At 40.6% G+C, this 56,428-nt stretch carries 60 protein-coding genes and 1 riboswitch; of the genes, 52 read left to right on the top strand and 8 right to left on the bottom strand.

Annotated elements, in window-relative coordinates; genetic code table 11:
• Window positions 1–95 precede the first annotated feature (95 nt).
• Window positions 96–569: an endolytic transglycosylase MltG gene (locus tag GD002_RS13840; protein ID WP_153732955.1), complete on the bottom strand. Its 474-nt coding sequence runs from the start codon at window positions 567–569 to the stop codon at window positions 96–98.
• Complete coding sequence (locus GD002_RS13835) at window positions 566–922, bottom strand: hypothetical protein (protein ID WP_153732954.1); 357 nt, start codon at window positions 920–922, stop codon at window positions 566–568. Before GD002_RS13835 ends, GD002_RS13840 begins: the two co-directional genes overlap by 4 nt.
• 170 nt (window positions 923–1,092) lie before the next feature.
• Here GD002_RS13835 and rpmG point away from each other — a divergent pair, with 170 nt between their 5' ends.
• The 5 genes from rpmG to GD002_RS13810 all read left to right on the top strand — a co-directional run bounded on the left by rpmG (window position 1,093) and on the right by GD002_RS13810 (window position 5,245).
• Window positions 1,093–1,242 (top strand): 50S ribosomal protein L33, encoded by a 150-nt coding sequence (gene rpmG / locus GD002_RS13830; RefSeq protein ID WP_153732953.1) that lies wholly within the window; start codon window positions 1,093–1,095, stop codon window positions 1,240–1,242.
• A gap of 55 nt (window positions 1,243–1,297) precedes the next feature.
• Window positions 1,298–1,882 (top strand): 5-formyltetrahydrofolate cyclo-ligase, encoded by a 585-nt coding sequence (locus tag GD002_RS13825; RefSeq protein WP_153732952.1) that lies wholly within the window; start codon window positions 1,298–1,300, stop codon window positions 1,880–1,882.
• Window positions 1,875–2,072, top strand: coding sequence for a YqgQ family protein (locus GD002_RS13820; RefSeq protein WP_153732951.1), 198 nt, complete (start codon window positions 1,875–1,877; stop codon window positions 2,070–2,072). Before GD002_RS13825 ends, GD002_RS13820 begins: the two co-directional genes overlap by 8 nt.
• A 128-nt stretch (window positions 2,073–2,200) precedes the next feature.
• Window positions 2,201–4,093 (top strand): LTA synthase family protein, encoded by a 1,893-nt coding sequence (locus GD002_RS13815; RefSeq protein WP_153732950.1) that lies wholly within the window; start codon window positions 2,201–2,203, stop codon window positions 4,091–4,093.
• Between the two features lie 93 nt (window positions 4,094–4,186).
• The gene (locus GD002_RS13810) at window positions 4,187–5,245 is read left to right on the top strand and encodes a YqgU-like beta propeller domain-containing protein (protein ID WP_153732949.1); all 1,059 of its coding nucleotides are present in this window, start codon (window positions 4,187–4,189) and stop codon (window positions 5,243–5,245) included.
• A gap of 88 nt (window positions 5,246–5,333) precedes the next feature.
• On the opposite strand, the gene GD002_RS13805 is transcribed toward GD002_RS13810, so the two are convergent.
• A complete protein-coding gene (locus GD002_RS13805; protein ID WP_153732948.1) occupies window positions 5,334–5,516 on the bottom strand; it encodes a DUF2759 domain-containing protein in 183 nt (60 codons plus the stop codon).
• Window positions 5,517–5,674: 158 nt separating this feature from the next.
• On the opposite strand from GD002_RS13805, the gene GD002_RS13800 reads away from it, so the two are divergent.
• Window positions 5,675–6,310, top strand: coding sequence for an MBL fold metallo-hydrolase (locus tag GD002_RS13800; RefSeq protein ID WP_153732947.1), 636 nt, complete (start codon window positions 5,675–5,677; stop codon window positions 6,308–6,310).
• A 60-nt stretch (window positions 6,311–6,370) separates the two neighbouring features.
• On the opposite strand, the gene GD002_RS13795 is transcribed toward GD002_RS13800, so the two are convergent.
• Window positions 6,371–6,613 (bottom strand): DUF2626 domain-containing protein, encoded by a 243-nt coding sequence (locus tag GD002_RS13795; RefSeq protein ID WP_153732946.1) that lies wholly within the window; start codon window positions 6,611–6,613, stop codon window positions 6,371–6,373.
• 390 nt (window positions 6,614–7,003) lie between these two features.
• Between GD002_RS13795 and comGA the strand changes: the two genes are divergently transcribed.
• From comGA to gcvPB, 10 genes are all read left to right on the top strand, one after another.
• A complete protein-coding gene (comGA, locus tag GD002_RS13790) occupies window positions 7,004–8,011 on the top strand; it encodes a competence type IV pilus ATPase ComGA (RefSeq protein WP_153732945.1) in 1,008 nt (335 codons plus the stop codon).
• Window positions 7,998–9,053, top strand: coding sequence for a competence type IV pilus assembly protein ComGB (comGB, locus tag GD002_RS13785; protein ID WP_153732944.1), 1,056 nt, complete (start codon window positions 7,998–8,000; stop codon window positions 9,051–9,053). The genes comGA and comGB overlap by 14 nt, the downstream gene beginning before the upstream one ends.
• 32 nt (window positions 9,054–9,085) lie before the next feature.
• Window positions 9,086–9,394 (top strand): competence type IV pilus major pilin ComGC, encoded by a 309-nt coding sequence (comGC, locus tag GD002_RS13780; RefSeq protein ID WP_194841612.1) that lies wholly within the window; start codon window positions 9,086–9,088, stop codon window positions 9,392–9,394.
• Entirely contained in the window at window positions 9,375–9,836 is a 462-nt protein-coding gene (locus GD002_RS13775; RefSeq protein WP_194841611.1) for a type II secretion system protein, read from the top strand. The genes comGC and GD002_RS13775 overlap by 20 nt, the downstream gene beginning before the upstream one ends.
• The gene (locus GD002_RS13770) at window positions 9,829–10,128 is read left to right on the top strand and encodes a hypothetical protein (protein ID WP_153732941.1); all 300 of its coding nucleotides are present in this window, start codon (window positions 9,829–9,831) and stop codon (window positions 10,126–10,128) included. Before GD002_RS13775 ends, GD002_RS13770 begins: the two co-directional genes overlap by 8 nt.
• Window positions 10,125–10,559 (top strand): competence type IV pilus minor pilin ComGF, encoded by a 435-nt coding sequence (gene comGF / locus GD002_RS13765; RefSeq protein ID WP_194841610.1) that lies wholly within the window; start codon window positions 10,125–10,127, stop codon window positions 10,557–10,559. The genes GD002_RS13770 and comGF overlap by 4 nt, the downstream gene beginning before the upstream one ends.
• A gap of 162 nt (window positions 10,560–10,721) precedes the next feature.
• Window positions 10,722–11,228, top strand: a complete 507-nt coding sequence (locus GD002_RS13760; RefSeq protein WP_153732939.1) for a shikimate kinase — start codon at window positions 10,722–10,724, stop codon at window positions 11,226–11,228.
• A 149-nt stretch (window positions 11,229–11,377) separates the two neighbouring features.
• Window positions 11,378–11,470: riboswitch (glycine riboswitch) on the top strand.
• A 185-nt stretch (window positions 11,471–11,655) separates the two neighbouring features.
• Entirely contained in the window at window positions 11,656–12,756 is a 1,101-nt protein-coding gene (gcvT, locus tag GD002_RS13755; RefSeq protein WP_153732938.1) for a glycine cleavage system aminomethyltransferase GcvT, read from the top strand.
• A 21-nt stretch (window positions 12,757–12,777) separates the two neighbouring features.
• A complete protein-coding gene (gene gcvPA, locus GD002_RS13750) occupies window positions 12,778–14,124 on the top strand; it encodes an aminomethyl-transferring glycine dehydrogenase subunit GcvPA (RefSeq protein ID WP_153732937.1) in 1,347 nt (448 codons plus the stop codon).
• On the top strand, window positions 14,117–15,580 hold the full coding sequence (gene gcvPB, locus GD002_RS13745; RefSeq protein WP_153732936.1) for an aminomethyl-transferring glycine dehydrogenase subunit GcvPB: 1,464 nt from the start codon (window positions 14,117–14,119) through the stop codon (window positions 15,578–15,580). Before gcvPA ends, gcvPB begins: the two co-directional genes overlap by 8 nt.
• A gap of 51 nt (window positions 15,581–15,631) precedes the next feature.
• Here the strand turns inward: gcvPB and GD002_RS13740 are convergent, their stop codons facing one another.
• Both GD002_RS13740 and GD002_RS13735 read right to left on the bottom strand, forming a co-directional pair.
• Window positions 15,632–16,897: an ATP-binding protein gene (locus GD002_RS13740; protein WP_153732935.1), complete on the bottom strand. Its 1,266-nt coding sequence runs from the start codon at window positions 16,895–16,897 to the stop codon at window positions 15,632–15,634.
• A gap of 61 nt (window positions 16,898–16,958) precedes the next feature.
• Window positions 16,959–17,309: a rhodanese-like domain-containing protein gene (locus tag GD002_RS13735; protein WP_408020093.1), complete on the bottom strand. Its 351-nt coding sequence runs from the start codon at window positions 17,307–17,309 to the stop codon at window positions 16,959–16,961.
• 176 nt (window positions 17,310–17,485) lie between these two features.
• Between GD002_RS13735 and GD002_RS13730 the strand changes: the two genes are divergently transcribed.
• Together GD002_RS13730 and GD002_RS13725 are read left to right on the top strand one after the other, a co-directional pair.
• Window positions 17,486–18,319 (top strand): lipoate--protein ligase family protein, encoded by an 834-nt coding sequence (locus GD002_RS13730; protein WP_153732933.1) that lies wholly within the window; start codon window positions 17,486–17,488, stop codon window positions 18,317–18,319.
• Window positions 18,320–18,481: 162 nt separating this feature from the next.
• Window positions 18,482–21,043, top strand: a complete 2,562-nt coding sequence (locus tag GD002_RS13725) for a vitamin B12-dependent ribonucleotide reductase (protein WP_153732932.1) — start codon at window positions 18,482–18,484, stop codon at window positions 21,041–21,043.
• Between the two features lie 874 nt (window positions 21,044–21,917).
• Here GD002_RS13725 and GD002_RS13720 read toward each other — a convergent pair.
• Window positions 21,918–22,913: a DUF1385 domain-containing protein gene (locus GD002_RS13720; protein WP_153732931.1), complete on the bottom strand. Its 996-nt coding sequence runs from the start codon at window positions 22,911–22,913 to the stop codon at window positions 21,918–21,920.
• Window positions 22,914–23,035: 122 nt separating this feature from the next.
• Between GD002_RS13720 and GD002_RS13715 the strand changes: the two genes are divergently transcribed.
• The 26 genes from GD002_RS13715 (at window position 23,036) to GD002_RS13590 (ending at window position 44,713) form a co-directional block, all read left to right on the top strand.
• Window positions 23,036–23,467: a hypothetical protein gene (locus tag GD002_RS13715; protein WP_153732930.1), complete on the top strand. Its 432-nt coding sequence runs from the start codon at window positions 23,036–23,038 to the stop codon at window positions 23,465–23,467.
• A gap of 65 nt (window positions 23,468–23,532) precedes the next feature.
• Entirely contained in the window at window positions 23,533–23,988 is a 456-nt protein-coding gene (gene aroQ, locus GD002_RS13710; RefSeq protein WP_153732929.1) for a type II 3-dehydroquinate dehydratase, read from the top strand.
• Window positions 23,978–25,036, top strand: a complete 1,059-nt coding sequence (locus GD002_RS13705) for a M24 family metallopeptidase (protein ID WP_153732928.1) — start codon at window positions 23,978–23,980, stop codon at window positions 25,034–25,036. Before aroQ ends, GD002_RS13705 begins: the two co-directional genes overlap by 11 nt.
• Window positions 25,037–25,058: 22 nt before the next feature.
• Window positions 25,059–25,616: an elongation factor P gene (gene efp, locus GD002_RS13700; RefSeq protein WP_153732927.1), complete on the top strand. Its 558-nt coding sequence runs from the start codon at window positions 25,059–25,061 to the stop codon at window positions 25,614–25,616.
• 116 nt (window positions 25,617–25,732) lie between these two features.
• Window positions 25,733–25,942: a hypothetical protein gene (locus GD002_RS13695; RefSeq protein WP_009496798.1), complete on the top strand. Its 210-nt coding sequence runs from the start codon at window positions 25,733–25,735 to the stop codon at window positions 25,940–25,942.
• Complete coding sequence (locus tag GD002_RS13690) at window positions 25,921–26,319, top strand: SpoIIIAC/SpoIIIAD family protein (RefSeq protein WP_194841608.1); 399 nt, start codon at window positions 25,921–25,923, stop codon at window positions 26,317–26,319. The genes GD002_RS13695 and GD002_RS13690 overlap by 22 nt, the downstream gene beginning before the upstream one ends.
• A gap of 39 nt (window positions 26,320–26,358) precedes the next feature.
• Window positions 26,359–27,258, top strand: a complete 900-nt coding sequence (locus GD002_RS13685) for a stage III sporulation protein AE (protein WP_194841607.1) — start codon at window positions 26,359–26,361, stop codon at window positions 27,256–27,258.
• A gap of 9 nt (window positions 27,259–27,267) precedes the next feature.
• The gene (locus GD002_RS13680; RefSeq protein ID WP_153732924.1) at window positions 27,268–27,435 is read left to right on the top strand and encodes a hypothetical protein; all 168 of its coding nucleotides are present in this window, start codon (window positions 27,268–27,270) and stop codon (window positions 27,433–27,435) included.
• A 66-nt stretch (window positions 27,436–27,501) separates the two neighbouring features.
• Window positions 27,502–27,918, top strand: coding sequence for a hypothetical protein (locus GD002_RS13675; protein ID WP_153732923.1), 417 nt, complete (start codon window positions 27,502–27,504; stop codon window positions 27,916–27,918).
• Window positions 27,915–28,466 carry a SpoIIIAH-like family protein gene (locus GD002_RS13670; protein WP_153732922.1) on the top strand — a complete coding sequence of 184 codons (552 nt, stop codon included), beginning with the start codon at window positions 27,915–27,917 and terminating at the stop codon, window positions 28,464–28,466. Before GD002_RS13675 ends, GD002_RS13670 begins: the two co-directional genes overlap by 4 nt.
• A gap of 171 nt (window positions 28,467–28,637) precedes the next feature.
• Window positions 28,638–29,144: an acetyl-CoA carboxylase biotin carboxyl carrier protein gene (accB, locus tag GD002_RS13665; RefSeq protein WP_153732921.1), complete on the top strand. Its 507-nt coding sequence runs from the start codon at window positions 28,638–28,640 to the stop codon at window positions 29,142–29,144.
• A gap of 13 nt (window positions 29,145–29,157) precedes the next feature.
• A complete protein-coding gene (gene accC, locus GD002_RS13660) occupies window positions 29,158–30,504 on the top strand; it encodes an acetyl-CoA carboxylase biotin carboxylase subunit (protein ID WP_153732920.1) in 1,347 nt (448 codons plus the stop codon).
• A 16-nt stretch (window positions 30,505–30,520) separates the two neighbouring features.
• On the top strand, window positions 30,521–30,907 hold the full coding sequence (locus tag GD002_RS13655) for an Asp23/Gls24 family envelope stress response protein (protein ID WP_153732919.1): 387 nt from the start codon (window positions 30,521–30,523) through the stop codon (window positions 30,905–30,907).
• A 181-nt stretch (window positions 30,908–31,088) separates the two neighbouring features.
• Entirely contained in the window at window positions 31,089–31,463 is a 375-nt protein-coding gene (gene nusB, locus GD002_RS13650) for a transcription antitermination factor NusB (RefSeq protein WP_153732918.1), read from the top strand.
• A gap of 90 nt (window positions 31,464–31,553) precedes the next feature.
• Entirely contained in the window at window positions 31,554–32,420 is an 867-nt protein-coding gene (locus GD002_RS13645; protein ID WP_153732917.1) for a bifunctional methylenetetrahydrofolate dehydrogenase/methenyltetrahydrofolate cyclohydrolase, read from the top strand.
• A gap of 66 nt (window positions 32,421–32,486) precedes the next feature.
• On the top strand, window positions 32,487–33,836 hold the full coding sequence (xseA, locus tag GD002_RS13640) for an exodeoxyribonuclease VII large subunit (RefSeq protein WP_153732916.1): 1,350 nt from the start codon (window positions 32,487–32,489) through the stop codon (window positions 33,834–33,836).
• Window positions 33,837–33,838: 2 nt separating this feature from the next.
• Window positions 33,839–34,081, top strand: a complete 243-nt coding sequence (locus GD002_RS13635; RefSeq protein ID WP_153732915.1) for an exodeoxyribonuclease VII small subunit — start codon at window positions 33,839–33,841, stop codon at window positions 34,079–34,081.
• Window positions 34,074–34,958 carry a polyprenyl synthetase family protein gene (locus tag GD002_RS13630; protein WP_153732914.1) on the top strand — a complete coding sequence of 295 codons (885 nt, stop codon included), beginning with the start codon at window positions 34,074–34,076 and terminating at the stop codon, window positions 34,956–34,958. The genes GD002_RS13635 and GD002_RS13630 overlap by 8 nt, the downstream gene beginning before the upstream one ends.
• A gap of 187 nt (window positions 34,959–35,145) precedes the next feature.
• Window positions 35,146–37,047, top strand: a complete 1,902-nt coding sequence (gene dxs, locus GD002_RS13625; RefSeq protein ID WP_153732957.1) for a 1-deoxy-D-xylulose-5-phosphate synthase — start codon at window positions 35,146–35,148, stop codon at window positions 37,045–37,047.
• A complete protein-coding gene (locus GD002_RS13620) occupies window positions 37,044–37,865 on the top strand; it encodes a TlyA family RNA methyltransferase (RefSeq protein ID WP_153732913.1) in 822 nt (273 codons plus the stop codon). The genes dxs and GD002_RS13620 overlap by 4 nt, the downstream gene beginning before the upstream one ends.
• 79 nt (window positions 37,866–37,944) lie before the next feature.
• A complete protein-coding gene (gene ahrC, locus GD002_RS13615) occupies window positions 37,945–38,394 on the top strand; it encodes a transcriptional regulator AhrC/ArgR (RefSeq protein ID WP_153732912.1) in 450 nt (149 codons plus the stop codon).
• Between the two features lie 17 nt (window positions 38,395–38,411).
• Window positions 38,412–40,112 (top strand): DNA repair protein RecN, encoded by a 1,701-nt coding sequence (gene recN, locus GD002_RS13610; RefSeq protein WP_153732911.1) that lies wholly within the window; start codon window positions 38,412–38,414, stop codon window positions 40,110–40,112.
• A 115-nt stretch (window positions 40,113–40,227) separates the two neighbouring features.
• Window positions 40,228–41,184 (top strand): SpoIVB peptidase S55 domain-containing protein, encoded by a 957-nt coding sequence (locus GD002_RS13605; protein WP_153732910.1) that lies wholly within the window; start codon window positions 40,228–40,230, stop codon window positions 41,182–41,184.
• Between the two features lie 285 nt (window positions 41,185–41,469).
• Entirely contained in the window at window positions 41,470–42,264 is a 795-nt protein-coding gene (gene spo0A, locus GD002_RS13600; RefSeq protein WP_153732909.1) for a sporulation transcription factor Spo0A, read from the top strand.
• 174 nt (window positions 42,265–42,438) lie between these two features.
• On the top strand, window positions 42,439–44,001 hold the full coding sequence (locus GD002_RS13595) for a DUF342 domain-containing protein (RefSeq protein WP_153732908.1): 1,563 nt from the start codon (window positions 42,439–42,441) through the stop codon (window positions 43,999–44,001).
• Entirely contained in the window at window positions 43,994–44,713 is a 720-nt protein-coding gene (locus GD002_RS13590) for a glycerophosphodiester phosphodiesterase family protein (RefSeq protein WP_153732907.1), read from the top strand. The genes GD002_RS13595 and GD002_RS13590 overlap by 8 nt, the downstream gene beginning before the upstream one ends.
• Before the next feature lie 18 nt (window positions 44,714–44,731).
• On the opposite strand, the gene GD002_RS13585 is transcribed toward GD002_RS13590, so the two are convergent.
• Entirely contained in the window at window positions 44,732–44,974 is a 243-nt protein-coding gene (locus tag GD002_RS13585) for a DUF2627 domain-containing protein (RefSeq protein WP_153732906.1), read from the bottom strand.
• Window positions 44,975–45,167: 193 nt separating this feature from the next.
• Here GD002_RS13585 and GD002_RS13580 point away from each other — a divergent pair, with 193 nt between their 5' ends.
• From GD002_RS13580 to meaB, 8 genes are all read left to right on the top strand, one after another.
• Entirely contained in the window at window positions 45,168–46,265 is a 1,098-nt protein-coding gene (locus GD002_RS13580) for a Leu/Phe/Val dehydrogenase (protein ID WP_153732905.1), read from the top strand.
• A 126-nt stretch (window positions 46,266–46,391) separates the two neighbouring features.
• The gene (gene lpdA / locus GD002_RS13575) at window positions 46,392–47,819 is read left to right on the top strand and encodes a dihydrolipoyl dehydrogenase (RefSeq protein ID WP_153732904.1); all 1,428 of its coding nucleotides are present in this window, start codon (window positions 46,392–46,394) and stop codon (window positions 47,817–47,819) included.
• A gap of 13 nt (window positions 47,820–47,832) precedes the next feature.
• Complete coding sequence (locus GD002_RS13570; RefSeq protein ID WP_153732903.1) at window positions 47,833–48,837, top strand: thiamine pyrophosphate-dependent dehydrogenase E1 component subunit alpha; 1,005 nt, start codon at window positions 47,833–47,835, stop codon at window positions 48,835–48,837.
• On the top strand, window positions 48,837–49,820 hold the full coding sequence (locus GD002_RS13565; protein WP_153732902.1) for an alpha-ketoacid dehydrogenase subunit beta: 984 nt from the start codon (window positions 48,837–48,839) through the stop codon (window positions 49,818–49,820). Before GD002_RS13570 ends, GD002_RS13565 begins: the two co-directional genes overlap by 1 nt.
• Before the next feature lie 18 nt (window positions 49,821–49,838).
• Complete coding sequence (locus GD002_RS13560; RefSeq protein ID WP_153732901.1) at window positions 49,839–51,191, top strand: dihydrolipoamide acetyltransferase family protein; 1,353 nt, start codon at window positions 49,839–49,841, stop codon at window positions 51,189–51,191.
• 140 nt (window positions 51,192–51,331) lie between these two features.
• Window positions 51,332–52,999, top strand: a complete 1,668-nt coding sequence (locus tag GD002_RS13555) for a methylmalonyl-CoA mutase family protein (protein WP_153732900.1) — start codon at window positions 51,332–51,334, stop codon at window positions 52,997–52,999.
• Complete coding sequence (gene scpA, locus GD002_RS13550; RefSeq protein ID WP_153732899.1) at window positions 52,992–55,148, top strand: methylmalonyl-CoA mutase; 2,157 nt, start codon at window positions 52,992–52,994, stop codon at window positions 55,146–55,148. Before GD002_RS13555 ends, scpA begins: the two co-directional genes overlap by 8 nt.
• Window positions 55,149–55,180: 32 nt before the next feature.
• Window positions 55,181–56,230 (top strand): methylmalonyl Co-A mutase-associated GTPase MeaB, encoded by a 1,050-nt coding sequence (meaB, locus tag GD002_RS13545; protein ID WP_153732956.1) that lies wholly within the window; start codon window positions 55,181–55,183, stop codon window positions 56,228–56,230.
• The last annotated feature ends 198 nt before the right edge of the window (window positions 56,231–56,428 follow it).

The following is a 56,428-nucleotide window of genomic DNA, read 5'->3' as shown; positions in this document are numbered from 1 at the left end:
GCCTGCAAAATACAGGCAGCAACTTCAACAAATAGCATAGGCTTTTTTTAATTGTCCTTTACAAAGGGTACAGTTTACATTCACAGGAGGTTGTTTTACTTTGTCAACACGTTAGCTATTTCCTCAAAACTCATATCAGAACGCAATTCGAATGTTCCAATCTGGATTTTTCCGGCATATCCATTTTCTTTCATGTACGCATCAAACTTTGTTGCATCCGAAATCAAATGTGCGCGTTCCAACGTGCTCGATAAATCTGCAGAGCTAGATCCGGACTGGACAGCTATTTTCTTTGTTATAACTGTTGTTTCAATGTCTTTTTCTGACGCTCGTTTTTGCTGATCCACTGGTTTAACATCTGGTTTACTTTGATTATCCGGCTGTTCTTCTGACGTCAATGTTTGTGAAATAGCTAATTCTTTCTTGACAACTTCTAATTCTTTTTGAGTTGCAGTCAGCTCTTTTTTTAGAGATTCCTCTGTTACTTGTGGAATGTTGCTTACGGTATATAAAATACCACCCGCTAGTAAGCAGCCAATTCCGACCGAGCGCAATAGTTCTTTGATCATGTGCGAACTCCTTTAGAACGGAGAACAGCGGCCACTTCATCTTCAGACATAGAAGCTCTTTGTGCAATTTCATGGATCGTGTACCCTTGACTATGCAACGAAGTGATTTGATTGACGATGATGGCGTGTACGGTTTTTTTAGGAGCAGTAGCAAAACTTTCTTGAATGGGTGGGGTGACCATCAGTTCTTCTTCCAGCACACGAACTCTTTTTTTTAAATTGCTTGTTTCCTGATGGAGGCTGACGGATACTTTTTCTAATTCATCTTCAAATGTTCGAGAGTGATTCCCTACAAAAAAAGACGCTAGGACAGCCAGCACACCAATAATTAGTAAAATTAAAGAGATGTCCATTTTTGTACCTCCAAAATAACTAGAGTTTCCTACTATAATACCATAGGCATCTCTCGAATGATATTTCAATCTTTCTGCTGTACAATGAGCAATTATATGCTATAATTTATTAGTCGTATAAATCATGCTCATATTTTACTTTATATCGCTAATGAGTGGGAGGGACAGTAATGCGCGTAAATATTACACTCGCTTGCACGGAATGTGGAGAGCGCAATTATATTTCAAAGAAAAACAAGCGTAACAATCCAGAACGTCTTGAAATGAAAAAATATTGCTCACGTGAACAAAAACAAACTTTGCACCGTGAAACGAAATAATTAGTAAAACCAAAACCTGCTTCGGTTTTGGTTTTTTCTTACGGGAGGTAGAGCAGTGGATAAGCAAATTCTAAGAAAACAGGTTTTAGAGCAATTACATCAATTAAGTCCATCTGATCACGAACAAAAATCGGCTCTTATACAGAAACAAGTTCTTGCTTCGGATGAATTTAAGCATGCAGATACGATCGGGATCACGCTGTCAAGGTTTCCGGAAGTGGCAACGCATCGTTTGATCGAAATCGCTTGGCAAACCGGGAAACGAATTGCAATTCCAAGATGCATCCCTTCTTCTAGGCAAATGGATTTCCGCCTGATTGAATCGTTTGATCAAACAGAAACAGTATATCTGGATTTACGAGAGCCTCGAATCGATCTCACGACATCCGTGGCAGCTGAAGATATTGACTTGCAAATTGTGCCGGGTGTGGTCTATTCCGAAGAAGGCTATCGCATTGGTTTTGGCGGTGGTTACTATGACCGTTATTTATCCAATTATCCACATCAGACAATTTCATTGGCATTTGAACAGCAAATCCAAACTGCTATGGAAAGAGAGTCTCATGATATACCTGTATCATATTTATATACTGAAGAACGTATCATAGATTGTCAGAAAGCACGTGAGTTGAATGAATGAGTTTTACGATGTCTACCAATTGTTAAAAAGGTTTGGAGTGATCATCTATACGGGTAATAGAAATCAAGATATCATTGCCATGGAACAAGAAGTGAAAGAGCTGTTCGATCATCAGTTTATCGATCAGCAAACCTACTTACAGTCCGTTTTGGTCCTACGAAAAGAAATGTCCGTGGATCAAACTCCTTAACAATTATTAGGATAATTTACTCATTTTTTGGTGTTTATGAAACTTTTCTTTCATTCAACCGTCTAATTGTAAGGCGAACCTAAAACACTCCACTACTTAATTTAATAGAAATGAAAGGAAGAGATGGAATGAGAAAGTTTGAATGGCCCAAGCATTCCGTACTCATTATCGCAATTATCGCAACTTGGCTGACTACCTATATCGGGTATTTCACTAGTTTCAATATGAAGATTGATAATGCTATGCAGCAATTTATTTTGTTCATTAATCCACTGACATTCTTGCTGTTTGTATATGGGATTGCTTTGTTTATTAAAAAGACTAAAACAAGAAACCGTTATATTGTGACGGTTAGCTTACTGACTTCGATTGTAATGTTCAGTAATGCCGTTTTTTATCGTTTTTTCACGGATTTTATTACACTTCCATTGTTGTTCCAAACGAGTAACTTTGCAGATTTGACTTCATCTATCACAGAGAATATGCATTTTCTAGACGTGTTCTTTTTTACGGATGTTGTGATCGTCTTGTTAGCCATTCGTTTTATTCAACAGGAATCAGTACAAGTTACACAAAAGAAGATGGGCCGAAAAGTGTATTTTGCAGCTGCAGCAACGTTGTTAATGTTCAATCTAGCAATGGCTGAGGCGCAACGTCCACAACTATTGACACGTAGTTTCGATCGTGAGCTACTAGTGAAAAACATCGGTACGTATAATTACCATCTGTACGATTTATTTGTTCAGTCCAAATCTCACGCGCAACGTACGTTTGCAGATGGAACAGAACTTACGGAAATAGAAAACTATGTGAAAGCCAATCATGCGCAGCCTAATCCTGAAATGTTTGGTGTAGCAAAAGGTCGAAACGTCATTATCGTTTCACTAGAGTCTTTGCAGAACTTCGTCATTAATAATGAAATGGACGGTCACGTGATTACACCATTTTTAAATGAATTGACAAAAGATAAAGATACATTTTACTTTGATAATTTCTATCATCAGACAGGCTTAGGGAAAACATCAGACTCTGAGTTCATTGTAGAGAATTCATTATATGGCCGTAACGGAAGCGCAGTATTCTTTACGCATAGCGGTAACACGTATAATTCATTATCTGAACGTTTGAATGAGAATGGTTATTTCACAAGTGTTATGCATGCGAATAGTAAAAGCTTCTGGAATCGTGATATTATGTATAAAGCCATGGATATCCAAAAGTTTTACGATGTTCAGAGTTATTCAATTGAGGAAGGTCAAGCTGTCAACTGGGGTATGAAAGATATTCCGTTCTTTGATCAATCAGTTGAACTTATGAAGGATATGCAAAAGCCATTTGCTACACGTATGATTACCTTGACGAATCATCACCCATTTGACTTGGATGAAGAAGATAAGTTGATTCCTGAATATACGTCAAATTCCAATACGCTGAATAAATACTTCCAAACTGCTCGGTATATGGATGAAGCAGTAAAAGAATTTTTCACAAAATTGAAGGAAAGTGGACTGTACGATAACTCAATTATCGTAATGTATGGTGACCACTATGGAATTTCTGAAAACCATAACAAAGCAATGGGTATGTACATGGACAAAGAAATTACACCGTTCGATAATGCAGAATTGCAAAAAGTTCCATTGTTCATTCATATCCCTGGCTACGGCAAAGGGAAGCAAATGGACGAATTGGGAGGACAGCTTGACGTGCGTCCAACAATTCTACACTTATTAGGTATTGATACGAAAGCAGATATGCAATTTGGGGCAGACTTGTTCTCACCAGATCATGAGCCATTTGTTATTTTCCGCGATGGTCGACTGGTGACAGACAAAAACGTATATACACAGGAAGTTTGCTATGATAAGAAAACAGGAGAGCCAACAGATGAAGCGCAGTGTGCTCCGTATATAGAGCGAGCTAACACTGAATTAAATTATTCGGATACGATTATCAATGGTGACCTGCTTCGTTTTAAAGATGGAAATGAGAGCAGACTTGAGATAAAAGAGGATAAATAAGTTGATGGAGCTGCGCGGTTGCCTATGCCGCGCAGTTTTTCTTTATAGTTATACGGTCTAAATGTTTATAAAATTCGGAAAAGGTGAACCGTTTTGAAGCAGACAATCGTGATGGTAAGTATATTGATCACCTTTTTATTGGTGAGCTGTGATCAAAAAGATGTGGAACAAGTAGAAGAAAAAAACGAACCTCTTATGGATGAGAAAGGATTGTCTGTTCAAACACTTATCACGTCGGAGGAGGATTTTCGGTTTGTGGCCGGCTGGTTAGACAAGGAAAATATTGTATTTGTAGATCATCATGACACAGTAGACCGTGTCCGAAAATTTAACCTAGCAACTGGAGATATACATACGATTTTTACAGATACTGACACAATTTCTGAAGTGCTTATTCATTCAGTAGAGAAGCAATTACTTGTAAAAACAGCTAGCGTTCCAACTGAAGCGAATGTGATAATTATAGAAAAAGATGGAGAAGTGCTGACTGAGTTAACAGTCGAGTCGTCAGAACTTGAAATGAAATGGAATGACGTCGATGCTACCAAACTATTGATTTCTGCCTTTCAAGAAGATTGGAGCTATCAAGTACTCCTGTATGATACGATTGACCAATCTGTAGAGACTGTGGAATTAGTAGATCCGTTTCCTCGTTGGGTAGGAAAGGATAAAATAGGTTATCTAGAAGACTCTACATTAATGAAGAGATCACTTTCTTCAGGCGAGGAAAGCGTAGTTATGAAAAATGTAAATAGCTTCTATGCTTTCTTTGACCAACTGGTCGTGGAAGTTGCTGAAGAGGACACACAATATAGTCTCCTAACAGAAGGTGGAGAAATAAAGCATTCATGGAATGCCGAAAATACTTTAGAAACAGTAGAAGATGTAAAAATATTGAATGATAATAATATTATTATGTCAACTACGGAATATACCGAAAATAATTATGATTATACAACTGTTCTTCATATTATTGGTGACAAACTTGAAAAGCAATTCAAACTAGAGATTGAAGGTGGGTTGTTAAGTTGTTCCCCAAGTGGAGAAGTATGTCTTGTAGGATACAGCTTAGATACACTGATTGATCTGCAAACTGGCGAGACGACAAATTGGTTACAAGTCGATGAGGTTGATAAGGGTGCTGCAAACTAATGGGCTGTAGTAGCACAATTGATTAGAAAACATAAAAATAAGGACATCCTCTTGCGGTTCAAGGGATGTCCTTATTTTTTGGAACTACTTATTTGTGAAGCTGTGGTGGGTATCCTGCATATATAACAGTAGCGATCGTAAAGCCTCCGATAACTACAACAGTTACCACATTGAAAATTATACTTAATAGATTCCGCTCTTTAAAAGCTTGGACCGTTCCAAAGACTGCTAAAATTGCAATCAATCCAAAAATGATGACCAATAAATTCATTGAGTAGACACTCCTTTCAACATTGAAAAAATGAATGCCGTATAGCGATATTCCTTCTCTATTGTACTGTTAATCAGACCTTTTGTCGAGATTAAATAATGACGATTGTTTGAAATATGCGGAGTGTTTACGTAAAATTAGAAAAAGAGGTGAGATAATTGAAAATACATATACATCCATTAGGACCGATTCAGACGAATTGTTATGTAATTGAGGATGAAGAGAAAAATTGTTTAGTTTTTGATCCAGGTGATCAAGGAGAGGCATTATTAGCAGAAATTCAGAAGCTATCGTTAAAACCGTGGGCGATCTTGCTGACACATGCACATTTTGATCATATCGGGGCAATCGAGACGATTCGAAAGGCATTTGACATTCCAGTGTATTTGCACATAGCCGAAAAAGATTGGCTCGGCAACGCGCAACTGAATGGTTCAGGGAAATATCCAATGTTTCCGGATATAGTTTGCAACCCGGCCGATGTGTTAGTAGATGAAGAAAAAAGTCTACAAGTGGGACCTTTTGTAATGGGAGTCCGTCATACTCCAGGACATTCGCCAGGAAGCGTTTCGTATATCTTTAAAAATGACGGATTTGCGATAGTAGGAGACACGCTCTTTAGAGGAAGTGTTGGACGTACCGATCTACCTGGAGGTCATACGGAGACGTTGCTGTCTTCCATTCATAACGAATTATTATCACTTGATGATGAAATGATGATTTATCCCGGTCATGGACCTGCAACTACCCCGGGTATTGAAAAAGATCAGAATCCATTTTTACATGGATTTTAATGACAATAAAAAAAACAAAAAACAGCTCTCTGTGAGGAGGCTGTTTTTTGTATGTACGGATTAGTGTCCAGCACCTGGTACATGAATGAAAATGGAATAGTAACTGAAACCAACCATGAAGATCATTAAGTATGCTCCAAATAAGTACATGTACATACGCTCTGAAAGTTTCAAGTATCCAAGTAGTACGAAGAAGATCGTGCTTGCGACTAGCAGTAAAGAAGCAGGAATCATGTGCCCAACATAGAACATGACCGCAAAAATACCTGTCCAGAATCCGCAAAGTTTGAACATATTATCCATCTACGTGTCCCTCCTTCACAACAATACAATAAGCTCTTATCCATTATAATAGAACGTCAGCCTAAAAGTAAACTCCAATCAATTTTACATTGTGACAAAAAAGTGTACTTACTTGGTGACTTATTATGTAACTTGCTCTTTCCTGCGAACCAAATCGCTGATTGCGTATCGAAATGCAAGCTATCCTTAGTATAGCAAATAGCTAGTAAAAATAATATGAAAATTCATTTTTGCTATATTATCTGGCGTTAAAAAACTATTTTGAGTCATTTATCATAGTGAAAATGAAACAATCTGGATTTTGGACAACTTTTCAACAATTCAATTTCATTGTATACTTCTGCGTAAGATGAGAAGTGGTCTTTCATCAAACCGAGAAAGGGGAGTATTATGGAAACTGTATCGAACCCAATTGAAAAGACGTGTTTTCAGCTTCTGGAAAAAGCTATTCATTCCGAAGCGACAGATATTCATTTCGTACCTACATCAGAAGGCTATGATGTAACCATTCGTAAACATGCATTATTCTCGAAAATTGGCCATTTTCCTCATACATTAGGTAGCCGTTTGATTTCTTTTTATAAGTTTTTGTCTTCATTGGATATAAGTGAGCATCGCAGACCCCAAAGCGGTTCCTTTCATCGGTCATTTTCTGAACACAACTTCTCTTTTCGCGTATCTACCATTCCATCCATTCAATCGCGGGAAAGTGTCGCCATCCGCGTTCAAAAACACGATAAAATTGTACCTCTTCAAAAGCTATGTAGTAATCCTGAATGGAGCAGCCAGTTGTCTCAAGCCGCGGCTTATAAACAAGGATTATTTCTTGTAACTGGCCCTACTGGCTCAGGAAAAACCACAACATTATATTCATTAACAGCTCATTGTGTGAAGGAATTGGAACGCCATGTAATTTCATTGGAAGATCCTGTAGAAAATAACCATAGCCACCTGTTACAAATTCAAGTGAATGAACGATCTGGCATTACATACTCAGCTGGATTGAAAGCTATTTTACGTCACTCGCCTGATGTCATCATGATCGGTGAAATACGAGACGCTGAAACTGCGAAAATTGCGGTGGAAGCTGCTTTGACAGGACATCTGGTGTTGAGTACAATTCATGCGAAAGATCCAGTGGGGTGCTTATACCGCTTAATGGACTTAGGAGTTCACTTGGAAGAGCTTAGACAAACAATTATTGCGATTTCAGCACAACGTTTGATTACTCGGCATTCGGGCGAAACGGCGGCGATTTTTGAGATTTTGCAAGATCCCTATATCGAGCAGGCTACAGAAGCTATTTCAAAAGGAGAACGTTTTTCTGTACCGAATGAGCGGAAAATTGATACACAGTTAGCTTTCTTGGAAAGTCAGGCACTGAATGTTGTGGAATAAATTAACGAGTCATTATTCTAAAAAGAAGAGCTTAGTCAAGCCTGCTGATTTTTTGCAAAGACTTTCGGTTTTGCTTCAAGAAGGCTACACATTTCATGAAGGATTGATTCTCATCTTGCCCTATCACACAAAAGAATACGAAGAGAAGCTCACACAAGTAGAATTAGAATTGAAGATGGGCTACGGAGTTACGCACATATTAAAAAATTTGGGTTTCAGCAAGAGTCTTATGTTGCCGATTGTCATTGCAGAAGTCGATGGTAATTTGATCCGCGCGCTGAATGAAGTAGCTGAGCGTGTCAATCGAACAGCTGAAAAACAAAAGCAAATTCGGAAACTCTTGGCGTATCCTGCCGTTTTGTTTACTTTTTTACTGCTACTATTACTAGCGTTCCGCCAATTTTTCTTGCCAAATTTTGAGGCTCTTTCTATCATGCGTTCCAGTCAAGAAACAGGTTTGGTTCAATTTTTACCACGTTTGGTCTCCTCCATACCGGATCTCTTGTTAGTAGGCGTCTTGGTTATGGGGACTACAGTTGTAATACTACGAATTTGGATGAAGAAACTGACAGCTGCACAAATATTAATGAAGCTATTGAAGATTCCCGGAATTGGTTCTTTTTATAGTGCTATGAAAACAAGAGACTTTGCTAGTGAACTAGGAAGTTTATTACAATCAGGTTTGTCTCTGCAGAGTGCGCTGAATGTATTAGTCGAACAGAAAGAAGATCCTATTTTATCTGAGATCACAAGTCACCTTAGGGTTCATGTGATCTATGGAGAACCTTTGCATGAAGCGATTCGATTAACTGATGGGTTATCTGAACGCTTAGCAGACTTTGCAAAGCATGGTTCTGATAGTGGATATTTACCCAAAGAATTATTGATATACAGTGAGCATACGAGCGAACAGTTGGAAGAAAAAGTGAATAAGTGGATTGCCATCCTACAGCCTGCTTTATTTGGTGTGCTAGCAATCTGCATTTTGCTGTCTTATTTGGCTATCCTATTACCAGTTTATCGAATGATCGATAGTATTTAATGAGGAGGAGACAGAAGTTGATAAAGAAATTTATGAAAAATGAACGAGGTTTCACTTTGATAGAAATGATGATCGTATTGCTTATTATTACCGTTTTAATTTTAATTGCGATTCCGAATGTGACCAAGCATTCCAAATCTATTGATGAGAAGGGGTGCGGGGCGTATGTGAAAATGGTGGAAGGACAAATACAGGCATATAAGATGGACGAAAAAACTACCCCAAGTTTATCTGATTTAACTGCTAAAGAGTATTTACCGGAGAATCCAGTATGTCCGGATGGGAGCGTATTAGTCATTGATGGGGAAGGAAAAGTGACTGTTGCAAGAGCGGGTAGTTAATAGACTGAGGAAAGATGAAAAGGGATTTACGTTTTTAGAGCTTTTACTTGTTCTGTCCATTGTCGTCATCCTAAGCGCTGTTATTTTACCATTCAGTGAAAAACGATTATATCAGCTTTCAGAAGAAGATGCATTAAAATCTTTTATTGTGGCGGTTCATGAGACACAGTTGTTTGCGACAACTCATCAAGAGCATATTCGATTATATTTTTTAAATGGACGAAACAGTTATAAATCTGTTAGAGGGGACGGGACCGTTATAGTAGAAGGACAATTCCCTGATGGTATGATGTTAGGAGAATCGACGAGATTGAAAGAATTGAACTTTCAACCCTCTGGAAATCTATATCCAACAGGTAGAATGACAATTGTAACAAAAAAATCGGGCCTCATCACCATTAGTTTTCAATTCGAAAGGGGAAGGATGATAATCAGTGGATGAAAACGGACAATCGTGGCCGGAAGCGATGCTATCTTTAGTCATTATCATGGTGATTTTCTCCTCCCTCCTCCCACTGGCTACTCAGTTAACATCTTCAGTACTTATGAAGAAACACGCCATGATTGCAGCTGAAACAAGTTTTCAGGCAGCTATACATTTTCGTTCCAGTGGACAACTCACTGGGGTCAGAACACACGATGGTCTTGTTTATCAGTGGTCTGTGGAAGCTGGAGAAATATGCGTCACGTATGAAGAGATGCGGGGCATTAGTAGTAAATGTGTAGTCTTATGAAGCACTTAAATGAAAGAGGTTTTTCATTACTAGAGAGCATTATTCATTTGATGATATTTTCTATTCTCATCCAGTTAACCATTCTTTTCTTTTATTGGAAAGCCCCCATACAAACTAGTTATCAGAGTGATTTTTTAGGAGAATGGGAGCTGTTTTCTTTAGAACTTCAGCAGCTTTTAGAAGAAGTAGAATGGGTATCGGAACCTACGAGTAATAGTGTTTCTTTTCGGACAGAGAAAGGGACGGTCACTATTCAAGTGTACCAGCAATTGATTCGAAAAGTAGTCAATGGACAAGGTCATGTTCCATTGTTAATGGATGTGAAATTTTGTAGTTTTTCAGTGGATGGAAACCGTTTGCAAGTGGCTGTAGAAAAGCTAGATGGGACTAAAAAAGAAAGGACGTTCGCCATTGGATTATATACGGAATGAAAAAGGAGGGATGTTTGTTTTTGCGATTGTTTTATTATTTTTCGTAAGCCTCTTTCTTTTCTCCCTTGTTTCATGGCATGATAGTCTCTATGGGATCTACGATTCTCTCGAGAACTATTATGAACGAGAAGCAGTCAAATTAATGAAACGGGATGGATGAAAATGAAAAGGATTTATTTGGTAGGATTTATGGGGTGTGGTAAAAGTGCAATCGGTAAAAGGCTTCATACGCTGACGGATATTCCGTTCTACGATATGGATCATGAGATTGCAGAACAGATGCAACTATCAATACCTGAAATCTTCGACCAATATGGAGAGCCTTACTTTAGGCAATTGGAGACAGAATTTTTGCAGTCGTTTCCTGAAGAGTTCTGTATTATCGCAACTGGTGGAGGCGTGGCGGTAAAAGAAGAAAATATACGGATTATGAGAGAAACGGGCATGGTGTTTTTCTTGAATGCTTCATTTCGAGATATTTGGCGAAGAATTTCCACGGATGTGAATCGGCCGATTGTCCAACAATCTTCACGTATGGAGTTAGAGACTTTATTTAAGAAACGACGACCTAAATATTTGGAAGTAGGTCATTTTACTGTAGAAACTACTGGAAAGTCATTGACGGAAATCGCGGAATATATTATCTTTCAAATAGAAAGATATCAGTAAGGAACTGCTGATAAAACGAATGATAATACTAATGTGGGTTTTATCGTTCGTTTTATTTCTGTAATTAGAAATAGATTGCGCTTACTTCTATGAAATGTTAAGATATCAAGGAAGATAGAAACGAAATCAATTTTAGTTAAATAATGCGAATGATTGTATGGGGAGAGCGCGCATTAGGCGCCGCCGAAGGAGCAAGTAACATATGTTATGAATCTCTCAGGTAAAAAAACGCATGCATGACGCATCTCTGGAGACTGCTGATACAATCGGCGGCCGAAGAAAGTATGGAAACTGTAAAGCTTTCAGGCAAAAGGACAGGGGTTCTCTTATTTATAGGAGACCCCTGTCCTTTTTGATTGAATACATACTGATCGATAGTCAGTTTCTCGACTTTTCCTATCGATTAGACAACAAAGGAGGAATAAGGTTGACAAATCAATTATTGCGCACGCCATTATTTGAAAGTTACAAAGAGTATGGAGGTAAGACGATTGACTTTGGCGGATGGGAATTACCTGTTCAGTTTTCCAGTATTAAAGCTGAGCATGAAGCGGTCCGTACGAAAGCAGGTCTATTCGATGTATCCCATATGGGAGAAGTGTTGGTCAGTGGAAACGGGGCGCTAGCATATTTGCAGAAGCTCGTCACGAATGACGTGTCCAAACTCCAGGTTGGTCAAGCACAATATACGGTGATGTGTAATGAACAGGGTGGAACAATTGACGATCTATTGATTTATAAGCTGGATGAAGAACGATATCTTCTAGTAGTGAATGCTTCTAATATTGATAAAGATGTAGCTTGGATGCAGAAGCACCAAACGGAAGATGTTGTGATTGACAATCAATCTTCTGATTATGCTTTATTGGCACTTCAAGGTCCAGCAGCTCTGACAGTTCTGCAAAAATTAACAGATGAACCATTGGAAGACATCAAGTTTTTCCGTTTTAAAGAGCATGTACAAGTGAGTGGGGAAGATGTACTGGTCTCCCGAACAGGTTATACAGGTGAAAACGGCTTCGAAATATATGGTACACCACAAGCGATCACTGCCTTGTGGCCAAAGATTTTACAAGCTGGCGAAGCAGAAGGCGTTGTGCCGGCAGGACTTGGTGCTCGAGATACGCTACGTTTTGAAGCGGGTCTACCGTTATATGGTCAAGAGCTGTCAGCTATTATTTCACCTTTAGAAGCAGGTCTTGGATTCGTAGTGAAATTAAATAAAGAAGCGGACTTCATCGGGAAAGAAGCGTTGAAGAAACAAAAAGAAGATGGAGTACAAAGAAAACTTGTCGGACTTGAAATGATTGATAAAGGGATCCCCCGTACAGGCTACAAAGTGTATGTTGTTGACCAAGAGATCGGAGAAGTTACAACGGGTACACAGTCTCCTACTTTAAAGAAAAATATTGGTTTTGCGTTACTATCAACGGATTATACAGAGCTAGGAACTGAAGTAGAAGTCGAAATCCGTTCGAAACGGTTAAAAGCAAAAGTGATTGGAACACCTTTCTATAAAAGACCATAAGCGAAAAGGGGTAAGATTATTATGAAGCATCGTTATCTTCCAATGACGGAGCAAGATCAGAAAGAAATGCTGGAAGTGATAGGAGTATCTTCAATCGATGAATTGTTTTCTGATATTCCTGAAAAAGTCCGTTTTACAGGCGAGTATAATATTAAACAGGCAAAATCTGAAACATCTTTATTGAAGGAACTTGGCCGTTTGGCAGGTAAAAATGCGAACGCTCAAGATTATGCTTCATTTTTAGGGGCAGGTGTCTACGATCACTATCGTCCGATAATTGTCGATCATGTCATTTCACGTTCTGAATTTTACACAGCCTATACACCTTACCAACCGGAAATCTCACAAGGTGAATTACAAGCTATTTTCGAATTCCAAACTATGATTTGTGAGTTAACGGGAATGGAGCTTGCGAACTCTTCTATGTATGATGGCGGTACGGCGTTGGCAGAAGCCGGAACGTTGGCAGCTGGACATACACGTCGAAAAAAATTGTTGGTTTCTTCAACTGTTCATTCTGAATCTCAAGCAGTTGTGAAATCGTATGCTAGCGGTCAATCTATAGAAGTCGTGACAATTCCGCATGCTAATGGTGTAACAGACGTAGAAAAGCTAAAAGAATTGATTGATGATCAGACTGCAGCTGTACTCGTACAGTATCCGAATTTTTATGGTCAAGTAGAGGATCTTCAAGAAATGAGCGATATTGCACATGAAAATGGGGCTTTGTTCGTCGTTTCAGCGAATCCGCTTGCTTTAGGTTTATTAACACCTCCTGGTTCATTAGGCGCTGATATTACGGTCGGAGATGCACAGCCATTTGGTATCCCTGAATCATTTGGTGGTCCACACTGTGGCTATTTTGCAGTATCGAAAAAACTAATGCGTAAAGTACCAGGACGATTAGTCGGAGAAACGACTGATGATCAAGGACGTAGAGGATATGTTCTGACATTGCAAGCACGTGAACAGCATATTCGCCGTGATAAAGCGACTTCGAATATTTGTTCGAATCAAGCACTGAATGCTTTGGCAGCATCCGTTGCAATGACAGCTCTCGGTAAAGAGGGAGTAAAAGAAATCGCTTATCAAAATATTGCTAAAACCGCTTATGCACGACAAGCATTTGAAAATGCTGGGTTTGAAGTGAAGTTTAGTCCTTCTCACTTCAATGAAATCGTCGTCAATTGTAAAGCACCTATTAAGGAAGTTAACGAACACTTGCTGAAGCATGGCATTATTGGCGGATATGATTTAAGTTTGGTAGACGAAGATCTTACCAATCATGCGCTGATCGCAGTTACAGAACAACGAACTAAAGAAGAAATCGATGCACTCGTGCAAGAACTGGAGGCTATCCATGCATAACGAAAATCAATCACTCATTTTTGAATTATCAAAAGCTGGACGTGTCGGTTACAGTTTACCTGAATTAGACGTACCTGAAGTGGATGTCTCTGCTATCTTGCCACAAGATCTGATTCGTCAAGAAGATGCTCAACTTCCGGAAGTGGCTGAATTGGATATTATGCGTCACTACACAGCGCTATCCAACCGCAATCATGGCGTTGATACAGGGTTTTATCCGCTTGGTTCTTGTACAATGAAGTACAATCCCAAAATTAATGAAGCTGTTGCACGCTTTCCTGGTTTTGCGCGAGTTCATCCGTTGCAAGATGAATCTACTGTGCAAGGGGCTTTGGAAGTCGCCTACGATCTACAACAACATTTGGCTGAAATTACCGGAATGCCTGCCGTCACGTTGCAACCGGCAGCTGGAGCACATGGTGAATGGACGGCGCTCATGATGATCCGTGCATTCCATGAAGCGAATGGGGATACAGAGCGTACGAAAGTGCTTGTACCTGACTCCGCTCACGGTACGAATCCTGCATCAGCTACAGTGGCAGGATTTGAAACGGTGACGGTGAAGTCAAATGACAATGGTCTGGTGGACCTGGATGATTTGAAGGCTAAAGTTGGAACGGATACAGCAGCATTGATGTTAACGAACCCAAATACGCTCGGTCTATTCGAAGAGGATATTTTGCAAATGGCAGAGATCGTTCATGGTGCAGGCGGGAAACTATACTATGACGGGGCGAATTTGAATGCTGTGATGTCTAAAGCTCGTCCGGGAGATATGGGCTTTGATGCAGTACACTTGAACTTGCATAAGACATTCACAGGTCCTCATGGTGGTGGCGGCCCAGGTTCAGGTCCAGTTGGTGTAACAGAGGAATTGGCAGCTTTCTTGCCTAAACCGATCATTACGAAAACAGAAGATCGATATATATTGGATTATGACGTTCCACAGTCAATTGGACGGGTGAAACCTTTCTACGGAAACTTTGGCATCTATTTACGCGCGTACACGTATATCCGTACAATGGGCCCGGATGGTCTGAAAGCTGTCACGGAATATGCGGTATTGAATGCAAACTATATGATGCGTCGTTTAGAGCCTTATTTCGACCTGCCATATACACAGCATTGTAAGCATGAATTTGTTTTGTCAGGTCGCCGTCAGAAAAAATTAGGGGTGCGTACATTGGATATGGCTAAACGTCTCCTTGACTTTGGCTACCATCCACCAACAATCTATTTCCCTTTAAATGTTGAAGAGGGAATGATGATTGAACCAACAGAAACAGAATCTAAAGAAACATTGGATTCCTTCATTGATGCGATGATTCAAATCGCTAAAGAAGTTGAAGAAAATCCTGAAATTGTTCAAGAAGCTCCACATACGACTGTAATTGGTCGTTTGGATGAAACAAAAGCAGCACGTAAGCCTGTATTGCGTTATACGAAAGAAGCATAAATAACAAAAAAAGGAGAGACGGAAAATACCGTCTCTCCTTTTCCAACTTTTTCAAAATCCGATAGAGGAATCTGTATCCCAATCATTTCGAGTTGCTTTGCGGTGTTGCTTCTGTAATTGCTTAATACGCTCTTCGTAGATTATCATACCTTCATAATGATAGGTTAGGGCAATCGACATATATAACTCATTTAATTGAGAGATCGATAATCCTTTTGTATTTTCCGCAATGTCAAGTACATGACTATCTTCTAAGATATTCTTGCTGTCGAGTTTTCTGATATATTCTTTCCGTACCTCTTTTGTTGGTGACGTGATCTCGTACGTACTGTCAAAGCGTCCTGCACGATTAATGAGAGCTGGATCAATTCGTTCAGGATAGTTTGTCGTTCCGATGATAAATAATCCATCTCGTACATGTACACCGTCTAACGTGTTCAAAAACGTACTTCTCATATGTTCCGGCATAGAATCCATATCCTCGATGACCAGGATGGCTGGTGCGAGACGTTCCGCCGTAGAGAATACTTCCTGTACAGAATGACTACCTGTAAATTCGGTAATTTGCCAATAAATAACTGGTGCATCAGTAGTACCTGTTATAGATCGTACTAACGTCGTTTTGCCGTTACCAGGAGAGCCATAGAGCAAAATACCACGCTTATATGGCAGGCCGTATTCTTTAAAAAATGCACCGTCGTCCTGGAAAAATTCATCAATGGAGCGGTATAGATCATTTTTCAGCTGTTCATTCAATAGTACGTCACTTCGTTCGATTTGCTCGCCTAATCCATATGTCTTCTTTTCAATCCCTTCTTCCGTATCGACTAAATACGTAATGCTTGTCTTCATCGATTCTCTTTGCAGATTATTTAATTCCTCGATAAAGTGCTTTGCGTGCTCAGCGGATGGGGCGAATAGCGTATGTTCCGACCAAGTGGCGCCAGTAGCTACATAATAGCTGATTTTAGCTGTTGCAATTTGGTATTCAGGAAAGAAGAGTAATTGGTTATCGATCGTTTCTGCACGATGGACTGAAAATCCGGCTGTTGATTGATCTGGCTGAATTTTTTCGACAGGCAACGTTTCATAAATGTGCCCAAGTGATTCGTATAGTATCTTTTTTTGCTGAATCAATTCAGGTAGCATTGTCTCGGTATAAGTAAGAAAATCATCTGCAGCGACAATTTTCCAATCATTTGGTGAGTGGTGATGGAGTTTTTCAAAAATAGCTGTAATCACAACCGCATAATTTTGAAAGTGAGGAAGTTTTTCATATTTCTCTGAATTGCTCGGAATAAGAAATGGTAGATTCATTGATTTTAACATTCTCCTTTATAAATAGTAAATCCTCCCATGAAAGGAGGATCTAGTATCATTATTTTGTTTTAATCTTGCCTGTCCATTGCTTAAAACCGCCACGAAGTTGATAGATTTCAGTACAGCCTTTTTTCTTCAGGAATAAAGCTGCGCGTCCTGTACGACTTGTATTTTGATCGTATAGATAAATCGGCTTATCAGGGCGTATTTCTTTATAGCGCTGTGAAAACTGTGTAAATGGGATATTACGTGCACCTAAAATATGGCCAGCATCAAAATCTTTTGGTTCTCGGACATCAATTAATTGTGCTTTCCGATACCCTTGAATGAACTCTTCTTGTGTTAAAGTAGTAAGTGCTTTCCCAACTCGAACGTATGTAATAACGAAATACAGAATGATCGCGAGCACAGCTGCGCCTAGAATATAGTAACTCAAAAAACTTCCCCCTTTTATCAATATCTCTATTATAAAGATTTTCTAGCATCAGTTCAATCGGAATGATAAAATGTAAGGCGTTATTGTTTTTTTCAGCCATCAATTCATATAGCATGAAGATGAAATATTAAGCAATGAGGAGAATGAACATGACAAAAGCGGTTTGGCACTACGTTGATTCAGGCAAGTGTACGCCTTCCTTCAATATGGCGTTGGATGAGGCGCTTCTTGATTTACATAGCCGCGGGGAAATTGGACCCGTCTTGCGATTTTATGAATGGTCTCCCGCCACTTTATCGATCGGTTATTTTCAGCGGATTGAAAAAGATATCGATATGGAAAAAGTGAAAGAACTTGGATTAGGGTTTGTCCGTAGACCGACCGGTGGAAGGGGCGTGCTTCATGAACATGAGCTTACTTATAGTGTCATTGTCAGCGAGCAATATCCCGGCATGCCCGAGTCTGTTACGGAAGCGTATCGGGTCATTTCATCTGGTTTGTTAGAAGGATTTCGCAACTTAGGTCTACAAGCTGAGTTCTCCATACCTGATAAAGAAGTAACCGACCAATTAAAACATCCGAAAAGCGGAGTGTGCTTTGATGCTCCAAGTTGGTACGAGTTAGTAGTGGAAGGGAAAAAAGTAGCAGGGAGTGCGCAGACACGTCAAAAGGGTGTGATTTTGCAGCATGGTGCCATTTTGATGAGTCTAGATGTGGATAAATTGACTTCTATCTTCACTTATTCATCTCCTGCCGTGAAAGAACGGGTGCGCAGAAGCTTGCCAGAACGAGCCATTGCGATTGACCGTTTAGCAGATCGGGATATTACAATCGATGAATGTAAAGAAGCATTCTCAACAGGCTTTGAAAAAGCGTTGGATATCTCGTTGGAGCCGCTCGAATTGACGGATGAACAAATGGCGTTAGTGCATCAAATTGAGAAAGAAAAGTATGCGAATGATGACTGGAATTACAAAAAGTGAAGTCAGTGCTTTCACTTTATTTTTATTATAGAAGGTTGTTGAATCAACCATTCTAAAATCCAATATATAATTTTTGGATTGACAAAGTTTCGATATGTAGTAGATTATGGAGTAAACTATACACAATATGTTGTGTTATGAGAAGTCGAAGGAGGATGTTATATGGTTACGATTTCTAAACAGGGCGAACCATTTCTGAATAAAGAGCAGTTAAATAAGGACATTTCACAGTTTCATCAAGTACACCCAATCACGGAGGATATGAAGCTTACACATAGCGGAGTATCACGACTCGTGATGATTGATCGCTATTCATTTAAAGATACGGAAAAGAAGACGTTACGAGAAGGAGATTTTGTCGTTCTAACCGTTCGTGAAGATCCCAAATTTCCTGCTCGTGGATTGGGCTATATTACAAAATTGGACAAGGCAGAGGGGAAAGCAGAAATTTGGATCGAAGAAGAGTACAGGTCTTCGATCGATGATCCAGAAGAACAGCATAAAGGAGTTATTTCTCGTCCGCTTGAAGTGTTGGAAAAACCTCTCGAAGTATACTATGAACAAATCGCAAAACGTAATGCGACGGGGTTAGCTTCTGTAGAGAAAACTGAGGAAAAAAGAGCGCAGTCTTTTGAAACTTTTTATAAGCAATTGAGTGCCATGCATTTTATTCCTGCAGGACGAGTGCTGTACGGTGCGGGTTCAGATACTGATGTAACCTTCTTTAATTGCTATGTCATGCCGTTTGTTCCAGATTCCCGTGAAGGCATTTCAGACCACCGAAAGCAAGTGATGGAAATCATGAGCCGTGGTGGCGGTGTCGGAACGAACGGATCGACTTTACGTCCGCGTAACACACTGGCTCGCGGAGTGAACGGAAAATCTTCTGGTTCTGTTTCATGGCTGGATGATATTGCGAAATTGACACATCTCGTCGAACAGGGTGGATCAAGACGTGGCGCACAAATGATAATGTTAGCTAACTGGCACCCCGATATTTGTGAATTTATCATCTCTAAGATGCAGAATCCGCGAATTTTGCGATATTTAATCGAAAACACAGAAGACGAGTTAATTAAGAAGCTTGCAAATGAAAAATTGAATTTTAAACCTTTGACTTCACAAGAAGAGGCGATGTATCAAGGGATTGTCAATTATAAACAAATCCCAGGTCATGGTGGCTTCAATGCAGCGATCATTCGTGATGCCGAGTTAAAGCTTCAAGATGGCGGAATGTATTCAGTTCATAATCCTGAATTCTTAACAGGTGCCAATATTTCCGTTACTTTGACAGATGACTTCATGAAAGCTGTGGAAGAAGACGCGGATTACGATCTTCGTTTCCCGGCAGTTGAAAATTATTCACCTGAAGAGATGGTCCATTACAATGAACAATGGCATGAAGTCGGCGATGTGCGCGAATGGGAGAGACTTGGTCACGAAGTTCGTGTGTATCGTACAATTAAAGCCCGTGCGTTATGGGATTTGATCAATATTTGTGCAACGTATTCTGCAGAACCGGGTATTTTCTTCATCGATAATGCGAATGATGAAACGAATGCGAAAGCGTATGGACAGCAAGTTGTAGCAACGAATCCATGTGGGGAACAACCACTTGCACCGTATTCCGTCTGCAATTTAGCAGCTGTTAACCTTGCGGAGATGGCAGATAAAGAAACAAAGACCGTGAACTTCGAGAAATTAAAAGAGACGGTACGGATTGGTGTTCGTATGCAAGATAACGTCATTGATGCTACACCATATTTCTTAGAAGATAATAAAGTACAAGCACTAGGAGAACGTCGAGTAGGACTAGGCGTTATGGGACTTGCCGATCTTCACATCTATTGTGAAAAAGAATACGGCTCTCTTGAAGGCAATCAATTAGTCGATGAAGTATTTGAAGCAATTGCGACAACAGCTTATCGTGAATCAATTGAATTGGCGAAAGAAAAGGGTAGTTTCCCATTCTTGATCGGTAAGACAGATGAAGAAACGAAAGCATTACGTCAAGCGTTTATTAATACAGGATTTATGAAACGTATGCCTGAAGATATTCGAGAAGCAATTTTAGAATATGGTATTCGTAACTCGCATTTATTAACCGTTGCGCCAACGGGATCCACTGGAACCATGGTAGGAGTTTCCACTGGTTTAGAACCATATTTTTCCTTTACGTATTACCGTAGTGGTCGTCTTGGGAAATTCATAGAAGTAAAAGCGGAAATTGTCGAAGAATATTTACAAAGTAATCCTGATGCAGATCCGGAAAACTTGCCGAAATGGTTCATTTCATCGATGGAGCTAGCACCAGAAGCACATGCGGATGTACAATGTATCATTCAGCGCTGGATCGACAGCTCGATTTCAAAAACGGTCAATGCGCCGCGTGGCTACACTGTGAAGCAGGTAGAAAGCGTTTATGAAAGATTGTATAAAGGCGGAGCAAAAGGCGGCACAGTATACGTCGACGGAAGCCGTGATTCGCAAGTTCTGACATTGAAAGCGGAAGATAATATTCCAGATACAGAAGAACTAGTAGAAGTGACGGAACAGCCGAAAGTTGTGCTCGTCAATACGATTCAAGATTTGCGTTCTACCAACGTGACCATCGGCTCGGAAGTGGGCGATACGTGTCCGGTCTGCCGACAAGGTACCGTAGAGGAAATAGGTGGATGTAATACATGTACGAATTGCCAAGCACAGTTGAAGTGCGGGCTGTAACAAAAATGATATAGTACAAAAACCGCTAATTCATTAGAATTGGCGGTTTTTGTACTATATCTGTACATCAAGGTCTGCAACACTCGAAGTCAAAAAGAGTTTCAATCAATTGAGTTAGCAAATTCAACTAATGTATCAGCAGTTACTTCTGAAACCCTCTTATCCACTCCGAGCATGTATTCCCAATTACTGTGTTCAAAAATCGGAAAATTAAATAACTGATGCTCAATATAAAGGGTTTCCTATATTTTTTTAGGCGTGTAGACTTTCTGATTGACATTGTTTTTGAAAGTTACTTTATTTTCCAAAGAACGAACAGTAATTTTATAATGGTTTTCTACAATTTCGTTATGGATAAACTTGATTTCCAACTCATCATTGAGGTTATATTCCGTGTCTTCAGAGAATCGTCCGATTTGATGAGTAAAAGGAATGGAAGGTGTACTTCGGCAATTTTACAGTTTGGTCAAAATGATTTTCAAATTCCTTGATTGCTGAATCCGGAGATGTGTATCCAAGTTCTAAATGTTCTTCTTTAATGGTGCGAGGTGTATGGTAGGGGTTTGCTTGTACTGTCCCATATATTAGTCCGAAAAGTAATAGGCTAAATAAAACCAAAAGAAGTGGAAAATTCTTTTTCAATTTCTTCACTCCAAATATTATTTTGGTTTAGTGTGTCCATCGCGGTTACAATCATTCTTTTAAAAGTAAAATTACAGGTAACTTTTATTATTGAAATAGGGAAGTCAAGAACGGATTAAGGTAAAGAGATAAAACATTTTTGCAGATAAAAACACCCAACAGTTAGAATCACAATCTAGCTGTTGGGTGTATACCATAACTAAGGTCTATTCATTTATAAGGTGTGTTCCATTCAAGACAGAATCGTCACAGGTTTTTGTTCGTCTACTTTTTCTGTTTCAACTACTGCTTCTTTATTCAACGCACTCACACCGTACTGTTCCACTTCCAATAACTTTTCAAATGAAGCAATTGCCACCTCAACTTGTTTGTCATCAGGCTCTTTTGTTGTCAGGAGTTGTAGCCAGAGACCAGGGTAGCCTAAGAAACGAAGAACTGGAACATTTCGAACTGCATTCGTAAGTTGTAGCACTTCAAAAGAAATACCTAACACAACAGGAATCAACAATATCCGATTGACGACACGTAACCATAGTGGGTCATGTGGAACGAGAAAATAGATAAACATCCCAACAATCACAGTGAATAATAAAAAACTACTGCCACACCGATAATGTAATCGAGATTGAGATTGAACATTTTCAACCGTCATCTCCATATTGTTCTCATAGTTGTTGATTACTTTATGTTCCGCACCGTGATATTGAAACACGCGTTTAATGAGTGGTGTCATCGAAATAAGTCCAATGTACGTTAACAGAAGAACTAACTTAAAAAAGCTCTCCAACATAATTTGTGCTGTTTTCCCAGGTGCTACCGACTGGAACAACTCTGCTAAGAATACCGGAACCAACGTGAATACAAACTTACTGAATAAAAAGGTTAGCACGCCTACAGCGGCTACACCGAGAATCATCACGAGTTTGGACGTTTCTTCTTCTTTTTGTTGTTCCTCTTCCTCGCCAGGCATTACATCATAGCGGTCGCTCGCAAATGTTAGATGTTTAGAGCCGTTTCCAGCAGATTCTATCAACGCTACAATTCCGCGAACGAAAGGGATTTTCTTGAGTTTTGAACGTACAGGATGTTGTTCCCTAGGTACGTGAAAATATTCAATAGAATCATCTTTCCGGCGAATGGCTGTCACCGTATCCTTTTTTCCGCCAAACATGACCCCTTCTATAAGCGCTTGCCCTCCGTATGCAGGAGGAGTTTTAGATTTTCTCATTACATACCCACACTTTCTGTCGTTAGAAACGATATCTATAGTGTACTAAAAAAACAGAAAATGCACCATTGAGATGTTTAAAAAGAACATGAAAACCCGACACTGATGTGGGAGGGATTTTTATGCGTATCACATCGACACATGTATGGACAGCAGTAATGGCTGCGTTCTTATCCACTTTTTCATTGAAATTTTTGCAAGTTTTTAAGTTTATTAAATGGTCTCCGATTGGCTGGTCTGAAAGGTTACATATGTTCACGACCACACCTGTTTGGTTCAAATGGGGGTTATTATGGATCGTCTGTTTCGTAATCTTTTTCCTTTTATATTTGATTGCACTCTTTACATCTAAAATTCCACCGAGCTTGTCATCGATTGTTTTCACGGTCATTATGTTGGTCTTTATTGAATGGATGGTCCATGTAAAAGGAGATCTAAGTATAACTCAGTTTATTAAAAAAATGTCTATTCCATTCGCTGCTCTTTTGGCGATGATTATTCGTTTTGTCATCGGTACTTCCGTTTACATGAGAAAAACCTTTGACAAAGGGTAGAAATAGTTTGTCCGTTTATCTCAATATGCTAAAATAGGAAAGAAAAATGAGTGGGAGGGGATAAGTTGGAACTATTACTGTTAAATGGTCCGAATTTAAATCGTTTAGGTAAAAGAGAACCAGATATTTACGGTGCGGAAACATTGGCGGATATTGAAAATAGATTGCAACGTTTGGCTGAAGAATCCGATGTGGTGTTAACTTGTTTCCAATCCAATGTGGAAGGAGAACTCATCAATCGGATTCACCAGGCAGGTGATCAAGGGATCGACGGGGTGATTTTCAATCCGGGCGCCTTCACACATTACAGTATCGCTCTACGTGATGCGATCGCTTCTATATCTGTTCCAGTCATCGAAGTTCATATTTCGAATATACATACCCGTGAAGAATTCCGTCATACTTCCGTCATCGCCCCTGTAGCAGCCGGACAGCTTTGTGGTTTCGGAACTGCCGGGTATGACCTCGCCTTCCATGCGTTTATGCTAAAAAGAAAGGAGAGAGTACACCTTGAAAATTGAGCAACTGCGTAAGATTCTTGAGGAACAGGAAGTAGATGCGTTACTCATTACGAATCCTTATAACCGACGTTATATGACGAATTTCACTGGATCTGCTGGAGTTGCAATCATTTCTCGGGATGACGCAGTTTTTATCACAGACTTTCGTTATATGGAACAGGCTGATGCGCAGATGACAGGCTATCGGATTGTCCAACATACCGGAACGATCATCCAGGAAGTCGCCAATCAAGTGAAATTAATGAAGATCAGTACACTAGGTTTTGAGAAAGAACATCTTAGCTATAGTCAATTCGAGATGTATGATAGGCATGTAGAAGCAGAACTAGTCCCGGTTGCAGGTCTGGTGGAAAAAATTCGTCTGATCAAGACTCCGGAAGAAATTGAAGTGTTGAAGCAAGCAGCTGCCATTGCAGATGCTGCATTTGTTTATATTTGTTCAGTCATCGGTGTGGGCAAAACGGAACTGGAAATCGCCAATGAATTGGAATTTTTCATGCGTAAGCAAGGTGCGACCTCCTCTTCATTTGATATCATCGTCGCTTCAGGCAAAAGAGGGGCTTTACCACATGGGGTTGCTTCTGATAAAGTGATTGAAGCTGGTGATTTTGTTACATTGGATTATGGTGCTCTCTACAATGGATATATATCAGATATCACGAGGACTGTTTCTGTAGGTCAGCCATCTGCTAAACTATCGGAGATTTATGAGATCACGTTAACCGCTCAGCAGTTAGCTGTGGAGAAGATCAAGCCTGGTATGACAGGCATCGAAGCAGATGCCATTGCTCGTGACTATATCAAGTCAAAAGGCTATGGAGAGGCATTTGGTCATTCCACTGGGCATGGCATTGGTATGGAAGTGCATGAAGCACCTGCTTTATCGTTCCGTTCCGAAACTGTTTTAGTACCCAATATGACGGTGACAGTTGAGCCTGGGATTTATCTTCCGGGAATTGGCGGTGTGCGGATAGAAGATGATATCGTGATCACAGAAACGGGTAATGAGCGATTGACGAAGTCTACAAAAGAACTGCTTATTTTATAATCGAACAAATGGAGGAATACGAATGATTTCAGTAAACGAGTTTCGTACAGGATTAACAATTGAATTTGATGGGGATATTTGGCGCGTAATGGATTTCCAACACGTGAAACCAGGGAAAGGCGCAGCGTTTGTTCGTTCAAAATTGCGTAATCTTCGCACAGGAAATGTGAATGAAAAGACATTCCGCGCGGGTGAAAAAGTGGAAAAAGCTCAGATCGATAACCGTCGTATGCAGTACCTATATGCTAATGGTGATGAGCATGTATTCATGGACAATGAATCATATGAGCAATTAGAACTTGGTTCAGCACAATTGGAATATGAATTGAAATTCTTGAAAGAAAATATGGAAGTTCATGTTATTTCCTATAAAGACGAAGTGCTAGGGGTTGAATTACCAAGTACGGTGACGTTAGAAGTAGCTGAGACAGAGCCAGGTATCAAAGGTGATACAGCAAGCGGCGGTTCTAAACCAGCTAAAATGGAAACAGGTTTAGTCGTACAGGTACCATTTTTCATCAACCAAGGTGACCAACTGATCATCAATACAGAAGAGGCTGAATACGTCTCTCGAGCGTAATGACTTGATTTAAAATGCCATCAAACACACGAGGAAAGCTCTCGTGTGTTTTTTAGCGTGTTTGCATATCTTTAGATACCTGATCATACAGTAGACCATGGAGGAGGCGTAGCGGGATGGAATTAAACGATTTATTGCGCATCGCCGGAGTCGGATTGGTGATTGGTGTTTTGCATGTGTTTTTTGAGCAGACGGGCAAAAAGGAGTTTTCATTTTTCTTGTTTTTCCTTGCGTATCTCTATATATCTATCGAATTATTAATGTTTCTTAGAGTATTTTTCACGGAAATCACAGAATTTTTTAGTTGGTTGTCTATGGCGATGTAATGGCGGTCATCTTTCAACTATTTATTGTCTATCTTTTATTGCTTCTGCTCTCTTTTGCGGCTCCTGCATTGCATCCGATTCTCTATACAACGTTATTTTTGATGGTAGCAGTGTATGTCTTGTTTACTGTTCTGGTACCGTTCGCAAAATCACTTTTATTGTTGGTTGAGAAGTTGCCTGCCCCTTATACGACATTATTGGTTGTCAGTGCTGGATTATATTATATGGCAGAGATACTGGCTCTTCAAATGAAAGATGAAGGATATGGAGCACTCTCACAATTGTTCCAAACCGTTATGAAAATTGTGATCATCACACTTTGGTTTCCATCCATCAAGCAATTGATCGAAACCATTCATTCTTTGATCCCTTGGTAATCGGCTAGGGAACTACTACTACGAATGGACGAGACCTCTATGCAAGATTTGTTTAATTCTGTAATTGCCGATGTGTTTGGTCCTTTTTTTCTGTTGCTGATCATGTTGCTACTTACATCACTTGTCGATTTTTTCCTTCCAGCATTTCAAAAGTGGACGAGGTTTCTTCTGCTTGTCATTATACTCGTCTTATTACTGGAGCCCGCAACCGATAGTTTTCGGCAAATCCAACTCATTACCCAATCGATCGCCTCTCTGTTTCTAGGTATGTATCCATTAATTGCGGCCATGATTTTGGCATCCGGTGCAACGTTCGGTGTAGTAAATTTTCAACCCGCCATGCTGCTATTTGCTCAGGGAGCTGTTGTGTTCGCTGAAAAATTTCTTCTCCCCATTTTATTGACAGCACTTTTGTTGGATATCCTTACTCGATTGATGCCCGACATCGTGTTCACGAGGATGGCAGATTTGTTACGTACCTCTTTGCTTGCCATTGTATCCGCAATGGTTGCAGCCTATTCTATCTTCATTACCGCGGGTGGTGCATTGACTTGGTCATTATCAGGTGCGCTGAATGAACCACTAAAGGAATTGATCCGGCAAAACATCCCGGTGATCGGCTCGCTTTTGACGGATACACTTGGTTCAATTGGCCGTTATTCTTCTGGGGCCAGTGCGTACATTGGCATCTGGTTACTACTATCAATTTGGTCAGTGGCTCTGTTGCCGGCGGTAAAGGTTTTGTGTATTGCGTTTTTATTTAGATGGACTGCAGCGTTAATTGAACCATTCTCCCAAAAAGAAGTATGTGGGTTGATGGATGATATAGGACGTACACTATTTGTACTCTGTGCGATTACATTTCTTATATCGTTTGCGTTCATTTATACGACGATCTTTATTGTGACGTTCATTAAACTGATGACGTTAGGGAAGTGAGGAAGCTCTATGCATTTGTTTTTAGTGGGCCTCACGAATCTAATTTTAATTGCTTTAATTCTTCAGTTAGTAGCTACACCAGAAATGGAAAAAGTGTTTATTCCGTTAATTAAATTAGCCGTTGCGCTATGGATTTTGCAATTTATATTGCAAGCAGCAGGTCATAAGTTGTTTTAACTCTACATAGTATTCAATGTAGAATCCTAAGATTGATTAAAGTCACTATGAGATGGTGATGGAAACATGCAAAAACCAGCGAAAAAATCCCAGATGTTGTTAGTCGGTCTTATGATGATTGTATTTGGCATCTTGTTCATCACCAGTACGGGAAATCTAGGAGGGGAAAAACAAAAAAAAGAAGAAAAACGGCTTCTCTCAACATTAGAAGAAACGCTTGAACAAATGGAAGGGTTAGGAAAGGTTACAGTGTATTTTCACTATGACGAAAGAGAAACCGAGAGTTCATTGGCGGGATACTTCTCCATTTCCGCTTCCACTCCTAAAAACTCTTCTCAACTGAAAGGTCTCCTCGTCGTGGCAGAAGGCGTGGAAGATCCGGCCGTGAGAAATGGACTCTCACAACTACTAGCCAATGTCCTACAACTGCCAGAATATCGTATTGTCATTGTGGAAATGAAGAAAAAGGGGGAATCATCTTGAAAGCAAATAAACGAACAGTGTGGTTTTTAACATTACTCAGTCTGGTAGCAGTGATCTCCATCTACTACGTCAAAAAAGAAGCGCCTATGCCTTTTGATGGAATTGCCATTTTCACAAAAGAAACAAAAGATGCAACGAAGTTATTAGAGAAGGAAGGGAAGACTGAAGAAGTAAAACCGGTGTTTGCTGAATCGTACATCTTCCAAGATATGCGGATGGAAGTGCGTAATGAGCGCAGTGAAATGGTTGACCAGTTGACGACCAAGATGACTTCTTCAGATTATACAGCAGAACAGAAGAACGAAATTTTTAACGAAATTGCTGAATTGCGTAAAGTTAGTTCCACAGAGGCGTTAATGGAAATGCAAATTAAAGCACTTGGCTATCCAGAAGTATTTGTTCGGGCGGATGAAGATCGAGTAAATGTAACGGTCTTATCTCAAGAAAGTCACTCGTCAAAAATGGCGGATGAAATCACTCAATATGTTATGTCGAGTTGGGATGGAGCACAAACGGTAAAAGTAGATTTTGCTGAAACAAAAGAATAATTGAAGGAACCAGAGGGCTTTCCTCTGGTTTTTCTGTTCGACTACTTATGGAAATATAAGTGAATGTTTTATGGTCTTCCGAAGAATTTATGATTTTACTATTCCAAATTAATAGCAAAACGTCTATCATAGTATACGATAGTAAGAATAAAATAGTCAGGAGAATCAGATATGTTGAAAATTCAAGAGATTCGCGAAATCATTAAATTAATCGATCAATCATCCATCCAAAAGTTTACTTTCGAATCAGATGGAGGGAAAATCAAACTTGAAAAAGGTACAGGGCAAGCGCTTACAACAGTTGCGGAGGCTCCTGCGGTACAAGCAGTACAACCAGCACCTGTTGCTGTAGCACCTGTCGTCCAACAAGTGACACCTGCCCCTGTAGAAGCACCACAGCAACCAGCTGCGCCTGCTGAAGTAGCGGAAGATGCGTCATTGCACAAAATCACTTCACCTATGGTAGGGACATACTACCAAGCTTCATCGCCTGATGCACCAGCATATGTTAAAAAAGGCGATAAGGTCACTCCTGAATCCATTGTATGTATAGTAGAAGCGATGAAACTATTTAATGAAATTGAAGCAGAAGTATCCGGTGAAATCGTTGAAGTGTTAGTGCAAGACGGTCAACTTGTGGAATACGGACAACCTTTATTCCTTGTAAAAGAGAACTAAGGGGGACTGACAAATGAAAAAAGTATTAATTGCAAACCGGGGAGAAATTGCTGTACGGATCATCCGAGCTTGTAAGGAAATGGGCATTGAAACGGTAGCAGTTTATTCGGAAGCTGATCAGGAAGCGTTGCACGTCCAATTAGCAGATGAGGCCTATTGCATTGGACCGCGTCTATCAACCGATAGCTATTTGAATTTCTCCAATGTCATCAGTGTAGCAAAAGCAACAGATTGTGACGGAATTCATCCAGGTTACGGCTTTTTAGCAGAAAACGCTAGCTTTGCAGAGCTATGCGAAGAAGTAAACATTGAATTTATCGGACCTACTTCGGAAGCGATTTCAAAGATGGGTACAAAAGATGTAGCGCGTAATACAATGCAAGCTGCAGGTGTTCCAATAGTTCCTGGTTCTGACGGTATTGTAGACGATGCAGATCACGCGTTAAAAGTGGCAAAAGAAATCGGTTTCCCGGTTATTATTAAAGCTACAGCAGGTGGTGGCGGTAAAGGAATCCGTGTCGCTCGCGATGAGGAAGAACTAGTAAAAGGCGTTAATATTACCCAAAAAGAAGCAGCGGCGGCATTCGGTAACCCGGGTGTTTATCTTGAAAAATACATTGAAGTATTCCGTCATGTAGAAGTACAAGTACTGGCAGATAAATTTGGTAATACCATTCACCTTGGAGAACGTGATTGTTCGATCCAGCGTCGTATGCAAAAACTTGTAGAAGAAGCACCATCACCTGCATTGACGCCAGCGTTGCGTAAGCAGATGGGTGAAGCTGCTGTCAAAGCTGCTGAAGCGGTTAATTATCGCGGAGCAGGTACAGTAGAGTTTATTTTTGATCATATCAATCAAACATTCTATTTCATGGAAATGAATACACGGATCCAAGTTGAGCATCCCGTTACAGAAATGATTACGGGTGTTGATTTGATTCAACAACAGTTAAAAGTAGCTTCTGGTGAAAAATTGTCGATTAAACAGGAAGATATCCAGGTGAACGGATGGTCGATCGAGTGCCGCATTAACGCAGAGAATCCAGAAAAGAATTTCATGCCGTCCCCAGGTAAAGTCACGATGTACTTGCCACCTGGTGGTTTTGGAGTACGTGTAGATTCTGCTGTTTATCCAGGCTATGCGATTCCGCCATTTTATGACTCAATGGTGGCAAAGTTGATCGTTCATGCTGATACGCGTGAACAAGCGGTTGCTCGGATGAAACGTGCCCTAGATGAATTTGTAGTCGAAGGCGTTAATACGACCATCCCTTTTCATTCCAAGCTGATGGATCATGAAGTATTCCAATCCGGTGATTTTGATACGAAATTCTTAGAGAAACATGACGTCATGAAATAATTGGAGGAGAAATGTAATGGCTGATAAAACAAATCCATCGTTTGTCGGAATGACACCGTCTGGAGATGCTGCTATTGGACGAGTTCAGCTCGCGCCTGAAGTACTTGAAGTCATCATCGGCATTGCTACGACAGAGGTCGGGGGAGTCGTTGCCACTCAAGGGAATTTTGCGACAGGTGTTGCGGAAAAACTGGGTAAAGTGATGTATGGCAAAGGTGTGAAGACCGAGTGGACAGATGAAGGACTGAAGATCGATGTGTATTGTATTATCGAATATGGCCATTCCATCCCTACAGTTGCGGCGGAAATTCAACAGCAAGTCCGCCAAGCGATTTACCATATGACCTCACTCACTACCCATGAAGTGAATGTCCATATTAGTGGCATACAGTTCGAAGATTGAACAAATAGGTAAGAAAAAACATTATCCGTTGGTGGATAATGTTTTTTTACGTAAGCACAACGCTAGCTTTTTTATGAGGAATGAAATGCTTCACACAAAATCACTTGATTCCACTAGTTCTTTTCGTAGCTTTTATGCTATCATTAGGTTTTGAAGATGCTCGGTAGAGGAGATATGAAATATGAAACGACGAGAAGCACGTGAAAAGGCAATCCAAACGCTGTTTCAACTAGACAAGAGTGAAATGAATGTAGATGAGGCCATCGGATATATAGTCGATGCTCCTTTAAATAACTTTTATGAGCAATTAGTTCGGGGAACAGCGGAAAACTTGACAGAAATTGATAACGAAATCACGAATAAGTTGGAAAACTGGTCGATTGACAGGTTACCGAAAATTGAACGAACAGTTCTTCGGCTGGCTGTCTACGAACTACTTTATAATAAAGAAGTTCCAGACCGAGTCATTCTGAATGAAGCAATTGAACTGTGCAAAACATTTGGCGACGAAAAGTCTGGCCGTTTTGTCAACGGTGTTTTATCCAAATTCAACTGACTTCAGTTGTAGAAACGTTCGGAGTCAATCATACAAAATAGAGCTTGGTGTCAAATGTAATACAAAAACGAAAAGTTTGGTGGGAAAATCATGTCTAGTAAAATAATTGATGGCAAAGCAATTGGCCAAGAAATCCGCAAAGAGCTGAAAGTACAAGTAGCTTCTTTAGTAAAACAAGGCTACCAACCTGGATTAGCTGTTATTTTAGTGGGAGAAAACCCGGCATCCCAGACGTACGTCAAAAACAAAGAAAAATCCAGTATCGAAGCAGGTATGAAATCAGAATTGATTAAATTGCCTGAAACGGTGTCGGAAGAGGAATTATTGAAAGAAGTAGAAAGATTAAATCAAGACGATTCAATTGACGGTATACTAGTGCAACTCCCTTTACCGAAGCATATTGATGAAAATAAAGTTATACGTGCAATCGATCCTGACAAAGATGTTGACGGGTTCCACCCGATGAACGTGGGGAAAATGCTGATTGGTCAGCAAACATTCCTTCCTTGTACGCCATATGGTATTATGCAATTACTTGAACGGTCTGGTGTAGAAATTGCAGGCAAGCATGCAGTGATCATTGGGAGAAGCAATATTGTAGGGAAACCGATGGGACAATTGCTCCTACAAAAAGACGCAACTGTTACATATTGCCATTCGCGGACCAACGATCTTAAAAAATTTACACAGCAGGCAGATATACTGATTGTTGCGATTGGCATGGCAAAATTTATTACAGGTGACTTTATTAAAGAAGGAGCAGTTGTCATCGACGTAGGAATGAATCGCGACGAAAACGGCAAGCTCTGTGGAGACGTTGACTACGAATCCGCTGAACAAGTAGCTAGCGCTATCACTCCAGTACCAGGTGGAGTAGGACCGATGACTATCACTATGCTTTTGAAAAACACAGTAGAAAGTGCGGAAAACAAATTGAACTCCCGTGCAAAAAACTAATAACCATTACTGAGAGACGCTCTTATAGAGCGCCTCTCTATACATAAAAGGGCAGGTGAGAACTACATGTCCAATCAAACTTTTTTAACCGTTCAAGCGCTTACGAAATATGTCAAACGTAAATTTGATGCAGACCCACATTTGCGCAATGTCTACGTAAAAGGAGAGCTATCTAACGTCAAGATGCATCCTTCTGGACATATCTACTTTACGTTGAAAGACGATAAAACGAGAATCCAAGCGGCTATGTTCCGTTCGCGTTCTAATACTCTTCAATTTAAACCTGAAAATGGCATGAATGTATTAATTACGGGTGATGTAACAGTTTATGAGACAGCTGGCTCCTATCAATTGTATGTTCAAACAATGGAACCGGACGGGATCGGAGCTCTATATCTAGCTTTTGAACAGTTGAAAAAGAAACTACAACAAGAAGGACTATTCGAGGAGAGATGTAAACAACCGATCCCGCAGATGCCTCAAACAATCGGTATTGTCACTGCGGAATCTGGAGCTGCTTTGCGTGATATGTACTCGACTATCATCCGCCGTTTTCCAATGGCTAACATATACTTGTTTCCTGCCTTAGTGCAAGGACGCACGGCAGCCCCGTCGATCGTGCAAGCAATTGAGCAGGCGAATAGAACTTCAGGTATTGATGTGTTGTTAGTTGGCAGGGGTGGAGGTTCCATTGAAGATTTATGGGCTTTTAATGAGGAAGAAGTTGCGCGTGCGATATTTTCCAGTAGAATACCGATTATTAGTGCGGTAGGTCATGAAACGGACACTACGATTGCCGACTATGTGGCCGATTTGCGTGCCCCTACACCAACAGCCGCTGCTGAAATGGCTGTACCTGATCAATTGCAATTGTTCCAGCATCTGAAAAACCAGCAACGCTCGATATACTTAGCTGTTCAAACGTTTTTAAGACAACAAAATAAGCGCTTAGAAAATGTTCGTTCTGCATATCCTTTACAGTATCCAGATCGACTATATCGACCGTTCATAGAGAAGCTGGATAGCTTGGAAGAACGATTGCGTCGCAACAGCAACATGTTAATTCAAGACAAAAGAATGGCATTTGATAAACTATATTCAGGCTTTCAATATTACACCCCGATCCGTCGCATACAGCTCGAACAGCAACAGGTAAAACAATTGGAAATGCGGATGAATCGCGCTGTACAACAGAACGTCAGACACCAACAACAACGATTTGTCTCTCTTATGCGCATTATGCAAGCGTTAAATCCGTTGCACGTGATGGAGAGAGGGTTTTCAATTAGCTATCAAGACGACGAGGTAGTGAAATCAGTTGAAGATATTGTAGTTGGGGAAAAAATGACAGTTCGCTTGACGGATGGATCGATTGAAACAGTTGTTGAAGGTATAATTCCAAAGGAGGTTAGGTAGAGATGGCAGAAGAAAAAGACATTCAATTTGAACAAGCAATGCACCAATTAGAAGAGATTGTACAAAAATTGGAGGCAGGTGAAGCTCCTTTGGAAGATACCATTACACTGTATCAGAAGGGAATGGAGCTCTCTGCCTATTGCCAGAAGAAATTGCAAAATGCAGAGAAACAATTAATACGAATGATCGATCAAGAGGGAAAAGAAGTTCAATTCGATCCGACAGTAGGTGAGTCAAATGAATGAAAAGCTGCGAGCGTTCATGGATGAAAAAATTCCTGAAATCGAGAGAGAAATGGCAAATCAACTAGCAAAAACAGATATTCCTAATATTTTGCATGAATCTATGACCTATTCTGTTCAAGCTGGTGGCAAAAGAATACGTCCATTGTTAGTACTTGCAGTTTTGTCAGACTTGCATAGGGATTCTGCTGATGCTGTAAAAGTAGCTGTGTCAGTTGAATTGATACATACATATTCACTAATACATGACGATTTACCTTGTATGGATGACGATGATTTCAGAAGAGGGAAACCGACCAACCATAAAGTGTTCGGAGAAGATGTGGCAACACTCACAGGTGATGCTATGCAAGCCCTTGCTTTCCAAGTTTTATCGGAACTACGGGAGACACCGCCTTCTGCATCAATTGAATTAGTTGGTTTATTGGCAAAAGCTTCTGGTGCGCAAGGAATGGTAAAAGGCCAAGTATTGGATATGAAGGGTGAACAACAACTATTGCCTTTAGCTGAGCTGGAAGAAGTTCATCTGCATAAAACTGGTGCGTTGCTCTCATATTGTATAGATGCAGGCGCTGTTTTGGCAGGAGCGACAGCTGAGCAAAGAGCACAGTTGGGACTTTTCTCAAAAAATATCGGATTGGCCTTCCAAATTCAAGATGATATTTTGGACGTAACAGCCACGACTGAACAGTTGGGTAAAACTGCAAATAGCGACACATCAAGTGATAAATCCACCTATCCATCCTTGCTAGGAATTGAGGGGGCGCATGCGCAGTTGAAACATCGCCATGAAGAAGCAGTTCACGCGTTGCAATCAATTGATTTAGAACATTCCATTTTACATCTTTTAGCGGATTATATTATTGAGCGAAATATGTGAAATGAGACCGTTATATTTGTGTCAGACGATCTTACTGATATAATGTAGGAAACAAACAGGAAACACGGTATAGGGTAAGGGAAAAATAAAGTAATGTTGCCCGATAAAATTGTCAATCTCTTATGGCGGCTTGGTGCAGATGGTAGTATAGAACGTATTACTTAATTGATGAAGGTGTGTGATCATGATGGATCTTACAACGATTACAAATCCATCTTTTATAAAAGAGCTCGATAAAGATCAATTATTGGATTTGGCGCAAGATATCCGTCATTTTCTTATTGAAAACTTATCGGTTACAGGCGGACATATTGGGCCGAATCTAGGTGTAGTGGAGTTAACAATTGCATTGCATCGTGCTTTTGATAGTCCAACTGATAAAATTTTGTGGGATGTCGGACATCAATCTTATGTCCATAAAATTTTGACAGGTCGTGCTGGACAGTTCGAGACTCTTAGAAAATATAAAGGATTAAGTGGTTTTCCTAAGATGGCGGAAAGCATACATGATGTATGGGAAACCGGCCATAGTTCAACCTCTTTGTCAGCGGCTATGGGTATGGCTGTTGCTAGGGATATTAAACACGAAAAAAGTTATGTCGTTCCCGTTATTGGAGACGGAGCCCTTACTGGTGGTATGGCATTAGAAGCATTGAATCATATTGGGCATGAAAAAACGAATATTACTGTAATATTAAATGATAATGAAATGTCAATTGCACCAAATGTTGGAGCTTTACATTCTATTCTCGGTAAATTACGTACAGATGGAAAGTATAATAATGTCAAAGATGAGATGGAATATATTTTAAGGAAAATTCCTGCGGTTGGTGGCAGATTAGCAACAGCTGCAGAGCGAGTAAAAGACAGCTTGAAATATTTAGTGGTGAATGGCGTGTTTTTCGAAGAACTCGGATTTACGTATTTAGGACCAATTAATGGTCATGACTTCACAGAGTTAGAACGTTCTCTTCAGTATGCGAAGAAAATGGAAGGACCGGTTCTCCTTCATGTCATAACGAAAAAAGGTAAAGGATACAGTCCGGCTGAATTGGACAAAATTGGCACGTGGCACGGTACGGGTCCGTATAAGATTGAAACAGGTGATTTTGTCAAGTCGCCTACAAAAGGACCTGCATGGAGCGCACTAGTATCTGAAACGGTACGAAAACTTGCTGCAAAAGACAAGCGAATCGTTGCAATTACACCCGCTATGCCTGTAGGTTCAAAACTTGAATCTTTTGCTGCGGAATTTCCTGAGCGCTTTTTCGATGTCGGTATAGCAGAACAGCATGCGACTACAATGGCAGCTGGACTTGCTGCAGCCGGTATGAAACCATTCCTAGCTATTTATTCAACGTTTCTTCAACGTTCCTATGATCAAATGTTGCATGATATTACACGGCAAAAGCTAAATGTTTTCATTGGTATTGACAGAGCGGGTCTCGTCGGTGCAGATGGGGAGACGCATCATGGTGTCTTTGATATTGCTTTCTTGCGTCATATGCCGAATTTGGTCATCATGATGCCTAAAGATGAAAATGAAGGACAGCATATGGTGAAAACGGCGGTTTCATACGATAAAGGGCCAATCGCTATGCGTTTTCCTAGAGGAAACGGTTATGGTGTTCCGATGGATGAAGAACTCCACACAATTCAGATCGGTACATGGGAAGTGCTGAAAGAAGGCGAAGATGCGACAATTTTGACATTCGGTACAACGATCCCGATGGCATTTGCAGCGGCAGAGCAGCTTAAACAACAAGGGAAACATGTATCAATCGTCAATGCTCGCTTCATCAAACCACTTGACACGGATTTATTGGATGAACTATTTAAACAAGGTAAGCCAATCATTACAATTGAAGAGGCAGTACTAGCTGGTGGTTTCGGCAGTGCGATCCTTGAATATGCAGAAGAAGTAAATCACACGTCTACCATCATTGAACGAATCGGAATCCCTGATGAATTCATTGAACATGGAAATGTCGAAGACTTATTGTTAGAGATCCATATGACACCAGAACACGTCGCAGAAATTACATTGGCAGCTATCGAACAAGCTGCGTCAGAAAGAGAAACCGTATGACCTCATCAACGAAAAAAGAACGTGTAGACATTTTGCTGGTAGAGCGTGGCTTGACGACATCCCGTGAACAAGCGAAACGCTCCATTATGGCCGGTCTTGTTTACTCGGAACTTACGAGAATTGAGAAGGCAGGAGAAAAAGTTGCGGTCGATGCGCCTTTGACTGTCAAAGGTCCTGCTATTAAATATGTAAGTCGGGGCGGTTTGAAATTGGAAAAGGCATTATTGTCTTTTCCTATTTCTGTGAACAAGAAGATTGTTTTGGATATTGGCGCTTCAACGGGCGGTTTTACGGATTGTGCGTTACAGAATGGAGCAGCTCATTGCTACGCTTTGGATGTAGGCTATAATCAATTAGCTTGGAAAATCAGGCAAGATGAACGTGTAACTGTCATGGAACGAACAAATTTCCGTCACGCCACAGTCGATTTATTTACAGAGGGATTGCCGGAAATGGCTACGATTGATGTTTCATTTATTTCTTTATCTCTCATATTGCCTGCCTTGAAAAAAATTATTGTGCCAGGTGGACAGGTTGTTGCTCTAGTGAAGCCGCAATTTGAAGCGGGTAAAGAGAAAGTTGGTAAAAAAGGGATTGTGCGAGAACCTGCTACGCACATTGAAGTTCTTGAAAAAATTGCAAATATGGCTGTTGCAGAAGGGTTTTCAGTAAAAGGGGCAACGTTTTCTCCTGTAACAGGTGGAGAAGGGAATATAGAATTCCTGTTTTATTTGGAAGCAGAAGAACGACCACAGTCATTATGTGCGTCAAAAGACTTCCAGCTATTAGTCCAACAGGCACATAGTGAATTAACATAACGCGCAGTTAGTTGCGCGTTTTTTAGATGCTATGTATAATTTTACCTTAGGTACTCAAGAGAATCGGAGTGAATGAAAATTGAACAAAGGACAACGGCACATTCGTATCAGAGACATTATAACGAATCACGAAATCGAAACACAGGATCAATTAGTTGATAGCTTAAAACGTGCAGGAGTGGATGTGACACAAGCTACTGTTTCAAGAGATATTAAAGAGCTTCATCTCATCAAAGTCCCTTCACCAACGGGTAATTACAAATACAGCCTTCCTCCCGTGCATCGATATAATACGGAAGAGAAATTAAAAAGAATGCTAGAAGACGCATTTGTTGGGATTGACAGTGCTAGCCATTTTATTACATTAAAAACTCTTCCAGGTAACGCACAAGCGGTGGGCTCGTTGATTGACAATTTGGATTGGGACGAAATGTTAGGAACAATTTGTGGTGATGATACATGTCTAATTATTTGCCGTGAAGAATCCATGACAGATTATGTGAAAGATAAATTATTATCTATGCTATAAGTGAGGTGAGTAGCTCTTTGTTAAGCGAACTTTCAATCAAAAACTTTGCCATAATAGAACAACTTGAAATCACGTTTGAAGAAGGCTTGACCGTATTGACAGGTGAAACCGGTGCAGGGAAATCGATCATTATCGATGCTGTGCAATTATTGGCAGGCGGAAGAGGTTCACAGGAGTTTATCCGACATGGTGCGACAAAAGCTGAACTTCAAGGTATGTTCATGTTAGACGCCGACGAGCCTTTTATCACGGAAAAATTATCTGAATTTGGTATTGAGGCTGAGGAAGGCGTCGTTATTTTACGCAGAGATTTGAATACAAGTGGTAAATCAGTGTGTCGAGTGAATGGCAAGTTAGTAACGATTGCGATTTTGCGTGAAATTGGTTCTTTACTTATCGATATTCATGGACAGCATGAGAATCAAGAACTGATGAATGAGAGACGTCATATTCATTTGCTTGATTTTTATATAGGTGAACCCATTGAGCGAGCGCTGAGTACATACACCGAAATGTATGACAAGTACAAAAATCTACAACAGCTCATCGCTACAAAGACGCAGGATGAACAGCAAATTGCCCAGAAAATTGATTTGTATTCATTTCAATTGGAAGAGATTGATGCAGCGAATTTAGTCATTGGAGAAGAAGAGGAATTAGAAGCCGAACGGGTGAAGCTTCAGCATTTTCATCGACTTTTTGATCGATTAAATTCTTCCTATGAGGCCATTGCTACAGAATCCCATGGTTTGGATTGGGTCGGCAATGCGATGACTGATCTAGAGGAAGCGGCATCCATTGATACGGAGTTGTTGCCACTATCAGAGACTGTAAATTCTTCGTTTTATTCCTTACAAGATGTTTCACATGATCTGAAACGTCTGATCGATAGTATGGAATATCAGCCAGATCGTTTAAATTTTGTCGAAGAACGCTTAGCGTTGTTTCTAAATTTGAAGCGGAAATACGGAAAATCGTTAGAAGATATTTTATTGTATCGAGAAAAGATTGCCGATGCACTAGATCAATTGGTGAACCGTGACGAAAGATTGCATCAAAACAAGGAATTGTTAGCACAATACCTAAAAGATCTGGAAATTGAAGCAAATGAATTGTCGATTATTAGAAAGAAAGCAGCTCTTCGCTTAGAAGAAGGAATACTGGAACAACTGAAACAATTATATATGGAAAAAGCTACGGTTAAGGTGCAGATCACTCGGAAAGAGCCAAATCATTTTGATGCAAATGGTTTTGATGAGGTGATTTTTATGATCTCAACAAATGTAGGTGAGCCGTTAAAGCCATTAGTGAAAGTGGCGTCTGGTGGTGAATTATCGCGAATGATGTTGGCATTGAAAACAATTTTTTCCCAACATCAGGGCGTAACGTCCATTATTTTTGATGAAGTGGATACAGGTGTTAGCGGAAGAGTGGCACAATCCATTGCGGAAAAGATTGCAATGATTGCCAGTCATTCACAGGTTCTTTGTATTTCACATTTACCTCAAGTGGCTGCGATGGCAGACCAACATTATTTGATTAAAAAAGAAATTCATGATGGTCGCACGACTACTGCCATTCATAACGTAGTAAAAATGGAACGTACGGAAGAATTGTCTCGTATGCTGTCTGGCGCTGAGATTACGCCATTAACTCTTCAGCATGCTGAGGAATTATTGTTGTTGGCCAATCAAAGAAAACAGGCTTTTCGCAAATAAATGAAGACAGTGATTTCGATTATTGTATTCATCAAGAAGCACTGTTTATTTTACCCTTTCATACTTTCTCAACGAACGGACATACCAAAGGTATCTTTCGTTGAGGAGGTGAATCATGGGATGGAATAAATCACTTAAGACATTTTTTGTACTCCTGTTGATGCTCTACATGCTGCCTGTAATATCTTATGCCGAAGAAGAATCCCTTATCCCAATGGGTCATTCTATTGGGATACAGATGGATTTGAAAGGGATTTATGTAACAAGTGATATTTTGGTTGGTCAAGATCAATGGCTAAAAAAAGGGGATATCATTCAAGAACTGAATGGGACGGAAACGAAGCAACTCGTCCATTTTGAACGGTCATTGCAAAAAAATGACTCCGCTACGATGAAGCTGGGCATTGTCCGTAATGGAGAGAAAAAAACATTGCAAGCAGATATTCAATTCATTAAGCGGGTCACGCCCTTTTTGAAAGACCGAACGGAAGGTACAGGTACGTTAACGTATGTCGATCCGAAAACGGGCACGTACGGAGCTCTCGGTCATCAAATTATAGACAGTACGTTGCAGACGCCTCCTTCTTTTGAAAAGGGTGCCATTTATTTATCGGAAATCAACCAAATAAAGAAAAGTTCTCCAGGATTTCCGGGTTATAAAATTTCCTCCATTGTTGATCCAGAAAATTTACTTGGTAACATTCGGATCAATGGTATTTATGGAATTTTTGGCAGTTGGAAAAACGCCTATAGTAAAGTATTGGCAGAACCACTGGAAATTATGCAACCTACTGAGCTAACTGTGGGACCTGCTGAAATTTTCACTACTGTCCAAGGCTCCACTGTAGAAAAGTTCACTATCCAAATCACGAAGATAGAAGAAGATCAATTCCAAATCCTATTGACCGACCAAAAGTTGCTTAAGAAAACTGGGGGCATATTACAAGGCATGAGCGGAAGTCCTGTGATCCAGAATGGAAAGTTTGTTGGCGCGATTACTCATATGTTTGTGGATGAGCCAGAAAAAGGGGCCGCTTTATTTCTTAAAACAATGAGGACAAACGAAAAGTAGGAAAAGGAAAGTAAACAAGTGACGAAAACCAAATGGTTTTTGTCACTTGTTTTTCTTATCGAAAAATTGTGCATGATTTTTTATCCTCATTTATTTCAATTGCTTGAACTGCAAAAATAAAATAGAATAACGTCGAAATACATAGAATCCATCGTACTGAAGTATCATTTTGAATAAACTTATAAGTAAAACTAGAAAATACCAAAATTTTCACTTACGATAATAGGAGACATTTACCGCAAGGTAGAAATTTTGATGGCGATATTATATCAGGGGGAATGGGCAATGGAAAACGTAAAAATCGCAATTGTAGATGACAATAAGGAACTTGTAAAAACAATGGTGTCTTATTTTGAAAAGCATGCGCAAATAGAAGTCATTTGGACGGCGAACAATGGACAAATTTGCTTATCTATGTTGGATCAAGAGCGTCCAGATATTTTGTTGTTAGACATTATCATGCCGCATTTAGATGGTATTGGGGTTCTGGAAACGCTACATGAAACAAATAAAATGGGGAACATGCAAATTATGATGCTAACTGCTTTTGGACAAGAAAATGTTATGTCCCAAGCTGCGGGATTAGGTGCATCCTATTTCATGCTGAAGCCTTTTGAATTCGACAGGTTGATCGGTCAAATCCTTAAAATTGCAGGTAAACCAAAGACGAACACACAAACGTTTATTACTCAGGAGGCCGCTCAGACAACTGGTGTAGTCAGTCAAAAGGTACTGGATACAGCGATTACGTCTATGATTAAAGAAATTGGTGTCCCAGCCCATATTAAAGGTTATGCATTTTTGCGAGAAGCAATCCAAATGGTTTACACAGATGTAGAACTACTTGGATCAGTTACTAAAATTCTGTATCCTGATATTGCTAAAAAGTATAATACTACGCCATCACGAGTCGAGCGAGCGATTCGACATGCCATCGAAGTTGCATGGAATAGAGGGAATTATGACTTGATTTCAAAAACTTTCGGTTATACGGTGCATCACTTGAAAAGTAAGCCGACTAATAGTGAGTTCATCGCGATGATTGCAGACAAAATCCGTCTAGAGCATATGGTGAGCTAACTAAAGAGAATATAAAGACCTAATAATAGGTGATTAGTCACATTCTGAATATTTCGTGAAGGTAAATTGTGATAAATGAGATGAAATGCTTATTTAGTCACTATTTAAACCCAAAGAACTACACCCCTTAGCTGTTAATCTTTTATACTAGAAAGTAAAAGAGGGGGGATCTTGGTGTTAATAGAAAACGAACATTTTATCCTTTTAGAAGATAATAATAAAGTCATTATGAAAACTAAAAAAGAAGGCTTTCCTATGAAGTCTTTTGATGCGCTAACTACTAATTTACCTCGACTAAAATTACATTCATTTAAAGATTTATTACATGCATTGAAAAATGAAGGCGAGCATGAAATTGGTACCTATGCACCTCCGTTAGAATTATATATATCTCCTAATAAAATGAAAGCAGAGCTGTATATTCATGCAACTATAGAAGAATTCATGGCCAATAAAGAAATTTTTTGGGAGCAGGCAGAGGAGCTTTTGGAACAAAAAGATGTTGTATATGACAAAGAGCAGCTTCATCAAATGACGATTACTCCTGGTCAGCCGCTGACGGTCTCTGTCGGTAGAGAACCAGTAAAAGGTGACGATGCCAGTATCGTTTATATCGAAATGCCTGACCGAAAACCTATTCTTAAGGAAGATGGCTCAGTAGATCATTATGATTTAAATTTTGTTACATCTATTGCAAAGGGAGATTGGCTTGGTGAGAAAGTGCCTGCGAAAGAAGGAATAGCTGGATGCGACATTTTTGGGGAAGTTATTGCTCCTAAAAAAGGTGAAGATGCAAAACTGATGTATGATCGTAAATCGGTAGGGGAATTTGAGGAGGATGGAAAAATAATCCTTCGTGCACTTCACGGTGGAGCGCTAGAACAAAATCATGGTGTGATTGGTGTGGGCAAGCAGCTTATCATTCCCGACGATGTCGGACCGAAGACCGGATCTATTACATTTGACGGGGCCGTACGAATTTATGGAAGCGTTTTAGCGGGCTTCTCTGTAAATGCTACAGGCGATATTTCCATTGAGGGGAAAGATGGTATTACGAATGCAAAAGAGGTCTGTTCCGAAGAAGGGGATGTTTATATTAAGGGTGGAGTTTTCGGTGCTGGTGAAACCGTTATAGAAGCGAAACATAATGTGTTTGTAAAGCATGCTAATAATTGTAAAGTTTACGGCAAGCGTGTGAACATCGGCCTGTATTCACTGGGCTCTGAAATCTATGGGGATTATATTAGTTTTGATACGCATAAAGGAAAAGTGATTGGTGGCATTACGGAAGCGCTGTTTTCTATTGAATGTGCGTTTGCTGGGAATACGCATGAAAGAATGACAAAGCTCATTGTAAAAGGTGTTAATAAAGAAATGGAGTTGGAGGAAATCCAACGCCTAGCCGAGCAATTGAAAAATGAGCATGAAGAATTGAAGAAAATTGAGCTGACCTTGTTTAAAATGGGGGAAGCTAAACACAATTTATCTCCTGAACAACTCGAACTATTTGAGAAAATGGAAATGACCATGCGAGCAAAGCAGCAACAAATCATGGCGCTGGATCAAACGATTAAAACAAAGCTGCTACTCGTACAAACTGCTACTACACCAAAAATAGAGATAACGAAAGAAGCATACCCTGGAGTAACAATTCAAATTGGAAGGATGTCCAGCATGTTGAATCGTGTATCAAAAGGTGTTTTTGAACTAACAAGTGAAGGCGTATTGAATGTCTGATAGTCAAGTATTTGCACATCGTGGAGCATCTGGTACACATTTTGAAAACACGATGAGTGCTTTTGAAGCGGCTGCCAGAAAAGGCGCTGATGGTATCGAGTTGGACGTTCAGCAGACAAGTGACGGTCAAATAGTCGTGATACATGATGATAACCTGCATCGCCTTGCAGGTGTCGATCAGCAGATTGATCAAGTGACAGCAGAAGAACTCCGACATATCAAAGTGGGGAGAGGGGGCTGTCGGTTGATTTTTGGGCATACAATTCCGATTTTATTTGATGTCGTTACATTTTGTTCGAAACATGATCTATCACTAAATATTGAGCTGAAGGAAACTGTGTACGGACAACCCGCTATCTTTCAACGAATTCTGCAATACGTTGACTGTTTAGCTGATGTTCATATTTCATCTTTTGATTATCCATCTTTGCAGCTGGTTAAACAAGAAGATCCTTGCATGGAAACAGCTTTGCTTTTAAGAAAAAAAACAGTAGATTGGGAATGTCTATCTTCTTATCATGTGGATGCATTTCATTTTCATAAGAGACTATGGGTAGAACCTTTTCAGACACCTTTGATTGAAAGTGAAAAGAAGTTGCGTATATATGGTATTACGGGCTCTGAGTCGTTTTTGAGTCAATCTCCTGAAATAACAGGTTGGATCACTGACTACCCTAAGCGTGTGCAAAAAAAAATAAAAGGGTCAAGGTAGGAGAATACCTTGGTCCTTTTATTTCATGTCTTTTTTAAATCGATCAGCCGCCCTGCCGCTTCTTCGGTCGCGTCGCAGCAAAAATCCTGCGAAAAACCCTAAACCAGCTGCAAACAAAAGAAAACCACCTAAAAATTGCATCCAAATGAACGGAAATGGCTGAAAAAGATGCCCAAATAGTGAATCACGCATTAATTTAATACCTAAAGCAGCTGCAATTCCTGGAATCAAGAGAACAACAAACGCAGCAAGACGTGCCATATCATTCAACCCCTTACCTATTTAATTTTACCGTGTAAGGGTGGATTGTCAAGGACTCTGCCATCATGTAGGATGGAGATAGATAGGTGGTCTTCACAAGAAAAACGGAAATCTGTCAAAGTTGCTTTCTTGCTGTAAGAAACCTAAAATTGATTACATACAAATACTATATACATAGCCTGGAGGCGTACTAATGGAATTATTTACTTATATGGAAAAACATGATTACGAGCAACTTGTACTGTGCTACGATAAAACATCTGGATTAAAGGCGGTTATCGCGATTCACGATACGACACTTGGACCTGCTCTTGGTGGCGCCCGCATGTGGACGTATGACAGTGAAGAAGCTGCAATTGAGGATGCACTGCGTCTTGCAAAAGGAATGACCTATAAAAATGCGGCTGCAGGCTTGAATTTAGGTGGCGGAAAAACCGTTATTATTGGAGATCCTAAAAAAGATAAAAATGATGAGTTATTCCGTGCATTAGGTCGCTATATCGAAGGTTTGAATGGACGATATATTACAGCGGAAGATGTGGGGACAACGGAATTTGATATGGACTTGATTCATTTAGAGACGGATTACGTAACAGGCATCTCTTCAGGTAAAGGTTCTTCCGGAAATCCTTCTCCGGTTACAGCGCTTGGAATTTACAAAGGAATGAAAGCAGCTGCGAAAGAGGCATTCGGCGACGATTCTTTGGAGGGGAAAACCATTGCTGTCCAAGGTGTCGGAAATGTAGCCTATACGTTATGTGAGTATTTACATAAGGAAGGCGCCCATCTGATTGTCACAGATATCAATAAACAGGCAGTACAACGCGCTGTCGATGCATTCGGTGCAAAAGCAGTCGAAACGGATGAAATCTATTCACAGCAAGCAGATATTTTTGCCCCTTGTGCGTTAGGTGCGGTTATTAATGATGAAACGATTCCACAACTGCAAGTGAAAGTGATCGCGGGATCTGCGAACAACCAGTTAAAAAATCCAGAGCATGGAGATCGTTTACATGAGCTAGGGATTGTTTATGCACCTGATTATGTGATCAATTCAGGCGGTGTCATCAATGTAGCGGATGAACTCATTGGCTACAACAAAGAACGTGCGTTGAAGCGTGTGGAAGGTATTTATGAGACAATCGGCAAAATTTTCGAAATCTCAAAAAGAGACGGTATTCCATCCTATTTGGCTGCAGATCGCTTGGCAGAAGAACGGATCGCAAGAGTGGGTGCCACTAGAAACACTTTCTTACGCAGTGAAAAAAATATTTTATCTGATAGAAAATAGACAATGATATTCAAGTATGTAAAGCGGTCGACAGATTGATTACGGCCTACTACTGATATCGAATGTCCAAATTTATTCGATTAAGAAACGCCAAAACAGCTTGCCCTACGGAAGGAGTCCTGTACGTTGAGTACCGAATATGACTTAGTTATTTTAGGCGGTGGAACAGGTGGTTATGTAGCTGCCATCCGCGCAGCCCAACTTGGTTTAAAGACGGCCATCGTGGAAAAATCAAAGCTAGGCGGCACGTGCTTGCATAATGGATGTATACCAAGCAAGGCGATGCTGAAAAGTGCAGAAGTATTCCGCCTCGTCCGTGAAGAAGCAGATGAATTTGGTGTGAAAACGGGTGAAGTATCTTTAGACTTCTCTCAGGTTCAGAAAAGAAAACACCAGATCATAGACCAATTACATGCTGGCATTCAAAGTTTGATGAAAAAAGGGAAAATTGATGTCTATCATGGTTTTGGGAGAATCTTAGGGGCTTCTATCTTTTCGCCAATGCCAGGAACTATTTCTGTGGAGATGGGGAATGGCGAAGAAAATGAAATTCTATTATTAAAGAATTTAATTATAGCAACGGGTTCTAAACCGAAAACTCTACCTGGACTTGAAATTGACGAACATCAAGTGTTGACCTCAGATGGAGCTTTAAATATGGAGGCGCTTCCTTCTTCAATTACCATTATAGGCGGTGGCGTAATCGGAATCGAATGGGCTTCGATGCTAATAGATTTCGGTGTTAAAGTAACGGTTTTAGATCGTCTTGAGCAAATTTTATCAACGGAAGATCGAGAAGTGGCACTTGCCATGCAAAAAGCGTTAGCTAAACGCGGAGTAACGTTTATCTTAGGTGCGGATATTATGACAGATTCTCTACACAAAGAGGATAGCCAAGTTATTATTTCTTATCAATTAGGTGAGGAAACACAGTCGATTAGCAGTGAAAAATTACTTGTATCGGTCGGTCGTTCCCCGCTCATTGATGATATCGGTTTAGCGAACACGGAAATTCAAGTGGAGAATGGAATTATTCAGACGACTAAAACCTACCAGACAAAAGATCAACATATTTATGCGATTGGCGATGTAATTGGAGGACTTCAATTAGCGCATGTAGCTGAACACGAAGGAATTTATGCGGTCGATCACATAGCCGGCATGCAGCGTGAACCAATTAACTATGAGTTAGTGCCTAGATGTGTCTATGCGTTTCCTGAAACTTCCGCTGTAGGATTGACGGAACAGCAGGCAAGAGAGAGAGGGCTACAAGTGAAGGTCGGGAAGTTTCCATTTAAAGCAAATGGAAAAGCGTTAGTTAATGGACATTCAGATGGCTTCGTGAAAATACTCGTGGATCAACAATCCGATGATATTGTAGGCGTGCATATGATCGGGTCACATGTCACAGATCTCATATCTGAAGCTGGACTGGCAATGGTACTAAATGCTATTCCTTGGGAAGTTTCATCGACAGTTCATCCTCATCCAACACTATCTGAGGCATTTAGTGAAGCAGCACTTGCTGTAGATGGCTTAGCCATTCATATGTAAAGGAGGAAGTGGAATGAACAATCGGCATAGTGCACTTGGATTGACAGATGAAGAAGTTTTACAAATGTATGAGACGATGTTGATGGCTCGTCGCTTAGATGAACGGATGTGGTTATTGAATCGCTCCGGAAAAATCCCTTTTGTTATTTCTTGTCAGGGCCAGGAAGCAGCGCAAGTCGGAGCTGCCTTTGCTCTTAATCATGAGAAAGACTGGATTGCGCCCTACTATAGAGATATGGGGGTGGTCTTGCATTTTGGCATGACACCTAGAGAATTAATGTTGTCGGCCTTTGCAAAAGCAGAAGACCCTAACTCTGGAGGCCGACAAATGCCAGGTCATTTTGGTCAGCGTAAAAATCGTATTTTGACGGGTTCTTCACCTGTAACGACCCAATTACCACATGCAGTTGGAGTGGCGCTTGCAGCAAAAATGAATAAAGAAGATTTCATCACGTTTGTCACGTTAGGTGAAGGTTCATCCAATCAAGGTGATTTTCATGAGGGTATGAATTTTGCTGGTGTGCACAAGTTGCCGACCGTCGTGATGGTCGAAAATAATAAGTATGCCATTTCCGTTCCTGCCAATAAGCAGCTTGCTTGTGAACACGTATCAGATCGCGCAGCAGGCTACGGTATGCCTGGTATAACTGTCGATGGCACGGATCCATTGACTGTCTATGAAGCGGTAAAAACCGCTGCAGATCGTGCGAGAAGCGGAGAGGGTCCTACCTTAATAGAAGCAGTATGCTATCGTTTAACCGCACACTCATCAGATGACGATCAGCGCTTATATCGTGATGCGGAAGAACTGGAAAATGAAAAGAAGTTGGATCCTTTATTGACGTTTATTCATTATTTACAAACGACAAATGTGTTGACTGAAGAAAAGCATAATGAAATAGAAGAACGAGTCAAACAAATTGTCGATGAGGCAACCGAATATGCAGAACTGGCTCCATACGCGAAACCCGAACATGCATTGCGCTATGTGTATGATGAAAAGGGAGGGAATGTGTAATGGCCGTTCGTTCATTTATAGACGCCATCAATCAGGCAATGAAAGAAGAAATGGAACGTAATGATCAAGTATTCGTACTAGGTGAAGACGTGGGGCGTAAAGGCGGCGTATTTAAAGCGACGATCGGTTTGTATGATCAATTCGGTGAATACCGCGCACTGGATACACCTCTTGCTGAATCTGCGATTGCGGGGGTGGCTATTGGAGCTGCAATGTATGGAATGCGTCCGATTGCCGAGATGCAATTTGCTGATTTTATCATGCCAGCAGTGAACCAAATTGTTTCGGAAGCAGCCAAAATTCGTTATCGCTCTAATAATGACTGGTCTTGTCCAATTGTCATTCGTGCTCCATTCGGTGGAGGCGTGCATGGAGCGCTTTATCATTCGCAATCTGTTGAATCGATGTTTGCTTCGACTCCTGGTTTGAAGATTGTTATTCCTTCAACACCGTACGATGCAAAAGGGCTATTGAAAGCGGCTGTTCGTGACGAAGATCCTGTACTATTCTTTGAACATAAACGTGCGTATCGATTGATCAAAGGAGAAGTGCCGGATGAAGAATATGTGCTGCCGATTGGGAAAGCTGATTGCAAGCGAGAAGGAGATGATCTTACTATAATTACGTATGGTCTATGCGTCCATTTTGCTCTGCAAGCTGCTGAACGATTAGCGGAAGACGGTATTTCTGTCCATATATTGGATTTGCGCACAGTTTATCCGTTAGACAAAGAAGCGATTATTGAAGCAGCTACTAAAACAGGTAAAGTGTTATTGGTGACGGAGGATAATCTGGAAGGCAGCATCATGAGTGAGGTTTCTGCCATCATAGCTGAGCACTGCCTATTTGAATTGGATGCCCCTATTAAACGCTTAGCAGCACCTGATGTACCCGCCATGCCTTATGCACCTTCTATGGAGAAATTCTTTATGATGAATCCTGAAAAGATTGAACAGGCGGCGAGGAATTTAGCAGAATTCTAGTCTAAGGAGGCGTGTGATATGGGGATCGAAAAAATAACCATGCCACAGCTCGGTGAGAGTGTAACGGAAGGAACAATTGAAAAGTGGTTGGTTGGCCTTGGAGATACAGTCGACAAATATGATGCGCTAGCAGAGGTCACGACAGACAAGGTAACTGCGGAAATTCCTTCTTCATTTGCAGGTAAAATCACTGAAATTATCGCACAAGAAGGCGAGACGATTGAAGTAGGTGAAACGGTCTGTCTTATTGAAACGGAAGCTCAAGCAGAGAGTGAAGAACCTGTAAACGCACCTATTCAAGAGACCGAGCAGATAGCATCTCCACAGTCACAGAAAGAAAGAGCATTATCGTCTACTGAACAGAAATCAAAACCTTTGAGTAAGGGCAAAGCGGCAGGAAGGTACTCTCCCGCTGTATTGAAGCTCTCACAAGAACATGAGATTGATTTATCGAAAGTGACAGGCACAGGACGTGAAGGTAGGATAACAAGGAAAGATATTCTTTCTTTTATTGAAAATCCAGGTGTTCAAACGGAAGAGGTTAAAGAAGAACGGTCGGTAGTTACCCCTAAGAACGAAGATGAGTCGACTAATAATGAACTCACTTCGCCTGACTCTGAACAGCCGTCCATTGAACAACCTGTTAATACACATGTCCAGTTGGAAAATGGCGATATTGAGATACCTGTTACGAGTGTTCGACGTGCAATTGCTAAAAATATGGTTCGTTCGGTTACAGAGGCACCACATGCATGGACGATGGTGGAAGTGGATGTGACGGATCTTGTGTTGCTACGGGAAAGTGTCAAACAGGAGTTTAAGGAAAAAGAAGGATTTAATTTGACCTATTTTGCGTTTTTCATCAAAGCGGTATCTCAAGCGCTAAAGGAATTCCCGGCAGTTAATTCCATGTGGGCAGGCGATCGTATCGTGATGAAAAAAGATGTCAATATTTCCATAGCTGTTGCGACAGATGAGGCCCTATACGTGCCAGTCATTCAAAGAACAGATGAAAAAACGATTAAAGCACTTGCTCGGGATATTCACGAATTGGCAGTGAAAGTTCGTAGTGGAAAATTACAGACGAAGGATATGCAAGGTGGGACATTCACTGTAAATAACACGGGTTCTTTTGGTTCTGTCCAGTCGATGGGTATTATAAATTATCCACAGGCAGCAATTTTACAAGTAGAAACGATAGTCAAGCGGCCCGTCGTTATGAATAATGGGATGGTAGCTGTCAGAGATATCGTCAATTTATGTTTATCTCTTGACCATCGAGTGTTAGATGGTTTAGTTTGCGGACGCTTCTTAGCTCGTGTAAAAGAGTTGTTAGAAAATATGTCTAAGGATACGACATCGCTATATTAAATTAAAACAACCTTCAAGCTATTTTTGAAGGTTGTTTTTTCAGAATTCTGGATAACAACTTCTGTTTTTCCTCTTTCTTCATGCGACTCTGTACGGTACACTAGACTTATTGATGATTTAAAAGGGGGAGGAACCGCCAAATGCCTATACATAAAATGAAGTCCTATTCGTTTACGACAACTAGTTATGACGAATGGAAGGATACTGCTGTGCAGTCATTAAAAGGTAAGCCTTTTGAAACCTTACTGACGAAGACGGCAGAAGGAATTGATTTGATGCCTCTTTACACGAAAGAGCATCTCCATGAGCAAAAGATTTCCAGGGTTACCAAACCTGAATTTGGCTGGACGATTGCACAGCCTGTAAGTGCGGAAAGTGGGGAACAATTTCTTCTACATTTAAAAGAGTCGCTGGAAAGAGGCAATCAAGCCATCGTCTATAATGGCTTGAATCAATTATCGTGGAGTGAGCAAGAGTTGCGCCAGTTAGCACAGTTACTTACTGTATACCCTGTACTCTTCACTGAAATTGAAAAAGATGATCCTATTTTGCAAGCCTTTACATTTATCGATAAAGAGAAACGTAGAGAGGTTAAAGGTGTCTTTACTAAAAATGTGTTGCCTGAAGGATTTTCTCAAGTAAGGACACAAGGGGCAGATTTGTGGTCTATACATCATGAAGGAGCAGATGCAGTCACTGAATTAGCTGTCTGTCTTGCTATGGCTTCCGAGCTAGCTGAGGAAGCTTCCACATTTGAAGAGTTTACAGATCGTTTTTATGCACGCTTCGCAACAGATACACACTTTTTTATGGAGATCGCGAAATTCCGTGCATTCCGTGTATTATGGAAATTGTTTAGTCAAGCTTATGGCATAGAAAATCCAAAACAAGTCCCATTACTTGCAGTCACTTCTTTACGTTCGTATTCTAAACTTGATCCGCATGTCAATTTATTACGTGGTGGGAATGCGGCATTTGCAGCTGTTTTAGGCGGAGCAGATTGGCTAACCGTTCTACCGCATGATGTGTTGACAGGCCCTTCACCAAGTTCCAATCGATATGCACGCAATATTCAGTTGATCTTGAAGGAAGAAACACATATTGATCAAGTGCTAGATCCTTCAGGTGGTTCATACTTTATTGAAACGTTAACTGCTGAATTGATCCGCAAAGCGTGGGATAAATTCTTGGTAATAGTAGAAAGTGGTGGCTATCAATCTTTCCTGCAGTCAGGAGAACTTAGCCAGTTATGTGCTCAGCGACAGAAAGAAGTTGCTAGTGGTAAAAAATCACTGATTGGTACGAATGTTTATGCGGAAGTAACGGAAACTACATTAGATACATCTCTTGCAATAGCTGTTTCTAAGCGATTAGCAGAACCATTTGAACATCTCCGTACCAAACGAAAAGAAGACTTGCCAAAAACGGTTTTGCTTAATTTTGGTGCGCTAAAAGATTATAAACCGAGAGCTGATTTTGTGAGTGGATTTCTGGCAGTGGGTGGGATTGAAGCGATTTGGAGTCCTTCTTTTGAGACGATCGATCAAGCGCTCAGTTGGATGCAAGAACAACAACCTGATTACGCTGTGATTTGTTCACCGGCTTCCCAAACAGAAATGGTAGTAACGGATTTCCTGAAGGAGAAGACCGGTAATTGTATAGTCGATGTGGCGGGGAAATACGAAACTGAGATTTCCGCCCAATGGCAGGTAAATGGCTTACACGGCTTCATTTTTGCAGGTCAGGATAAAATAGCAAAACTGAATGAGATCGTAGATATCACGAAAGGAGGTAATCCAGGTGAGTAAGCCGGATTTTCGAAGTATTGATATTCAACAATCACTAAATGAATTGTCCCAACAAGCGCAGTCAAAAGAAGTTTTTACGACGAATGAAGGGATCGGTGTATCTCCGGTCTATACAGCAGCAGATATTGAATCAACAGAGCATTTGTCCGATTACCCTGGAATTGCTCCTAATACCCGAGGTCCGTATCCAACGATGTATGTAGCACGCCCTTGGACCGTTAGACAATATGCTGGATTTTCGACAGCGGAGGAAAGTAACGCGTTTTACCGACGAAATTTAGCGATGGGACAGAAAGGATTATCTGTCGCATTCGATCTAGCAACTCATAGAGGATATGATTCCGATCATCCTCGTGTAACGGGTGACGTAGGAAAAGCAGGAGTGGCAATTGATTCGATTGAGGATATGAAGATTTTGTTTGATGGGATTCCTCTCGGTCAAATGTCTGTATCGATGACGATGAACGGTGCAGTTTTACCGATCATGGCGTTTTATATTGTGGCTGCTGAAGAACAGGGTGTCTCTCCTGAGAAACTTTCAGGAACGATTCAGAATGACATTTTAAAAGAATATATGGTCCGTAATACGTATATTTTCCCTCCTGCTATGTCCATGAGGATTATTGCAGATATATTTGCTTATACATCCAAGAACATGCCGAAATTTAACTCGATCTCCATTTCCGGCTATCATATGCAGGAAGCTGGCGCAACGGCAGACATTGAACTGGCGTATACATTGGCGGATGGGCTTGAATATGTACGGACTGGTTTACAAGCGGGAATCGATATTGATTCTTTTGCTCCTAGACTGTCGTTTTTCTGGGCGATCGGCATGAATTATTTCATGGAAGTAGCCAAAATGAGAGCAGCTCGTAAAATATGGGCACAGATGATGCAGTCTTTTGATCCGAAAAATCCGAAGACGCTTGCATTGCGTACGCATTCCCAGACGTCTGGTTGGAGCTTGACGGAACAAGATCCGTTCAATAATGTTACGCGTACGTTGGTAGAAGCAAATGCAGCGGCAATGGGACATACGCAGTCGTTGCATACAAATGCGCTAGACGAAGCGATTGCTTTACCAACAGACTTTTCTGCTCGAATTGCAAGGAACACCCAACTGTTCTTGCAAGAAGAGACGATGATGACAAAAGTGATTGATCCATGGGGTGGATCTTATTATGTAGAGAAACTAACCGAAGAATTGATAGAGAAAGCTTGGGACTTAATTGAAGAAATTGAGTCATTAGGTGGTATGGCAGAAGCAATTGAAACAGGCTTGCCGAAAATGAAGATTGAGGAAGCAGCAGCTAAGCGCCAAGCGAAAATCGATTCAAAGGCAGAGACCATTGTAGGTGTAAATAAATACCGTCTCGAAACAGAAGATGCCATTGATATTTTAGATATCGACAATACGTTAGTACGACAAAAGCAAATTGATCGTATCAATGAAATGAAAGCAAAACGCAATGAGATAGACGTGAAAGCCGCCCTTGAAGCGATTACAAAATCTGCTGAAAATGGAGAAGGAAACTTATTAGCGTTAGCAGTAGATGCAGCGAGAGCGCGGGCTACCATTGGGGAAATCTCCGACGCCATCGAATCAGTCTCAGGTAGACATAAGGCGGTGATCCGTTCAGTGAGTGGTGTCTATAGTTCCAACTTCTCCAATGAAGAAGAAATTCAGGAAGTAAAAGATATGACAGATGAATTCTTGGAAAATGAAGGTCGCCGTCCACGTATTTTGATTGCCAAAATGGGTCAAGATGGGCATGACCGCGGTGCGAAAGTCATCGCTTCTTCATTCGCTGATTTAGGTTTCGACGTTGATATTGGACCTCTTTTCCAAACACCGGAAGAAACCGCGCTACAAGCAGCGGAAAATGATGTGCATGTAATCGGTGTTAGTTCATTAGCGGCAGGTCATAAAACGTTAGTACCGACATTGCGGGAAGAGCTGAAGAAAATTGGCCGAGAAGATATCTTGGTTGTAGTGGGTGGGGTTATTCCTGCACAGGATTATGACTTCTTGCGTAAAAATGGCGCGGCGGCGATTTTTGGTCCGGGAACAGTAATTCCAGTGGCTGCTCAAAAAGTAATAGAGGAAATTTACCGACAGTTGGGCTATGAGGAAGTGATGGATTGACGAACAGACAAAACGGACGAGATGATTCAGCAATGCATGTGATGCGCGGAATAGAATCGACACACGATGGGTTTGTTGCCTCTTCACGTAAACGCTTTGTTAAGAAGGTTCCTCCAGAGAGAAACCTTGAGTCTTTACGCACAGAAATAGAAAATGGTTCCCGCCTTCATTTAGCTAGAGGAATCACATTGTTAGAAAGTACAAAACAGAGTGATAAGAAATTTGGGCAAGAAGTGTTGACAAAACTCTTGCCTAAGACGGGAAACTGTATTCGGATTGGAATTACAGGTGTCCCAGGTGCTGGAAAAAGTACATTTATTGAGGCATTTGGTCTAATGCTAGCAGATCTCGGATATAAAGTAGCTGTACTGGCGATTGACCCGAGTTCTACCTTGACTGGTGGAAGTATATTAGGAGATAAAACTCGTATGGAAGAGTTGGCCCGGCATAAAAATGCGTTTATTCGACCTTCTCCATCAGCAGGCACTCTTGGTGGTGTACACAAAAAAACACGTGAAACGATGTTACTTTGTGAAGCTGCTGGGTATGATGTGATTCTGATTGAAACAGTGGGCGTTGGACAGGGTGAAACGATCGTTCGAGGCATGGTAGATTATTTTCTGTTGCTCGTTCTTACGGGCGCAGGTGATGAACTTCAAGGGATGAAAAAAGGGATTATGGAGCTGACGGATGGAATCGTGGTCCATAAAAATGACGGCAGCAATAAGCCGCTCGTAAAAAAGACCGTAAGAGAGTACACGCGGATTCTACATATGTTACAACCGGCTTCCCCTGATTGGACATCCACTGCCCAACCTGTCTCCTCATTGGAACGTACGGGATTGACGGAAGTTTGGGAGACTATCCTAAAATTCCAACAAGCGATGAAAGAAAATAACTATTGGGAAGTTAGAAGGCAACTTCAAACAAGAGATTGGTTTCATTCCATGATAAAAGATCACTTAATCGACTCGTTTTTTTCAGAGCAGGGAAGGAAAACACAAGTCAAAGCGTTAGAAGAGAAGCTATTAGAAGGCGAACTCACCGTGTCGGGAGCAATTGACCGATTGTTTTTCACTTAATACCAAAAGCGGAGACGGCTGTTAAGCTCCGACAGGCGTTGGAAGGAAATCAATAAAGGCGTACTTTGCCTTTACTGCTTTCCTGAAACGCCCCGAGGAGCTAGCCGTCGCAGCTAGATGAACCAAAAGCGGAGACGGCTGTTAAGCTCCGACAGGCGTTGGAAGGAAATCAATAAAGGCGTACTTTGCCTTTACTGC

It is taken from the genome of Sporosarcina obsidiansis (assembly GCF_009651005.1).
GTDB classification, from domain to species: domain Bacteria; phylum Bacillota; class Bacilli; order Bacillales_A; family Planococcaceae; genus Sporosarcina; species Sporosarcina obsidiansis.
Note: the sequence above shows the minus strand (reverse complement) of the source record. Positions and strands in the feature narration are given on the sequence as shown.

Excerpts from the sequence above, each read along its gene's own strand:
- GD002_RS13840 (WP_153732955.1), bottom strand. The coding sequence starts at position 569 with ATGATCAAAGAACTATTGCGCTCGGTCGGAATTGGCTGCTTACTAGCG.
- GD002_RS13835 (WP_153732954.1), bottom strand. The coding sequence starts at position 922 with ATGGACATCTCTTTAATTTTACTAATTATTGGTGTGCTGGCTGTCCTA.
- rpmG (WP_153732953.1), top strand. The coding sequence starts at position 1,093 with ATGCGCGTAAATATTACACTCGCTTGCACGGAATGTGGAGAGCGCAAT.
- GD002_RS13820 (WP_153732951.1), top strand. The coding sequence starts at position 1,875 with ATGAATGAGTTTTACGATGTCTACCAATTGTTAAAAAGGTTTGGAGTG.
- GD002_RS13815 (WP_153732950.1), top strand. The coding sequence starts at position 2,201 with ATGAGAAAGTTTGAATGGCCCAAGCATTCCGTACTCATTATCGCAATT.
- GD002_RS13805 (WP_153732948.1), bottom strand. The coding sequence starts at position 5,516 with ATGAATTTATTGGTCATCATTTTTGGATTGATTGCAATTTTAGCAGTC.
- GD002_RS13795 (WP_153732946.1), bottom strand. The coding sequence starts at position 6,613 with ATGGATAATATGTTCAAACTTTGCGGATTCTGGACAGGTATTTTTGCG.
- comGA (WP_153732945.1), top strand. The coding sequence starts at position 7,004 with ATGGAAACTGTATCGAACCCAATTGAAAAGACGTGTTTTCAGCTTCTG.
- comGB (WP_153732944.1), top strand. The coding sequence starts at position 7,998 with ATGTTGTGGAATAAATTAACGAGTCATTATTCTAAAAAGAAGAGCTTA.
- comGC (WP_194841612.1), top strand. The coding sequence starts at position 9,086 with ATGAAAAATGAACGAGGTTTCACTTTGATAGAAATGATGATCGTATTG.
- comGF (WP_194841610.1), top strand. The coding sequence starts at position 10,125 with ATGAAGCACTTAAATGAAAGAGGTTTTTCATTACTAGAGAGCATTATT.
- GD002_RS13760 (WP_153732939.1), top strand. The coding sequence starts at position 10,722 with ATGAAAAGGATTTATTTGGTAGGATTTATGGGGTGTGGTAAAAGTGCA.
- gcvPA (WP_153732937.1), top strand. The coding sequence starts at position 12,778 with ATGAAGCATCGTTATCTTCCAATGACGGAGCAAGATCAGAAAGAAATG.
- gcvPB (WP_153732936.1), top strand. The coding sequence starts at position 14,117 with ATGCATAACGAAAATCAATCACTCATTTTTGAATTATCAAAAGCTGGA.
- GD002_RS13740 (WP_153732935.1), bottom strand. The coding sequence starts at position 16,897 with ATGAATCTACCATTTCTTATTCCGAGCAATTCAGAGAAATATGAAAAA.
- GD002_RS13730 (WP_153732933.1), top strand. The coding sequence starts at position 17,486 with ATGACAAAAGCGGTTTGGCACTACGTTGATTCAGGCAAGTGTACGCCT.
- GD002_RS13725 (WP_153732932.1), top strand. The coding sequence starts at position 18,482 with ATGGTTACGATTTCTAAACAGGGCGAACCATTTCTGAATAAAGAGCAG.
- GD002_RS13720 (WP_153732931.1), bottom strand. The coding sequence starts at position 22,913 with ATGAGAAAATCTAAAACTCCTCCTGCATACGGAGGGCAAGCGCTTATA.
- GD002_RS13715 (WP_153732930.1), top strand. The coding sequence starts at position 23,036 with ATGCGTATCACATCGACACATGTATGGACAGCAGTAATGGCTGCGTTC.
- efp (WP_153732927.1), top strand. The coding sequence starts at position 25,059 with ATGATTTCAGTAAACGAGTTTCGTACAGGATTAACAATTGAATTTGAT.
- GD002_RS13695 (WP_009496798.1), top strand. The coding sequence starts at position 25,733 with ATGGAATTAAACGATTTATTGCGCATCGCCGGAGTCGGATTGGTGATT.
- GD002_RS13685 (WP_194841607.1), top strand. The coding sequence starts at position 26,359 with ATGCAAGATTTGTTTAATTCTGTAATTGCCGATGTGTTTGGTCCTTTT.
- GD002_RS13680 (WP_153732924.1), top strand. The coding sequence starts at position 27,268 with ATGCATTTGTTTTTAGTGGGCCTCACGAATCTAATTTTAATTGCTTTA.
- GD002_RS13675 (WP_153732923.1), top strand. The coding sequence starts at position 27,502 with ATGCAAAAACCAGCGAAAAAATCCCAGATGTTGTTAGTCGGTCTTATG.
- accB (WP_153732921.1), top strand. The coding sequence starts at position 28,638 with ATGTTGAAAATTCAAGAGATTCGCGAAATCATTAAATTAATCGATCAA.
- accC (WP_153732920.1), top strand. The coding sequence starts at position 29,158 with ATGAAAAAAGTATTAATTGCAAACCGGGGAGAAATTGCTGTACGGATC.
- GD002_RS13655 (WP_153732919.1), top strand. The coding sequence starts at position 30,521 with ATGGCTGATAAAACAAATCCATCGTTTGTCGGAATGACACCGTCTGGA.
- nusB (WP_153732918.1), top strand. The coding sequence starts at position 31,089 with ATGAAACGACGAGAAGCACGTGAAAAGGCAATCCAAACGCTGTTTCAA.
- GD002_RS13645 (WP_153732917.1), top strand. The coding sequence starts at position 31,554 with ATGTCTAGTAAAATAATTGATGGCAAAGCAATTGGCCAAGAAATCCGC.
- xseA (WP_153732916.1), top strand. The coding sequence starts at position 32,487 with ATGTCCAATCAAACTTTTTTAACCGTTCAAGCGCTTACGAAATATGTC.
- GD002_RS13635 (WP_153732915.1), top strand. The coding sequence starts at position 33,839 with ATGGCAGAAGAAAAAGACATTCAATTTGAACAAGCAATGCACCAATTA.
- GD002_RS13630 (WP_153732914.1), top strand. The coding sequence starts at position 34,074 with ATGAATGAAAAGCTGCGAGCGTTCATGGATGAAAAAATTCCTGAAATC.
- dxs (WP_153732957.1), top strand. The coding sequence starts at position 35,146 with ATGGATCTTACAACGATTACAAATCCATCTTTTATAAAAGAGCTCGAT.
- GD002_RS13620 (WP_153732913.1), top strand. The coding sequence starts at position 37,044 with ATGACCTCATCAACGAAAAAAGAACGTGTAGACATTTTGCTGGTAGAG.
- GD002_RS13605 (WP_153732910.1), top strand. The coding sequence starts at position 40,228 with ATGGGATGGAATAAATCACTTAAGACATTTTTTGTACTCCTGTTGATG.
- spo0A (WP_153732909.1), top strand. The coding sequence starts at position 41,470 with ATGGAAAACGTAAAAATCGCAATTGTAGATGACAATAAGGAACTTGTA.
- GD002_RS13590 (WP_153732907.1), top strand. The coding sequence starts at position 43,994 with ATGTCTGATAGTCAAGTATTTGCACATCGTGGAGCATCTGGTACACAT.
- GD002_RS13585 (WP_153732906.1), bottom strand. The coding sequence starts at position 44,974 with ATGGCACGTCTTGCTGCGTTTGTTGTTCTCTTGATTCCAGGAATTGCA.
- GD002_RS13580 (WP_153732905.1), top strand. The coding sequence starts at position 45,168 with ATGGAATTATTTACTTATATGGAAAAACATGATTACGAGCAACTTGTA.
- GD002_RS13570 (WP_153732903.1), top strand. The coding sequence starts at position 47,833 with ATGAACAATCGGCATAGTGCACTTGGATTGACAGATGAAGAAGTTTTA.
- GD002_RS13565 (WP_153732902.1), top strand. The coding sequence starts at position 48,837 with ATGGCCGTTCGTTCATTTATAGACGCCATCAATCAGGCAATGAAAGAA.
- GD002_RS13560 (WP_153732901.1), top strand. The coding sequence starts at position 49,839 with ATGGGGATCGAAAAAATAACCATGCCACAGCTCGGTGAGAGTGTAACG.
- GD002_RS13555 (WP_153732900.1), top strand. The coding sequence starts at position 51,332 with ATGCCTATACATAAAATGAAGTCCTATTCGTTTACGACAACTAGTTAT.
- meaB (WP_153732956.1), top strand. The coding sequence starts at position 55,181 with ATGCATGTGATGCGCGGAATAGAATCGACACACGATGGGTTTGTTGCC.